Below are 57,671 nucleotides of genomic sequence, written 5' to 3'. Positions count from 1 at the left end.
GCCCAATGCCCCATGCCCCATGCCCCATGCCTCTATTCCCTAGCCCCTTCCTCACCCCAAACTCGCAGTTGCAGATAGACTAGCACCAGCGTTACTGCTAGCAACACGGTTGCAGCAGCAGCGGCATACCCAAAATCAAATAGGGTAAAGGCTTCTTCGTAAATGTAGTAAACCAACAGGTTAGTGGAGTTCAACGGGCCGCCGCCGGTGATCACGTAAACTTGCTCAAAGCTTCGTAGGGTGAAAATGGCTGTGGTGACGGTGGCAAATACGAGAGTAGGCCGCAATCCCGGCAGGGTAATATACCAAAACTGTTGCCAAGGGCCGGCACCGTCAAGTTCAGCGGCTTCATAACGTTGGAGGGGAATCGCTTGCAACCCTGCTAAAAACACCACCAAGTTGAAACCTAACTGCTTCCAAATACTTAATAAAATTAACACCGGCATTGCCCATATTGTACTGCTTAACCAAGGCACTGGAGCGATGCTAAGAGAATTCAAGAAAGCGTTAACCGGCCCTTCACTTTGAAATAGCCACCGCCACCCTAAGCCAACTGCAACGAGAGAGGTGATAGAGGGGATGAAATAAGCGGCGCGAAGGAAGCCCCGCAAGGCAAATGAACGGTTTAGCAATACGGCGAGTGCAAGGGGAATGACGAGGCTGGGGATAACGGTGGCGACGGTGAAATAGAGGGTGTTAAACAGAACTTGCCAAAAGTCGGGACTCAGGAGCAAACGCCAGTAGTTGCGTAACCCAGCTAAGCGGATGCCGGCTTGGGTGAAACTGCCGGTGGTGAAGCTGAGGTAAAACAGGTAAGCGATGGGCCAAATGACGAAAACGCCTAGGAGGATGAGGGCGGGGGCTAAGAATATCCAGGCTGCTGTCGCCTCATTATCAAGTAAGTGCTGGTGGGGGGTTTGGGAAGATTTCGGGGCCATCTGGGTTGCCGGTGAAAGGTCGCTGTAGGGTATTTTACTGCCGGTGCCGGTGGCGGATGTGATGTTTGCGCCCCAAAGGTGGCATACCTTGAAAAATGGCACAGCTTGGCAACCTCGGCTTTCAATATTTTTTTCTTTGACCCCTTGACTCTCCAGTTCACTGGAAAGTTCACAATGAATCTAGTGAAACACAGCAGTGAATTTTTGGAGTTGAGCGAATGACACTACAACTAAAAGTCCCCAACATGGCTTGTTCTGCTTGTGTGAAAACCATTACCAAAGCAGTCACAGCAATTGACCCGACTGCCAAAGTCGATGCAGACACCAAAACGAAGCAAGTCAACATTGAAACGCAACAGTCTGAGGCAGAAGTTAAGAAAGTAATGACTGCTGCCGGCTATCCAGTTGCTTAAAAAATTCAAGGGGAACAGACGGGAACATCTCATGTTTGTAAGGGCATAGCATTCGTGTATGAAATCTCTTTCCGAATACTATGTCCTTACAAAGGAATTGGCAAAAATGCGATGAACCCACTTCTACTCACTAACAACTGAGAAAATTATGGATACTATCACCCTCAAATTACGTGGCATGAGCTGTGCCTCTTGTGCTTCTGCGATTGAAGAGGCAATTAAATCTGTTCCTGGCGTGGTTGAATGTCAGGTTAATTTTGCTATGGAACAGACAACGATTGAATATGATTCAAACCAAACTAACTTAACGCAAATTCAGCAGGCTGTTGATGATGCGGGATACAGTGCGCTGCCGGTTCAAGAGCAGGAATTGGTAACGGGAGAAGATGATGCTGAAAAAGCTGCTCGTTTGGCAGAATCACAAGACTTGCAGCGCAAAATTCTAGTAGGAGGAATTATCAGTGTTGTGCTTGTTTTGGGTTCGCTGCCGGCAATGTTGGGTTTAAATTTGCCCTTAATCCCAGCGTGGCTACATAATCCTTGGTTACAGCTATTGTTAACCTTGCCGGTGCAATTTTGGGGCGGAAAATCGTTTTATGTCAATGCTTGGAAAGCCTTAAAACGTCATACTGCAACGATGGATACTTTGGTTGCATTGGGAACGAGTGCGGCATTCTTTTATTCAGTGTTTGCCACAATTTTCCCAAGATTCTTTACATCTCAGGGATTAATGCCTGATGTTTACTATGAACCGGCAGCCGTGATTATTACCTTAATTCTGCTAGGCCGGCATCTAGAAAATCGCGCTAGGGGTCAAACTTCTGATGCGATTCGTCAATTGATTGGTTTGCAAGCAAAAACAGCTCGTTTAATTCGAGATAATCAAGAATTTGATGTTCCCATTGAAGAAGTCAAAATTGGGGATGTTGTTCTGGTACGTCCAGGTGAAAAAATTCCGGTAGATGGGGAAATTATTGAAGGCTATTCCACAATTGATGAAGCGATGGTGACGGGAGAAAGTGTGCCAGTTAAAAAGCAGCCTGCAGATGAGGTGATTGGATCTACGATTAACAAAACCGGCAGCTTTAAGTTTCGCGCTACACGAGTTGGAAAAGATACCGTTTTGGCTCAAGTTGTTAAATTGGTGCAACAAGCACAAGGTTCTAAAGCGCCAATTCAACGATTAGCAGATCAAGTGACGCGATGGTTTGTGCCGGCAGTCATTGCCATCGCCATCGCAACGTTTATTATCTGGTTTAATGTGATGGGTAATTTAACGTTAGCCACCATCGCTACGGTGGGTGTGTTAATTATTGCTTGTCCCTGTGCTTTAGGTTTGGCAACACCTACTTCTGTGATGGTGGGAACCGGCAAGGGTGCGGAAAATGGCATTTTAATTAAAGATGCCGCAAGTTTAGAATTAGCTCACACAATCCAAACCATTGTATTAGATAAAACCGGAACGCTTACCCAAGGTAAACCAACAGTTACGGATTTTGTCACTGTTAGTGGAACTGCCAATCAAAATGAGTTAAAACTCTTGCGCTTGGCTGCCTCTGTAGAGCGAAACTCAGAACATCCAATTGCTGAAGCAGTGGTTCGTTATGCCAAATCTCAGGAAGTTACGTTAACCAATGTAGAGGATTTTGAAGCAATTGCCGGCAGTGGGGTTCAGGGAATCGTATCAGGCCGGCTTGTGCAAATTGGCACTCAGCGATGGATGGAAGAGTTAGGAATTAATACGAAATCTCTTGAACAACATCAAGTAATTTGGGAAGCCAGCGGAACCACAGTTATTTGGATTGCGATAGATGAAGAAATTGAGGGAATAATGGCAATTGCCGACGCACTTAAACCTTCATCACCTGGCGTTGTAAGAGCTTTGCAAAAGTTAGGTTTGGAAGTTGTCATGCTAACTGGAGATAACTGGCAGACAGCAGAAGCGATTGCCGGTGAAGTGGGGATAAAGCGCGTTTTTGCACAGGTTAGACCTGATCAAAAAGCGGCTAAAATCCAGGCAATTCAAAGAGAAGGAAAAGTTGTGGCAATGGTGGGAGATGGAATTAATGATGCGCCGGCTTTAGCTCAAGCTGATGTAGGAATTGCGATTGGAACGGGGACAGATGTGGCAATTGCTGCCAGTGATATTACGCTAATCTCTGGAGATTTGCAAGGGATTGTAACTGCAATTCAACTTAGCCATGCCACAATTCAAAATATTCGCCAAAATCTGTTTTTCGCCTTTATCTATAATGTGGCCGGTATCCCCATTGCGGCTGGAGTCTTATTCCCCGTATTTGGCTGGTTACTCAATCCGATTATTGCAGGAGCGGCAATGGCTTTTAGTTCGGTATCTGTGGTTACAAATGCCTTGCGTTTACGCAACTTTAAACCGAAATTCACTTTGTAATAGATAGGAGTTGAGGGAATGTTGAATCAAAAACTGATTTGGGGAAGTGTTGCCGGTATCGGATTTTTGCTCTCGGGAGTATCCGGAGTTAACGCTGCTGAAACGCACCCGAAGCAGACGGCTCGATTTCAAGCCATTGAGCAACCTTTAGCAGCGAAAGCCGGTGTAACCTTGGGAGGTTTGGGATTAATTGGTTTGGAGTTATGGTGGTTTGTTTTCAGTAAAAGTAAAAGCCGGCAAGCTGATTCTAATCAAGGAGTTCAGGAAGTAACAATTACAGTAGATGGTGGCTATGAACCGGCTCGTGTGATTGTTAGTGCCGGCAAACTTGTTCGGCTTAATTTTATGCGCCGTGATCCGAGTAGCTGTTTGGAAAAAGTCGTGTTACCTGATTTCCAGATTTCTGAAGATTTAGCACTTAATCGCGTGACTTCTGTAGAATTTACACCGAAACAACCCGGAAATTACGCTTTTACTTGTGGCATGAATATGTTTCGCGGGGTCATAGAAGTGCAAAATGAAGGAGTTTAAGATAGGGATCGAGGCAATTGCTATCAGGATTTATTGCAAAATTAAACCTTAACTTCAAGTTGTTCTTGAGCTTTTGCCTCCTATTCATCCTTTAGATAGAGGTCTGGGAAATACAGAACTTCCTCTAGAAAGACGACTTGTGATCACCAGCTTCTTAGAATAATCCCAAGACCCAATAATAATCGGAGCGTTGTTTATGTCTGAGCAGCCCAATCAAATGTCTCCAGAAGAAGAACAGGAATCGAATGCACAAACATCGGCTGCTTCTGATGACGACCAAACCCCCATTGAAGCAAGCCAGCGCAAGACAGGTTCAGGTGGCCAAACTGATGCTAAGCCTACTGCGGTGCAAGAATCAGGAAGTAGTGACCCTTTGGTAGAAGGTGGCGGAAATCAAGGAACTGAAAAGCGCTAAGCTTCTGTTTGCAAAAATTGTGTTGAATGTATTTTAAAGACTGCCAAATTTAAATTTTTAATAATATAAACCCCTGCTTGATAAGTTTGGGGTTTTTACACATATATCAATTTCAATTAATAATTTTTGATTACTTAATCATCGCGACTGGATAATTCGGATTGGCTGGATTTGGGATTAATCGCTGATTTTTACAATCAACTAAAAAATCTAATTGCTCTAAAACAACCTGCCCAATTAGCACCTCGTCACCCGTTACCAATGCCTCTCCTACAGTTTGACGCCCCTGACAATCAATGATGACAGGTTCTGTGGCTCCCACAGATTCCTCGCGTCCATCAGCATACTGTACCATGCGCTGTCCCCGAATTCGCAAGCCAAGTCGCCCCACGATCCGTGCTGGAATTACGAGGGATAATGCGCCTGTATCAACGAGTGCCGGTGTGTCGCACTCACGTAGCAGATCGGGCGCAAGCAAACCCCGACTCACTAATGCTTCATCGATTGCATTTGTTAGCTTCACCTGAATCCGAACTGCGCCCATTATCTCAACTTCCTTATCTGAGATTGCCTTATTTTTCTTTATTTTCTCACGCTTTTATTGAGCGCTCCCTGGTAATATCTAATTTGCATGAAATTTCAGCCACGTTCCCCATGACTACCGATCAGGCACAATCAACTCCTAGCTTTATTTCTCCTGCCATTCATCCTAATCTCATGGCAGAATATCCTCCAGCCGGCTCTCCGTTAAAGTTGGGAGTGATGGCGTCTGGAAGTGGCACAAATTTTGAAGTCGTTGCTCAAGCAATTGCCGATGGCAAGCTTAACGCTAAAATTCAAGTTTTGATTTACAATAATCCCGGCGCTAAAGTGATTGCCAGAGCAGAAAAATTTGGCATCCCGGCAATTCTCCTCAATCATCGTGAGTACAAGCAACGAGAAGATTTAGACAGCAAAATTGTTGAGACGTTGCAGCAATATGATGTGGACTGGGTAATTATGGCCGGCTGGATGCGCGTCGTCACTCAAGTTTTAGTGGATGCTTTTCCCGACCGCATGATTAATATTCACCCCAGTTTATTACCCAGTTTTCCAGGGCTTCGAGGCGTTGAGCAAGCATTGGAAGCGGGGGTAAAAGTTGCAGGATGTACGGTTCACTTTGTACGGTTAGAAGTAGACAGTGGGCCAATTATTATGCAAGCTGCGGTGCCGGTTTTATCGAATGATACATCCGAAAGCCTGCACGCTCGGATTCAAGTTCAAGAACACAAAATTCTGCCTCAAGCAATCGCACTCGCTGCCGCGCAACGTGCCGGTTTAATGTTGAATTGTTGAAACTTATACCCTTAAGCACTTGAGAAGTTAGGCGAACGCGCATCTAATTGGCTATTTTATGGGAAGGATCGAAATCTCAAATTTCTCTTCCTCTCAATCTCAATACAAAAATTAAATGCGTCGCAGTTTATGAACCGGCACTGCCCCCACTCAACCGGCCTAATTTCCAAAGGCAACCGGACGCTAAATTCGTAAAGACATGAGCCACAATCGGCACTAACAAATTGCCGGTGGCTAAAGCACTATATCCGAGTATCAGCCCCACAACAGTTGCCCAAACAACATAAGGCCAATGTTGAGGGCCACTGAAATGTAAAAGGCCAAAAAATACACTGGAGACAAGTAAGGCAACGGTATTTAATCCCAAATCCGATAACATCACGCCGCGAAATAAAAGTTCTTCACTCAAACCTGGCAACAGTCCCAGCCAAATTAAATCTGGCCACTGCAAAGGTTTGAGGATTAAAGCTAGGTAATAATTCGCACTGTGCCGATATGCCGGCCACAGGCGATAAATGATGGAACTGGCAACCGAGATCCCCATACCAACCGCCAATCCCCAAGGTAACGCCATGCCGGCCCAACTGAGGGGAAGCAGGGAAATGTCTCTAAAGTGTTGCCAAAGCTTAGCCAGCACGAGCAATAGAACGGCTGTCACCCCCATGTAACCTAAAATTTCGATACGTGTTAGGGGTTCGATCTCTGGCTGCTTGGGAAGTGGTTCAGTCACAAGTTACAGATAAAAGGTGAAGAGTATAGTTAGGGCGAAGCGAGAAAGGGAAATTTTTTCTTTGACCTTTGCTTTCACACTTTCCCACTAACCCCTGTCTCTGCATTCTAGGCAATTTAACGGTGAGATTGTTGGGCTGAGTGCTGCCGCACTCACACCGGCACGATCGGCGACTATGACACCCAGCGCTTCTAAATAAGAATTAACCCGCACTGCTTTAATTCCCAACTGTTCGGGAGAAACTTGCATCGTGGTTGTATTTTCACTAACTGCAATGATTTGTGTTTTGGGAAGCCGGCTTAAACTCATCACCGCACTGCCACCGGCAGCCGTTGCCGGGATCACCACAGCGTCAACTTCATCAGCCCAGACATCTGTTGCTTGACAATGACCTGACCTTGTAATAACAAACTGAGGCGCACGACTCAGCCCAACCAAAACGCAGGGAAGGAATGTATAACCCAACTCCTCCGCAGCAGATCGGGGGGATAGGTGCGGATCGAGGGGAAGCGGTGAGAGTGCCGGCGCGTGGGCGCAGGGAATTTGAAAGGTTCGCACGACAAGATGACTGATCACCGCTTCCGCGCCGGCAAGGGGATCAACTCCCTCACCATGACGGTATTGTTGCAACGCTTCACTTCCCGGATCATCGGGGAACCTCGCCACCACAGCAATTGCATCAGCTCTGGCTTGGGAAATTAGCACATCAGCCGCCCGCAACAAACTGCCTGGATTGCCTATCGTGCCCCAACTCGCGCCGGCTGCCGAGGTTCGCAATTCCACTTCTAAGGGGGCATCTGTCACCACATAATCGGTTAAATTCAGCCCCAAAGTCGCTCTGGTGGCGTCTGCTGCTTGCAAATGTCGCAACCGCAACTCAGGTTCAATGCCTTGATCGAGAATTAAACCCACCCGGTTTTGATGGACGGATCTCAACCCCCAGCATCCTGCGGCAAATTTGTCAAGTCCATAACCTTCTACATAAAAAGCGTTCTCACAAGGCCAGTACAATTGAGCGCCATTAAGCACGTTGGGGTGAGTGATCAAGCGATCACAAACTTGCGACATTGCTCTGGCTACCGGCAACGAATCGCCGGCATAACCCCCAATCGCCGCCCCAATGCCGGTGGGCACAATCAATACAACCGTGTAAGGACGCTTGTTCAACTTGATATTTTAGGGATTAGCTTCAGCAGCCACAGTCACCACGGCTTCTACTTGGGCTTTTTGTGAATCTGCATCGATGCCGGTGACAGCCCAGCGCAGCGGTTCACCTCGTTTTTGCAGTTCCGCTTCAATCGCTTGTTGCATTTGCACCGGCGACTCTTGCAAGTCAATTTCGGCAGTGATAAAGTGCGTCGTCATCGTTGTATTCCTCAAACTAATTTAATCAGGTGTGATGGGAAGTTTTTAAGGTTTACCAAATTGCCGTTGGTAAACCTCGTCTTCTTTCTCCGTAACAATTTTGAGATCGGATCGCGGATAAGCGACACACAGCAGCGCATAGCCTTCTGCTTGAAGTTCAGTTCCCACGCCCATGCCATCACTTTGTTCCACCTTCCCCCCGTTTAAAATCTGGGCAGCACAGGTGGTACAGACGCCGGCATTGCAGGAACTCGGTAAATCTATGCCCGCTGCATAAGCAGCCTGAAGAATCGTTTTATCTTCTGGGACTTCAATGGTGTGGGTTTTGCCTTGATGTTGAAATTCAACGGTATAAATCTTGGACATTGTGTAAATCTGAAGCTTGAAAATGCAAATCTGCTGAATGGAAACCAACCTGTGGCTGGCTTATTTTACCGTGTTCCGGAGCTTACTGAATGTCTATTTCACGCGGTGGAGGCGATTTGTCATCATCCTTCAAAGTTTGCCGGCCAGAGGACATATAATCTCTGTAAAAGTCTACAACCATTTTTGTCAGGTCTGGGCGAGAGATTTCTTCCCCCTTGATTTTGGCTCTTAGATAAATTTTCAAAACTTCTATATAAGATAAACCTAGTCCCATTGTTAGGGCTGCTGCCGTTGAGCCGGCAATCACTCCACCCACAAGCGAGCCGGCACCAGGTATCATTTTAAGTAAGTTTCCCACGAATGCTCTGCCCACGGCTGCCATGCCGCCGGCACCCACAATTGCAGACACCACCGTACTCATAAAAGCCCGATCAAATGGCAATCCAAAAATTACTGTAATATTTGCCAGCATTGCCGTTTGCATCGTCATTAATAGTGGCGCATCCGAGAAAGGAATCGGAGAAGCCCCAATAAGAGACGAGCCGGCGACATAAGCATTGACATACTTTAATGCTTCTTTAGCCTTCATTTCAATACTGGCGATTTGTTCTCTAACAAATGCCTTTTTTGCGATTTGCGGCAAAAGTTCTAAAGTTGCTTCGACTAACCGTGTTAACCCGTGTATTTCTACAGGCGGAAAGTCATCGTGAACTTTTTTGGGCTGTGCCATCACCGGCACAATTTGACTAACAGGTAAATTTTTTCCTTCTAAATAAGTGAAAAATTCACTTGACTTTTGCGTAGTTGTTTGAGTCAGAACCAGAATCACCGGCACATCTTTCAATTCCAGCGCTTTAATCCAACTTTCCTCAATTTCCTCAAACCGGCGTGCCTCATGACTGATGCAATACCAAACAACATGAATATGTTGTTTGGCATCCTGCATTCTTTGATCTTCAATTAGTTTGGCAACTTCTAGCCGCACCCGTTCAATTTGTTCTGTATTCAGTTCTAATCCTGGCGTATCATAAACCGTGATTGGGCATCCTTGTTTAGTATATTGCCGGATTCCTTGAGTAATCGGTTTGCCGACGCCGGTTTCTGCCAAACGTTCTTTAAAAACCGCATTAATTAAAGTGCTTTTGCCAACGCCGGTTTTCCCAATTACCAAAACATTACACTGCCCTAAATGGCTTTCTGCTTCTTGATAAGCATTGCCAATTCTTCCTAAAACTTCATCTAATGAGTAATCTTTTTCTGACATAGCCGATGTTTCCTTGATATTTTTTTCAGATTATTTTAACCGCAGATGCACGCAGATGAACGCAGATGGGTTAAGGGGTGGTGGCAGAGATTGATTAGGATTAGGAAAGATTAAATTTAATATGTTTTATTTAAAATGTTAAAAAATCCGATAAAATCCAAGAAGAATTACTGTATTCATCTGTATTTATCTGCGTTCATCTGCGTGCATCTGCGGTTAAAAAACTCTTCTCTAAAATCCACTAACTAGCCCATCACTCCCGATCACGCTCTAGATCATAAATCACCTTTTCCCAATACCACTCTTCAGGCATATCGGGAAAATTTTCCCTCTCATGCTCAATTAAGCGCTCAGCAATTTCCCAATAACCTCCAACCATCCGCAAAAGTTTTTGTCTTAAAGGATTAGCAACACCGGCAGCCGTTTGTTTCGGCACGGAAGCTTGAATTAATTTCAGACTATCCAGCGCTTTTTGATAGTTAACCCAGTCTTCCTTATCGCAAAACAATTTAGCAGCATTTTGATAATCTTCAATCGCTGCTTTCATTTCTTCTAAACAAGATTGAGCAATCCCCCGGTTGTAATAAGCTTCTGCATCATCAGGATTAATTTGCAGTGCTTGCGTATAATCTTTAATCGCTCCCTGATAATTAGCAACTGCCCGATAAGCATTGCCTCTGGCAACATAAACCTTCCCAGATGCCGGTAGAATTTGCAAGGCTTGGTTTAGATCAGCAATTGCACCGTGATGATCTCCCATTTGAGAACGCACCATCCCCCGGTAATGATAAACAACAACATCCTGGGAATTTAATCGTAAAGCTTGGTTTAAATCAGAAATTGCGCCTCGGTAATCTTCTTGCTTATAACGAACAATTCCTCGGCATCGGTAAGCTTGAGCATCTTGAGGATCGACTTTCAACGCCCAATTTAAATCTTCAATAACGCCCCGTTTATCTCCTTTCTCAAACCTTTGCAAGATTTGATTAAAAAATTCTTTATGTTCCCCAATGGGCAGCGGCGTTTGAGTCTCTTCCTTCACTAAAGGTGCCGGCTGAAGTTGTTTGACAGTATCCAGACATTTACGACAATTTACGGCATCCTTTTGCTCAAGATATAATTCTGCCGCTTGTTTAAAACTGGTAATCGCTGCTTGGATGTCTCCCTGCCGGCGGTAAGCGCTACCCTGAAGCCGATAAGCCGGCGCATAATTGGCATCAATGCGTAAAGCTTGCAAGGCATCCTCAATGGCTGCCGGTGCCTCTGCCAACGCCAAATGAGCGATTCCCCGGCTGAAGTAAACGTCAAGATTCGCCGGTTGTAGGGACAAAGCTTGCGTGTAATCCGCAATTGCCTCCCGTGCATCTCCACTGTCAAAGCGTGCCAACCCTCGCTTGTGGTAAGCTTCCGCAAAGTCAGGATTAATTCGCAAGGCACGGTTAAATTCCTGAATTGCGCCTGGGTGATCTCCTTGACGCGCTTTTTCTAATCCTCGATTATAGAATTCCCGATCCATTGTCTATTTCTACTTTGCTATACCGGCGACTGATATTATTTTAGACTTTTTGCAATACAGAAGTAGTTTTAACCCATCAACATCACTATAGCCTAGGGCTACAATATCTGACGCGTATGATTACGACTGCAACTTTTTAATTTGGTACTGAGCATCGTTATAACAACCCGTATTGCCTTGATCGATGCATAATTTAGCAGATTTTTGAAAATCCTCAATCGCGCCCTGTTTATCACCCATGCGAGCGCGAATTAAACCTCTGCCATAATAAGCTCCATTATGATCTTGCTTCAATCGAATTGCTTGGGTGTAATCCTCAATTGCACTACTATAATTTCCTAAATCTGAGTGAACCTCGGCGCGATTGCTGTAAGCAACAGCATCACTGGGATCGGTGCGAATTGCTTTTGTAAAATCATCAATTGCCCCTGATTTATCGTTAGCAGCAGCACGAGCTAGACCTCGGTTGCTGTAAGCTTTAGAATTGTTAGAATCTAGCCCGATTGCCTGGGTGCAGTCCTCAATTGCTTTTTGATAATCCCGTAAATTAAAGTAGGCAATACAGCGATTTCCATAAGCAATCGCATCATTCGGAGTGAATTTAAGCGCTTGGGTACAATCCGCAGCCGCTTTCTGATATTGCCCCAAATTTAATAGGGCACTGCATCGATTAATATAAGCATCTGCAAATTTAGGATTAACTCGAATAGCATCCGTATAATCTTCCATCGCCCCCTGATAATCTGCTAAATAAAAGCGAACTCTGCCTCTGCTATAGAAAGCATCTCCGCTGTCAGGATCGATGCGAATGGCTTGAGTATAATCTGCGAGTGCCCCTTGTTTATCGCCGGCAGCAGAACGTGCTAACCCGCGATTGATATAAGCAACCGCATCCTGATTATTAAGGCGAATTACCTGAGTGTAGTCTTCAATGGCTGCCTTATAATCATTTAAATTAAAATAAGCCTGACCTCGTTTTTCGTAAGCTGCTGCATCATTAGGCTTCAAGAGAATTGCCTGATTATAATCATCAATTGCTGCCCGATAATCTGTTAAGTCAGAATAAACAAGTCCTCGATTCTGGTAGGCTTTGGCGTGCTTGGAATCAAGGCGAATTGCCTGGGTGTAATCCGCCTTCGCCTCCTCCAAGTTTCCCAAATCATAATTAGAATTTCCGCGTTTGTAGTAAACTTCTGCGTTATTAGGATTGAGTTGGATTGCTTGGTTATAGCTCTGAATTGCCCCTAGGTGATCGGTGTCGCTGGCGTTTTCTAACTCACTAATTTTTAAATTGCTTGCCTTTTGCTGTGCTTGCCGGTGAAATCCTAAGCCCAAACCGGCAATCGCCATTAATGCAGCTAAAGCTGCCACAATCAGCAAAAGTTTTTGCCTAAAGCCGGTTTCCCATAAACGATGCCGGCGTTTGCTATCGTTTTGCTCAAGCGTTACCAACATTTGCAGAGGCTGGCTGTTTCCAGAGGTGTTTCCAATATGATTTAAATCAGTGAGAACCTCAATCGCAGTTTGATAGCGATATCTCCAGTCAGATACAATCATTTTATCGAGGATGTCTGCTAATTCTTGACTGACTTGTGTTCGGTGTCGCCAAAGTAATTCACCGACATGAGATGGATCAGAATTTTGCAGTTTGGTTAAATCTTCTGCCGGCAAGCCGGTTAATGCTTGAATGCTAATAATCCCCAAAGCATAAATATCGCTGTTATAAACGGGATTGCCTTGGAGTTGTTCAATCGGTTTGTAAGGCGAGTCACCAAGTGAGCTTGCCAACTGTCCACTTTGAGAATTAGAGGGTTGAGAAGTGCTTTCTTGAATCGCTTCAAAGTTAATTAAAACCAATCTGCCATCTAATTGGCGTCTAATGATATTTTCTGGATGAATATCTCGGTGAATTACGCCTTGATGATGGACAAAAACTAAAATTACTAAAATTTCTTGCAGGAGGCGAAACACTTGGTCTTCAGACAAAGGTACACCGACGACAAGTTCATCGGCTAAAGATTGGCCGGCAATAAATTCTTCAACAATATAAAAGTCTTTATTTTCTTCAAAAAAAGCTAAGAGTTGAGGAATTTGGTCATGCTTGCCCAGCTTTTCGAGAATTTCTGCCTTTTTTTTAAATAAAAGTTGAATGATATTAAACGTTCTGGGGTGGTTATTGGGTGGGCGCAATTGCTTAACCACACATTGAGGATAACCGGGCCGGTGTGTATCCGCAGCCAGATAGGTTTGTCGAAATGTATTTGATCCTAAAAGTTTAATAAGTCGGTAACGTCGATCTAAAAGTTGGCCAATCATCACAACACCCTAGCCATTTTTCGTAGATTCTGGCAAAAAATTGTATGGGCTAACGGGGCAAGGGGATAGAAGCGGGAGAGAGGAAGAGAGGGAGAAAAATATCTCGTAGGGGCAAAACATCCGCGCACAAAATCTCTGCATTGAGGTCAATATTTATCCGTTGATGTTTCCCCCTCCTACCTCGCTATTGCCGCAGCTTGTTGAGCTGCTGCTGAGCTTCCTTGTACTCACTCGGCCTGCCTTGCTCTAAATAAAGCGTAGCGGCTTTTTGTACATCTTCAATCGCACCGGCTCGATCTCCCATCTGAGCACGGGCAAGTCCACGTCCTAAATAAGCACCGGCAAACGTGGGACTCAGCCGCAGCGCTTGGGCATAATCAGCAATTGCACCGGCATAATTTCCTCGCTTAGACTGGGCAACGGCGCGATTGCTGTAGGCAACGGAATCGCTGGGATTAAGGCGAATTGCCTGGGTGTAGTCTTCAATTGCACCGGCACTATCGCCGGCAGCAGCCTTTGCCAACCCGCGATTACTATAGGCTTTAGGATTGCCGGCATTAATCCGAATTGCTTGGCTGCAGTCCTCAATCGCTTGTTTGTACTGACCGGCATTGTGCTGGGCAATACAACGATTATCATAAGCGACCTCATCATTAGGATTCAGCTTGATCGCCTCAGTACAATCGGCAATCGCTTTTCCATGTTGACCCAAATTTAAATATGCACCGCAGCGATTGCTATAGGCTTGGGCTTGCTTAGGATTTCGCCCAATCGCCTCGGTATAATCCTCTACCGCCCCTTGATAATCTGCCAAAAAAAAGCGTGCTCTGCCCCGGCTGTAGTAAGCATCCGCATCATCAGGCGCGAGCAAAATTGCTTTCGTGTGATCTTCTAGCGCCGGCTGCTTATTGTCCGTCGCCAAACGAGCGATTCCCCTTGCCTGGTAAGCTTTTGCATCATCGGGGTTAAGCCGAATTGCTTCCGTGTAATCTTGAATCGCGGTGCGGTAATCTTTGAGGTCAAAGTAGGCGATCCCCCTTTTATAGTAAGCCCCGCTATCTTGGGGGTGAAGGCGAATCACCTCGTTGAAATCCTCAATTGCACCGCGCTGGTTGCCGCGATCATATTGAGCGAGTCCTCGGTTGTAGTAGGCGTCGGCGTAGTTGGGATTTCGCTCAATTGCTTCATCGTAATCCTCAATCGCTTTGTCTAGTTCCCCCAAATCGTAGTAAGCATTTCCCCGTTTGTAATAAGCCTCCGCGTTGTTGCGATTGAATTGAATGGCGCGGGTGTATTCCGCAATTGCCCCTTCCTGATCCCCGCTTTCCGCCCGCTTTAATCCACGCGTGTAAAATCCTTGGGACTTGGTGGTGTCGGGACGCAGGGACAGCAGAAACAGTCCCGACAAGACCACAAATGCCACGATTGCTGCCAAAATCGAGCGGTTTAGGGGCAATTGCCGGAGCGGTGGGTCGTTCTGAGTAACAATCGTTTCTGGTGGCGGTGGCAGTTGTGAGAGGGTCGGCAGCTTGTTTAAATGAGCCAAGACGGCGGCGGCTGATTGGTAGCGCTGACCATAGTGGTGGTGTACCATTTTGTCGATGATATCTGCCAGTTGTGAGCTGACGATCGCTCGATGCCGCCAGGTGATTTTGCCGGTGTTGGGGTCTTGAAGTTTGGGTAAGTCGGTAGCAGGTAGGCCGGTGAGGGCTTGCACGGCAATCATGCCAAGGGCGTAGATATCGCTGTTAAATTGGGGGTTTCCTTGAAATTGTTCCACCGGCATATAAGCAGGCGTGCCGGCGGCAATGGTCCACGGGCCTTGTCCCTGGGCGATTTGAGCGGTAATTTCTTTAACCGATCCAAAGTCGATTAACACTAATCGGTTGTCACCAGCACGCCGAATTAAGTTTGCCGGTTTGATGTCTCGGTGAATCACACGATTGCCGTGCACGAAGACTAAAATTTCTAGTACCTCTACCAAGATGCCGGCCACTTGTTCTTCTGATAAAGGGACACCGGCTACAATTTCTTGCGTGACGGGATGTCCCTGCGTAAACTCTTTAACGAGATAAAATCGCTGATTTTCGGCAAAATACGCTAAAAGCTGGGGAATTTTGTTGTGTCTTCCCAGTTTTTCTAGGGTTTCTGCCTCTCGTTTAAACAGCCGGTGAGCGGCTTGCAGGGATTTTGAGCCGTTATTGGTTGGGCACAGTTGCTTGACCACACATTGAGGATTTCCAGGCCGGCGAGTGTCTTCTGCCAGATAAGTTTGTCCAAAGGCACCTGATCCTAAAACTTCAGTAATCCGGTAACGTCCATCTAATAGTTTGCCAATCACAACTGCCCCCGTGCCTGATATGGGTCAATGGTCTGACAGGAGAGTGAAATGCCGGGTGTTGCCGCTTCGCCTCCTGCCCACAACTTCTATTTTTCCCTAAGTTTCTAGTCGGGGCTTAGCGTCGGTGGGTGTTTATCTTTATTTTTAGAAAAGGGCGCGTGTGATTGAAGCGAACTGAAGATTTAATTTTATAGAGGCAGGGGGAACGATGTCAGAGACATTCACGCAAGGGGCAACGATTGCAGCCATCGCCACGGCAATTGCGCCGCAACAGGGCAGTATCGGGATCGTGCGGCTATCGGGAGAGCAAGCGCTGGAAATTGCCAAAACTTTGTTTCACGCGCCAGGAGGCCGGCAGAGTTGGGAAAGTCACCGAATTCTTTATGGTTATATCCGTCATCCTCAAAGTCAGCAGGTTGTGGATGAAGCGCTGTTGCTGATTATGAAAGCGCCGCGTTCTTACACCTGTGAGGATGTGGTGGAGTTTCACTGCCACGGGGGAATTATGCCGGTGCAGCAGGTATTGCAGTTGTGTTTGGAGTTAGGGGCGAGGCTGGCACAACCTGGAGAGTTTACCCTGCGAGCGTTTTTGAATGGCCGGCTCGATTTGACTCAGGCGGAAAGTATTTCAGATTTAGTGGGGGCGCAATCACCGGCAGCCGCTCAAGCTGCTCTTGCCGGTTTACAAGGCAAATTAGCCACTCCCATTCGCCAATTGCGGACAGCTTGCTTGGATGTTTTGGCAGAAATTGAGGCGCGGATTGATTTTGAGGAAGATTTGCCGCCCTTGAATGAGCCGGAAGTTATCGCAGAAATAAACCATATATTAGATAAACTGTCAAGGATTCTCGCAACCGCTGATCGGGGAGAATTGCTGCGAACCGGCTTAAAGGTGGCAATTGTCGGGCGTCCAAATGTGGGGAAGTCGAGTTTGCTGAATGCTTGGAGTCGCAGTGATCGGGCAATTGTCACGGATCTCCCAGGCACGACGCGTGATGTGGTGGAGTCTCAGTTGGTGGTTCGGGGAGTGCCGGTGCAGGTACTCGATACTGCCGGCATCCGAGATACGGTTGATGTGGTGGAAAAGATTGGGGTGGAACGGTCACGCTCGGTTGCTCAGGCGGCTGATTTGGTGCTATTAACCATTGATGCCGGTGCCGGTTGGACACCCGAAGATCAGGAGATTTACGAACAAGTCAAGCATCGTCCGGTAATTTTAGTTATCAACAAAACCGATTTGTTAGAAGCAGCAGAAAAAACAGAATTACACTCCAAAATTCAAAACCTAGACTCTAAAATCTTTACATCTGCGGCTCAAAATCAAGGCATTGAAGACTTAGAAAAAGCGATTTTAGAAGCAGTTAATGCCGGCAACCTACAAGCTGCAAACCTAGATTTAGCAATCAATCAGCGGCAAGCTGCGGCACTGACTCGCGCCAAGGCTGCTTTAGAACAAGTCAGCGCCACCATTGGAAATCAGCTTCCGCTTGATTTCTGGACAATTGACTTGCGCGGAGCAATTCAAGCGTTAGGAGAAATCACCGGCGAAGAAGTCACTGAATCAGTTTTAGATAGAATTTTCAGCCGGTTTTGCATTGGCAAGTAATGAGGTGATTTATAATTAAAATATCGATAATTTTGTTTTTTAAATCTAATTTTGCCGGTTCTGAAATTTCATAAAAGCTTACGGAGCGTTTCATTATGAGCCAAACAGTAAATGAAGGCGTGCGCTGGACGACAGCAGACTTAGAGCTGTTACCCGATAACGGTACACGTTATGAAATTATTGACGGGGAGTTGTTTATGTCAAGATCACCTCACTTGAGCCATCAAGATGCTGGGGGTAACATCTACCTAGAGCTACAAATTTGGTCACGAACAACTCGATTAGGCAAAGCCTTTATTAATCCGGGCATTATTTTTAGCGAAGCTAACAATGTTGAACCCGATGTAGTTTGGATTAGCAATGAAAGATTAGCGCTGTTAGTAGACGATTCGGGACATTTAACAGATGCACCTGAGTTAGTGGTGGAGGTGTTATCTTTGGGTAAAGAGAATGAACGCCGAGACAGAGAAGCTAAGCTCAAACTTTATTCATCACGGGGAGTTCAAGAGTATTGGATTGTTGATTGGCGGTTGCAAAAAGTTGAGATTTACCGCCGGGAAAACGCTAAGTTACAGTTAGTCGTGACACTGTTGGCAAGTGATGAGTTGAGTTCGCCATTGTTGCCCGATTTTACTTGTTCTGTGAGCCGGCTATTTACTTGAGATTCCACCCAATTTTTCCTTTGCTCTCTCGCTATTTAAGGGGCGCAGGAGTATTAAAGTTTCATCAATTGAATAAATTAGAGTTCTTGCAAAAGTCTTTTTTAAACACAGATAGGTTACTGGCTGGTGTTCTAGACAAATGTGCAATTCGAGACTTTTGCAAGAGGTTGAATTTAGATGATTTTTTCAAGCGCCAACACTATCGCCGTGCCCAGCCGGTTCCCCGCCAAATGATGAACAGTAAAACGCTAGAAATCAAGGCCCCTAAATTCCATTTAACAGAACTTTTAAGCAAGCCAAGACGCTGACTTGATCGTTCAGCTTGGGCTTGCTGTTGCAACTGATCTTTAGCCGGCGGAATTCTGGCAAGGATTTGACTTTTAATTTCTTCAGGATTTTGGCTATCAATTGCAATGCCTAAGCTATTGAGCTGAGTCGCTAGTGCCCTGATCTCTTCGGGCGTTCCTGTTGCCAGTTGCGCTTCAACTTGTTCCATTTGGGAAAGTTGCTGCTGTGATTGGGCGTTAATTCGCTGGTTAAATTGATCATTAACCCGCCAAGTGTTAACGAGAGCTAAGGGAATGAGCAACAGAAATAAGAGCGCCAGCAATAGGCACAACCACGATAACAACTTTAATAAGGGCTTTTCCAATCGTGTCCGATCATAGGACTCTCCAAAAAAGATTAGAACCAGTGCCATTAATGGAATGGGGACTTGCTCAACCAACGCACCAATCGTTTGCAATTCCCAACCAGGATTCATAAAACTGGGCGGAATAAAAATTTCAATGGTGTTAAATAAGGCTAACAACAATAAGCCGTAGCCCACCCAACGCAGCCGGTAAATAGACCGCCCTTCATCGCCTTCTGATCGAGTCATAAGATTGGCACCATGCACGTAAATGAGTCGATTTTTCTCGGTCACTCAAGGTGGCGGGACGTGTAGCTGCCACCGCTGATACCAAGAAAACCACGCGGTTTTTATAATGGGGTCAGTGTTTTTGGAGAAAGCATTTGCTACCGGCAAAGACAGTCGGCTAGACTTGTTACAATTTTTCTGATCGCCCGATTGAAAAAGGCTATCCAGAAAAGTTGCGAGTAGCCTGCTAATGCCGGGTTCGATTGATACAGTTACTCAAGTTCGTTTGCTGGTGATCAAGCAAAAGCCCTCTCCTCAGTGCTGACGTAATGCTAGTTTACCAGGAGATGTCTTGATCTCAGTGTATTTTCGGATCAGGGATATGGACTGGGGCTTGCTGTCAATCAAGTTGCCTATCTTCATCGAGAAGATGAGGGATTGTGCGAATCTTGACACTGGATGCCGGCTAAAAAGTGTGAAGACTCAGCTATTCTCCCCAGTTTTCTCAAGCAACTACGACACACCGCTTTCTCTAAAAATCTCCAGGTGATTTGAAGCCACGCTTAATTAAGCGTCCTGATTTTCTGGTTGTTCTCGCAGGATCGCAAACCAAGTGATTAAACCGAAAATCAATACGGCAATCATCGAAAATATCAGAGATCCTTGTCCAAAATGCCAGTATTCAAAGGATTGGGGATTGGAGGACGCTACCAGAACAGCCATAAGGGCGACTCGGCCACTATTGACGACAAATCCTACAAGCACCGCTACAATCGGCACAATGATTTTTTGCCCTAAGGTGGTGGGGAACATAAACAAGACAAGGAGCGCCAGTCCCAAAAGCTGGAGAATGACACTTAAGCCAGAACATCCACTGCCAACTTCTACACTGCCGGTGGGAAGATGTAAAAATAATCCTTCATGCCTGACGTTAAACCCGCTGTACCAAAGCATCATCGCCGCAGACTTAGCTGTAATTGGCGAGATATCAACAAGCTTGACCAAGAATGCCGGTGCGGGAGCGAGGATAGGGAAAGCAAGGATAATCAATTCTTGCCAGTATTGCTTTAATCCTTTGAGATCGGATGCCACCAACCCTAAACCTAGCCCTGAAATGAGCGGAAAAAAGCGCAGGAAGGGATCGTAACTTGAGAGAAAGACAGTTTTTGCAAAAACTAACGCAACCAGGGTCGCTCCAAAAAACTTAGCGAATACACTGCTTTTTAGGTTTAACGCGCTGTGTTTTTCCCAAATCAAGAATGACACCGCCCCCCATGCGAGCATACTGGTGCCAAATAGCTCAACCTGCTCGAATCGATCGCTGAGCGTCAACTGTAAGGCCATTAAAACGCCGGCAACAGCGACTAGCCAGAATTTGGGTTCTTGTACAAGTTTAGGCAAATTCATTCGGTTTTAGCTGCCCCCTCTTCACAATTTAAGTTAAGAAAATACTCAGACTTTGCTTGTTTGAAGCATGAATAAAGTTTCATGCCGGCACTGTTTTTATTTTACCTTGCCGGCTCAATAGATATTGATTTGCCGGCTGCAATTACACTTTTATTTATAAAAAAGCAGTTGGCCATGTGAACCAACTGCTTTGTTACTGATTGACAATCGACTTTATCAACCGCCTAGCTCAGTTGCTTAAGCAGTTTTTTGGTTGCGCCGGCGGCGAGCCAGTGCCAAACCGCCCAATCCTAAGCCTAAACCGCTCATGGTGAAGGGTTCTGGAACGGCTTCGGCAGTAACGGTGAAGTCATTGAAGTCACGGTCTCCACCGCCTTTGGTATCCTCGAAAGAAATTAAGGTGCCACCTTGAACAAAAGGATTGCTAGCCTTTACACTTGAAACGCCGCTCAATGCGCTACCTTCTGAGCCACCCGCCGAGTTAAACACAGTTTGCTGGTTACCGTTGGTATTCAAGCTAGAGGTGGAGAATACTGTCCAGTTACCGACCCATCCTTGGTTATACAGACCCAAAGAATAAACTGTATTTGCCAAAAATGTGAAGGAGGCTTTGGTCGAGCCTGCTATGTTAGCAGCAGTTCCTAACCATTCGCTATCTTTGCCCGCTTGTCCCGCACCGGCATCCGAGCGGCCCTTTTCCTGAAACAGGCTCGTCAGGAGGTTTTTGTTGGCATCATAAATCCCCAACCTGGATATGTTAGCGCCTTTAGATTGGATAAAAGAAAAGTTAACTGTGGTGTTTTGGGCAAACTGGATGCCGCTTGTACCAAATGAGAAGCTGGCTTGAGCTGGAGCGGAAAAACTTAAGAGTGCAGTGGCAGTGGCAGCGGCTGTTGCGGTGAAGAATAATTTGGACTTCATGGTAGATCCTCCTTGACAGTTTTGAGCTTATTTAGATGATTCCCAGATTCTCTTTTAAATTTTCCCGTTTGGGATAAACTTTATCGAATCTTTATTTAGTTGACCTTTGTAACCGCGTTTCTTTTGTTGTTCTTAATATAAAAAAAATCTTGGGTTTGAGCAGTGATTTACCTCACAATTAAGCGTGATTTTTTCAAGCAATTTCTCAGTATTTTCTCGGATATTGACAACATCGCATCTGGGAAAGCATCAGTAGTTTCTTTGATGGAAAGCGAGAACTGCTTTCGCAGCTTGTAACGATTGCAGAGGCTGCTCACTTTGATTAATTTGTAAATTAAAGCATCTCTTTTACTTTTGACCCAGTCCGCGTTTGTCTCTCAATAAAACTGACACACCCTTACCAACGTTTGAGGTTGAGAGAGCTGGAGAAAAAGAATCTGAACAGCAATATGCTAAGAAATGAGTGCTTTTTGTTCAGCTCAATTTCTGGTAAAGAACCTTATGATTTTGAAATTTTTGAAAAATTGATGAGTTTGACCTGAAGCTGTACATTAATTTAGTGAAAAAATGGTCACTGGAGGCCAAACAAGAAATTTCCCCGGCAAGCAGGGTTCAAATGGGCCAAGTTGACGTAAAATTCTCAATGCCGGTGAATCTAAGTCAGTGAAAAATCACCCAAGCTAGGTTGTCAGTTAATCCTGAGTCAGAGAATCACAGATCCTTCAACCGGCATCCCCAGGAGGCTAAAGTTCTGCTGCAATTTCGCCTAACTCCCTCAGCTAAGCTTTATCCGTGACTCGATATTGTTACCATCGTTATGTGAAGGGTCAATTGCTGGAAGCGGAAAATCACCCAGAAAGCCCCACATCGCATTATTCGCAAATGACAGATGACAAATGACAGATGACAAATGGCTAGAAATTGGTACAATCGTTGCCCCTCAAGGTGTGAGTGGTGCGGTGCGGGTTTACCCTAATTCTGATTTTCCAGAGCGGTTTTTAGAACCGGGACGCCGGTGGTTGCGCCGCACCGGCACCGAAGAACCAGAACCCATCGAATTGCTGGGAGGGCGGTTTATTCCAGGCAAGGGGATATATGCGGTAGAAATTGCCGGCATAGAAGATCGGGAGGCGGCGGAGATGCTGCGGGGAAGTCACCTGTTGGTGGAAATGAGCGATCGCCCCGCTTTAGAGGAAGATGAATTTCATGTTCTGGACTTAATTGGTTTAGATGTATTCAACCAAGTCAATGGCGAAATGTTGGGTACAGTAATAGACGTGATCGCAGCCGGCAACGCTCTGCTACAGGTGCAGCTCAATCAATCATCCGCACCGGCATCCCCGACAGAGGAACCCGATGTTGCCACTGTTGAGGAAATTCATCCTTCTGCCAGAAGGGGCGGAAGAAAACGCAAACGCCAGCCTAAACCATCGGCACCGGCAACGGTTCTCATTCCTTTTGTCAAAGAAATTGTGCCCGTTGTGGATCTTCCAGCCCATCGTCTTGAAGTGATGCCACCGCCAGGGTTGCTGGAAATAGAATCTCCTTAAGCAAATGTAAATACTGTAGGGGCAAAGCATTCGGCGATAACTCATCGGAATTGCCGGCAATTTTCCTATCCGAATGCTTCGTCCTGAATTTGGGGATAAATGGGCATGACTGCCGGCAATTTTCCTATCCGAATGCTTTGCCCTGAGTAATTCGCTTAATGCACACAATACTACTTTTGTCAATAAAAAATAATAAAGTGGCGATCTAGTTTCTAGTCCCTCTCCTCATCCTTCAACCGGCTCGTTTGCCAATTTCTTCGACGACAAAGCTAGGAATTTCCTCTTCTTTACTCTTAGCAAGACAGCAATCACGCACTGCTAATAAAAAGCCTTGACAACCCTGTGGGGAACCGGGCATGGTATCAACTTGCTTGAAGAATGCTCGCCAATGTTGCGTGTTATTGCCGTAAAGATCCACCAAATGCAAACCGGCAAGATACTCGGCAAGTGGATCGAGAGAAAAACGGATTTTATCTTGACCAGCATCAATCGTTTGGATCAGACGTAAGCGTTTTTCCAAATACTCAATGCGGGTTTCCGCTTGTTTGCCTCCCAAAGCCGCAAGCGCTGTATGGCGGCTCACGGCTGCCGGTTTAAAGGTTTGTTTGAGGCACTCCCAAGCCACAATTTTGGCATCGTGATGAACCAGGCTATCATCAAACCGATTTTGTGTTACACCGCGATTGAGTTCGTTCAGATAGCAGATCATTAAATCGGGAATATTGTCAGCTAAACCGGCATTGCTGGTGCCTTCTTTATAAGTAATTAACTGCTCAGCATAAAGCTTAGCGAGAAGAACCGTAATATTGCGCTGACCAACTATCAAAGAAAGCAAACTACAAGCATCAAAAAACTCTAAATCACTTAAGCGATCACGCGCCCCTCGCTGAGTCAGATAAGCTTCCATAAACGATGAAAGCCGGTTGCCTTCAACCCGCAACGGTTTAATTGTTGTTTTAAACACCCCATCGAGAGTTTCTTCAATTCGTGACGTAACGATCAAAGCATTCGGCAGAAAGTCAGGATGAGCCGGTCGAATTTCTGCTCTTGTCGCGTCGCTCATTTCAGAGAAGTGATCGACAATTACTAGCAGGCGTTTCTTTTGAGCCAGACGTTTAACGAGTTCTTCAGAAATTAGCTCTCGCGTGCCGATCACAGATTGCAGCCGCCAATTAATAATGTTTGAAAATTGGCTATTTTCTGCAATACTGTCAAGTTCTTGCTCAATTAAAACCGGCATCTGTAAATGATCGCACAGACGTTCATCCGGGTTATCAGACATCGCCCATTTCGCCAACTGACAAGCGAGACTGGTTTTACCGGCACCGGCTTCTCCCCAAATCAGTAATCTAACTTGCTTTTGAGCAAATACAGGTCGTAATTCCTTGCCGGTGAGGTTAGCAACGGTGTTGCCATCTAAAATCACCGGAACCGGAATATGAACTTGGCGATCACTCACCGTCGCAAGCTGAGCAAATCGCCCGTGTGCAGAATGGATGTGAGCCGCCACCCAAGCATCAAGCACTCTGGGATGATAATCGAACAACGCCAGAAACAGCAAATGACGAGCCGATAGTGTTACCCCTCTCTGCTTTGACAGGGTGAGTTTGTACGGTTTCAAAGCTTCATTGACGCCCAATAACCAGAGAGGGCGTAGCCACAAGATTAACAGCCAAATCAGGGGCAGTGTGATTGCATAAATTGCCGGCAATAAAATCCATTTTCGCTGGAGAATCCAAGCAGCGCTCAGCGCAAAAAAGCGAGTTTCTTTTTCAGTCTCTAGCGCTTTAATAGACCGGCTGATGGCAACAACAATTTCTTCTTTGGTGAACTTAAACAAAAGGGGATCGCTTAAAAGCTCCAGCTTGCGGTCTTCTAAGGCTGATCGAGCTTGGGTTAAGTCGGATAAAGCAAATTTGAGCTGTTGCAGGTGGAGATCGTCAGCGCGATCCTGAAGGCTGCCGGCGATGCGTCTGGTTGCCTCAGCCGCAGAACCGCGTACTAACTGATTGGGGTCTTGCAATGCCTCTGTTAGGGGTGCAATTGCGGTTTGCGCGTCCGCACCAATTCGTCCCAAGGCTTCTGCGGCTGCTGATCGCACTGCTTCATTTTTATCGTTCAAGCTGGAAATTAAAGCCGGCACCGCTCGCTCGGCATCTGAACCCATTTGTCCCAGCGCCCAAGCAACGCCGGTACGCACTGCCGGCTGCTCATCAGTTAAGGCTGTAATTAAGCCCGGAACTGCTTCTGGGCCAATTTTGACTAACACCTCAGCCGCCGCCCTCCGCACCTCCGGATCTTTGTCCTTGAGTGTTGCGATCAGTGGCGGAAGGATGGATTGGGCTTCTAATTTGGCCTCCGAGCCAATTCTGCCCAAGGAACGGGCCACGCTGGAGCGCACGCGCCAATCTGCATCCTGCAATTTCTCGATGAGATTGGGCACAGCTTCTTTGGCATCGGCACCAATTTGTCCAAGGGCTTCGGCTGCGGCGGTACGAACGGCGACATTCTCATCCTGCAAGGCTCTGCTGAGATCGGGAACCACCGGCGATCCGATTCTGCCTAATGCCTCCGCTGCTGAGCGCCGCACGTCGGGATCTGAGTCTTTTAAGGCTTGAATCAGTGGCGGAACAATTGCCGTTGCTTCTAATTTGGCTTCGGTGCCTATTTTACCTAAAGCTCTGGCTGCCCCAGATCGCACGCGCCAATCTCCGTCCTCCAACCTATCAATCAGCGCCGGCACCGCTAAGCGGGCATCTGGCCCAATTTGTCCGAGGGCTTCAGCCGCTATCAGCCGAACAGATGAACTGTCCCCTTTTAATGCGGCGATTAGCTCTGGGATTGCCGGCGCACCCATTCTGCCCAGCGCTTCAGCGGCGACGCGGCGAATGTCCGGTTCTGAGTCTTTCAGGGCTTCTACAAGTGGGGGAATGATCGTGGATATGTCAACGTTTGCTTCTGAACCGATTCTGCCTAATGCTTTCGCCGCGCCGGCACGCACTCGCGCTTCTGATGAGTTTTTGAGGGCTGCGCTCAAGTCAGGAACTGCTTCTGGGCCAATTTTCACCAAGGTGTCGATGGCCGGTTGGTCGTTGGTTTCGTCCTCGTCTTTGAGCTGCTGAAGTTGGGTGTCAATGTCTAGCTCGTATAGTTCTTGTGCCCAGATATTGCTGAGCGCGAGCAGGGGCAATGTAACACACAGAATGGCTACTTTTGCGGCTTTGAATACTTTATGTTGAGATTGCTTAACCATGAAGCTGTAATTTGTAGCAGCAGACCTACAAAAGTTTTAAATTTATAATTTGTACGTTCAAGATGAGTGAAGGCGGTTAGTTTGTTCCCGTTTCACTATTGACTTACCCTAAAAGATTGGCTTGCTGATTGCCGGCTCAATCAAAAGTAATTTCCATGATGATTTTGGTATAAATTACCGCTTGCAGGAGCCTTTCACCCTAAGCAGACTTTGACCAACACCCTAACAAAACGTCTGCTGCTTAATACTATATGACATGATTCCCGATTGCTGCTTTTTGCCGTCTCACCAGCGGCTATTTTTAGAAATTCGCTTCAGTCTTGGCTGCTTGTTACGGTCTCGAATTTCTAAATTTCCTAACTATAATACACAAATTCTTGTCAATTAGAGGGAAATGCTGAACCTTTCACCTGCACCGCATCCGCCGGCATTTCGTCAAGATGGCCAGACAAACTCGGCAAACGGAATTTCCTTTTAAATTAAGTTTTGAGATTTTACTACAAGTTGATTATCAATGCAACAATTATTAGCAATTAGCCATTAACACCGGATGTTATAGCAACCCGGCTTATTTATAGAAGAACAGATCGTCCAAAATAAAAGGTGCAGCGGAGAAGAATACAAGCTTGACGATGTTCGAGCCTTTAACTTCTAAGCGATTATAGGGAAGCGCAATTAGTTGCTCAGCTGAAGGTGAAATGCTGTAGGTGACTGCAGTGCTAATTTTCTCGATTGGATCGTTGTTGGCGTCAAAAGCCGTAACAACCACCGGCTTGCTACCCATGACAAACGCACCGGCTGTGTTGATAGTACAGGGAAATCGAACGGTGATGCCGGTTAAACTCGCCACCGGCATGAGAACCTGTGAGCCTGAATGTGCCGCAAAAGCTGGGTTAGACGGCTGTAGAGCAATCGCACCGCTAAACCAGACACCCAAGCAACTATACTGATCGCTCAGCCCTTCAAAAGCTGTGATATTCTCAAAATCTAGTTGGATAAATTCTGCCGGCGTTGATATTGTGTGCTGGCTGCTCGCCTCAGACAAGTTTTTTGCTGGGCTTGGCGAAAGAAGTGGGGACTTAATCAAAGACACTGCCTCATCCTGCTTCAGTAAAAACACGCAGACATTAGTAGATTAAATCTTTTTGATAAGCTACGTCAATCTTTCAACCGGGGTTTTTACATTATCTTTACGCTGGACAAAGCTAGCTTTATACAGGTTTTACAATGTATCATCTGGCAGCCAAGTTCCTAAAGCTAGAGTCCGCTTTTTTAGTGAGATTTGATGTGTAAGGGATAGAGCATCCTTTAACCGCCGGGATATCGGCAAACAGATCAACTGTCCCCAACTACGGTTATCAAATCAAAGGCAACACAATTTCAAATTCTGTGCCGGCATCACTTGCCAAATCTTCTTCGTTTACGTGATTGCCGGTAGAAACATTTTGTGACAAATCTGTTTGCCCCCTGCCGGCAGGCGAATGCAAATAAAACTTTCCCCCATGCTTGGCCGTAATAATCCAGTAACTCACCCCTAAGCTTGTTTCTTTTTCTGCCCGTTTTTCTATCGAGAAAGACTCTAAAATTGTGCGTTGTTTCTGGGGAGATATGCCAGGGCCATTATCAGCAATCCGAATCGAAACTCCGCGAGATTCAGGTGCATTAGGGTCAGGCGAACCTAGAGAACGAACTTGAGTGGTAATTTCAATGCGAGGTTTTTGCGTATGGTTGGGGGGTGTGCTTAATCCTGAACCTCTAAACTCTATGGCAAACTTTTGATTGAGCGACTGATTGATTAAAGCATCAATTGCATTGCTGAGGATATTCATAAAAACTTGGCTCAACTGGCCGGCATAGCAAGGAACCGGCGGCAGATGTCCATAATTTTTGACGACCTCAATTTCACCACTCAGGCGACTTTTCAGCAGTAACAAAACGCTATCAATGCAAGCGTGTAAATCTGCCGGCTTGGGATAAACTTCATCAATGTGACAGAAGTTTTGCAGGCTGGTCACTAATGTTTTTAACCGACCTGCGCCGGTTTTGATGCTGGAGATCGCTCGCGGCAAATCTTGCTGCAAAAAATCAAATTCAATTTCTTCTTTAAGTTCAGAAATTTCCGCCGGCAGCGTGGGCAGGTACTTCTCGTAAGCTGACAGCAACTCTAGCAATCCCTGACTGTAGGAGGCAACATAAGTTAAATTGCCCCAAATAAATCCCACCGGGTCTAAAATTTCGTGGGCGACTCCATCTACCAACCGCCCTAAGCTAGCCATTTTCTCGCTTTGAATCATCTGGGCTTGGATGTGTTCAAAACGCACCTGAGTTTCAATGCCTCGAATTTGCCAATACGCAATGTTTAACTCGTGTACGTTTAACAATTGATAAGCAAGCGGTTCTTTTTTAACGACAATGGGTTCACCCAACAATTCAGGAGATCGCCGCAACGCCTGCCGCGCCGCTGCCACAACCGGCAGGGTGTCGGGAAGCACTAAAGCTTCGGTACGGGCATAGCTGTGAAGAACTGAGAGGGGTTCGTTTAAAAATAGTTCTATCCCGTGGGGACGCAACAAATATTCCAGCAGCCGCTGCCGTGAAATCATCCCAACAAACTGGCCCTGATCTATTAAAATAGCGCCCGGTAATAGGGGGTACTTTTCAAAAATTTCGGCCAGGGCAACTCCCGGACAGCTTAACTCAACCTGAAAGTCATACAGCGGTAGTTCTCGCAGGATTGACTCTAAACGGAGGTCTTGATAGCTTCCCTCCGATAAGAATGGCATTGAGAATTCAAAACCAGATTCTTTAGGCACAAGGCAGAACTGTTCGCCGGAGCATCCGGACGCATAGACGTTATCAGACAAGAAGCTACAAGAAGCTCTAACCCTTAGCCTATCATTTCATTCGATTGCCGGTTGCTGCCAGGAGGGTCACTTATGCGATTAAACCCAGGGGTAGCAAAATTTCAAATTCGGTGCCGGTGTTGGGTTGGCAATCTTCTGTAACGGCGCGGCTACCTGTTTTTGGGGTGTCGTCTTCGCACTGTTCCAGGATTGTGCAGTGCAGATTCAATTTGCCTTGATGTTTTTCAGTAACAATTTGATGGCTAATGGCTAAACCCAAGCCAGTTCCTTTCCCCATTGGCTTGGTAGTGAAAAAGCTGTCAAAAATTCGCCCTTGAATTTCAGGGGGAATTCCTGGCCCATTATCGGCAATCCGCACAAATGCCCAGTTTGAGTTTTCGGTTTCTTGAATGCCGGTGGTAATCTCGATTCTGGGTTTCCATGTCGAGTGAATGCCTTGGACTTCAACTTGATCCATTAAGGCGTCTATGGCATTACTAATCAAGTTCATAAATACTTGGCTGAGTTGGCCAGAGTAGCACGGCACCAGGGGCAGTTCGTTATAATTTTTTACGACTTCTATGTCGTATTTGAGCCGGTTGTGCAAAATTAGCAGTGTACTGTCGATGCATTCATGTAAATCTGCCGGTTTGCGCTTCGCTTCATCCATGTGAGAAAAGTTCTGCAGTCCTCCCACAATTTTGGTTAATCGCTCGGCGGATACTTTAATACTTTCCACAACTTTTGGCAAATCACTGAGCAAGAAATCTAGTTCGATGTCTTGTTTAATTTCTGTAACCAGGGGTGGGGTCGATTTGACTTGTGATTCGTAAGCTGAGACAAGTTTAATCAGGTCTTCAGAGTAATTTGACAGAAATCCCATGTTTCCGCCGATACAGTTGACTGGATTTCTAATTTCGTGCGCCACTTCCGCCACGAGCCGGCCTAAGCTGGCCATTTTCTCTGTCTGCATCATCTGAGCTTTTGTTTGCTCGTTGAGTAAGCGTGAGGTCAATTCGTGAATGTGGGACTGGGCAACGAGCAATTGATGCACGTCTAGAAGCCTGTAAACTTGCGGTTCAATTTCTACGACGATGGGTTCATAAAGTGACCTGGGTGAGCGCTGCAAAGACCTGCGAGCAGCCATAACAATTAAAGTGTGCGCCGGCATCACTAAAACTTCGGTTTCCGCAAAGCGATATAAAGTTTTCACCGGACGCGGCGAAAAAAGTTCTAATCCATAGGGCCGGCTTAAGTGTTCTAAAAAACGCCGTCGCGATATCATCCCCATTAGCTGACCTCCCTCTACCAAAATCGCTCCGGGCAGCAGGGGGTTGTCAGTAAAAGCTTTCGTCAATTCTTTTCCCAACTGGTCTGATTCAATTTGAAGATCGTGAAGGGTGAGTTCTAGCAGTGTTGACTCTAAACGTAGTGCCGGCATGGAAACTTCAGACATTTCTCGCACTGATAACTCGCAAGGAAATTCCTGTTTGGCCAACATCACTTAAATAACTCCTATAATTTTATCCTAGCAAAATGCTACTTCATTTATTTAAAAATTTTAAAATCTTTAAAAAATCAAAATATTTGATTAAACTAAATAATAAACGGTTAATTTTTTACTAAACTAAATTTAATCAAATATTAACCCAATCAAAAAATTGAATTATAATTCAATACCTTTAAACCTGGAATTTTAAAAATCCATAAAATTTGTTTAAATAAGTAAAATATTGCTTGCGAAAACTAACGAAATATATAAATATTTCAGCCTGAAACTTTTGTTATCAATAAAAAATGCAATGAAAAACAAAATTTTTAATAGAGCGATACAGGCAATGACAAGCTAGAGGTAAACTTACTCTAAGCCTATCAGCAAAGAGATAAAGTAAAATTTATAATCATCTCTGCTGCAATTTTTCCAATCCATGAACGAAAGTTTGAAAGGAAACAATGACTGCTTTGATCCGCTAAAATCAGCGATTAGGGACAAGAGTTGATTTGGGGAAGTGCCACGGTAAAAACAGTTTGATTGGCAGCACTTTCTACCTGAATCGAGCCACCAATATGATTAACCAACTTTTTAACAAGCGTTAACCCTAACCCAGTTCCTCCTTGCTGCCAGCGGTCAGTTTTTGGCACCCGGTAGAACTTTTCAAAAATGCGGGGGAGTTCATCGGCGGGAATTTCCACGCCGGTATTATTCACACTCAGATAAATAACTTCTGCAGCAACACCGGCTCTGACAATGATCCGCTCTCCCGGCGGGGTGTACTTGCAAGCATTGTTCAGCAACTCCGTTACAATTCGTCCCAAACTCGCGGGATCTGATTTCAGAGCTGGCAGTTGATCACAAATTTCAACTTGCAAAATTTGCTCGTGTTCCTTTACCCGTCCATAAAAAGGTTTGATTAATGCCGGCAGCCAATCTTTTAAATCGATTGTTTCTACAACGCAAGGTTGAGCAGTTGCCTCCAATCGCTGCAAATCTAGCAAATCGTTGATTAGGCTAATTTCCCGCTCGCACTCAGTTTGTAATATTTGGAAATAGCGAGCCGCCTTCCCTCTTTCTGGCTCAGGCTTCGCCAATTCTGCCAAAAAACCATGTTTCTGATTTAATGCGATTGCCAGCATTTGAATCGCCATTTTCATATTCGATAAAGGCGTCCGCAATTCGTGGGAAACCGTGCTGAGAAATTCATCTTTCAACCAGCTTAGTTTTTGTAATTCTTCAACTTGTGCTCTCGATTCTTCATAAAGTCTGGCTTGCCGAATCCCGATCGCACACTGATTTGCTACCTGCTGCACTAAGCGAATTTCTAAATCATTAAACACATAATCTTGCTGGTTAAATAACCATAGATCCCCCAGCACGCCTTGATCATCCACAATAGGACAAGCCAAAATTGCTTTATAGCGCACCGATTCAGGGACAATTGTTTTAACAAACTTCCCTAACGCACAAAATTGAAAGTGTTCGCCTGCCAGCAGTTGCTTGTATACCCCCGGAAAGTCCGCCATTGGCACCACTTTCTCTGTGGGTGCCGGCATTGAGGTGCCATATTCATAGCAAACTGTAGCCGTTGTCTGATCAGCACTGTACAAAGCTGTATCGCAGCACTCAGCGCCCAAAACCAGAACCAACTCCCGCACCACAGTTTTTAAAATTTGGCTTTCATCGAGACTATCGCGCACTTTGTCTGTGATCCGCTTCAGCATCGCTTCAAAATCGAGCGCTTGTCGCAGCAAGCCGGTGCGTTCCCGGACTTGGCGCTCTAATTCCACATTAACTAGGCGCAATTGCTGATACAGTTCTGATTGTTGAATGGCAATTCCTACCTGCGTCGCCAGTTGTTTAAGCAACTGACTTTCTTCCGGAATCCACCGGCGGGGTTCGCGGCAGTGATGCGCGATCAGCAATCCCCACAACCGGCAATTAGAACCTGATGGTTGCGAATTCAGAACTTTGTCTGGATTGTTCATTCTGATTTCGTCATTGAGCAAGATCGGCACCACCAAGTTCGCTCTCACCTGAAACTGAAGCAGTAAATCGATGTGGCATTGGGTCAGATTGGCAGTCTCGATGTTTTCCATCGCTCCAATGCGCCCTTGTTTGTAAAGCTCAACGCATTTTTGAGGAAAGCACGGCGCTTCAATTAACACGCCCTGCATTGCCGGCCAGTTTGCATCACGGGATTCTACCTCCACAACGCCGCTGTTATCGGGGTTGAAGCGGTAAATTAGTACCCGATCCGCTGCCAGAAATTGCCGCACTTCCTCCACTGTGGTGCTGAGAATGTGTCGAAGGTTCAGCGATTGACGAATCCGCTGGCTCATGGCTGCGATCAGTCGTTCTCGCTCAGTTTGCAGCCGCAGTACCTCGTGCGCCTGCCGGCGTGCCGTGATATCTTCGATGGTGCCTTCATAGTAGAGAAGCTCACCCGCCGCATTTTTCACGACACGCGCATTCTCAGAAATCCAAATGATACTCCCGTCGGCGCGATAAATTTGAGACTCAAAGTTTGATACAGACTGCTGCGCCTGCATGGTGGCAATAAACTCGGATCTTCGAGTGGGTTGAACGTAAATTTGACGCTCGATGTCTGTCACCTGTGCGATCAATTCTTCCGGCGTTTCGTAACCGCACAGCCGTGCCAGAGCTGGATTTGCACTAATAATTTTCCCATCTGCTGTTGTCTGGAAAATGCCTTCAATGGCGTTATCAAAAATACTACGATATTTTTCTTTGGCAATGCAAATTGCTTCTTCCATTTGCTTACGTTCGGTAATATCGCGATAAGCGCTTAAAAAAAGCTTTTTATTTTTATATCCCACGACCGAGGTAGAAACTAATAAAGTTTTTTTCACGCCATCTTTGGTTTGAATGGTGGTTTCAATCTCGCGAAATCCGCCTTTATGTGCGAGGTCTTGAATGCCGGCAAGCGCACAAGAGCAAGCTTGCGGATCGGGATACAGAAGTGAAATGAAATCAGGATAGCCGTTAGCTTCTTCTTTGGTGTAACCTGTAATTTCCTCCATTTTGGAATTAAAAACTTCAAATCGCCCTTCACCATCACTGACTGTCAATCCTTCTCCAACTGTTTCGATAACAGTTAGCCACGCATTTGCGCTTTCTTGAAGTTCTGTTTCTGCCTGTTTGCGTGTGGTAATATCTTCAATGACTGCAATAAAATATTTCGGTTCCCCTAAAGAAGTTTGAATTTTAAAAGATGAATTTTGAATAAAGTCAGACGCTAAAATTGGGAAGCCTGCACTATTTTCTCGTAGCAATGAGACGGTAAGTTTAATTAAAGCGGCTGAGTTATCTTTGCAAATTAAGCGCTTTTGTTGCGAGTATGCTTGAATTTCTCCAGCTAACAGCGCTCGAATTTCTTCACGATCTGTATCTCGATCATCTGGGTGGGTGATATCTTGAAATGTTAAGGATTGAAGTTCTGCGGCTGTATAATCTATAATATCGCATAGCCATTGATTAACCAATTGCAACCGGCCATTAAGTGCGATGTGAGCAATACCGATGCTGGCGTATTCAAATGTGGCCCGGAAATGCGGCTCATTTTGTTTGCAATTCATAAATTCTTCGCAAACAATTAGCACAAGTGGATCTGTGTTGATATTCATTTTAGCTATCAGTCCAGTGCGTTTGTAATGCCTATGTTTTTTTTGCAGGGCAATTGCTTTAACCCAAAACGACGATCCATCTTTGCAAACCAGCCGGCATTCTCCCTGGGCAACTGGTGCACATGAGTACAAAAAGGCAGTTCCGAGTGCTTGCATCCTTTCTCGATCATCTGGATGAAAAATGCTAAAAATCGCTTTGTCCCTTAATTGAGAGACTGTGTAACCGAGACAGGCAGCACCCCAGTGATTGACTGAACGGATCAAGCCGGTGGCAGTTAGGGTGAAGTAGATAAATGGGCGGCGTAGAGCGGTTTTTGCTGGTGTTTTTTCCACTTTAGTTTGGTGCAAAGTCCTCTCCAGATGTTTGTGTTCTGTATAGGAGTTTTTTTGCCGCGCCAGTCCAGAAGTCGCTTCACCCTGAGAATTTTTTTGCCAAACCCCTGAAGGATCAGGCATCATGTTGTCTGCCTCCTGCGCTTGATAAATTTAATAAGTCCTATCCTCTTCGTGGTAAGCGAGTTGGGGGATGTTGGTTGGGATGGTGATTTCGCCCAAACTTCACAAAGTATTCTCGTCTTGAAGATTGTTGCTCTAGTAGCATTTTGTTGAGGATTTAATTTAATTTGAGCTTTAAAGTTTAAAATGTTATCGGCATTGGGTGCCGGCACGGCCATTTGCTTTTCTTGGTGAGTGAAAATGCTCACTATAATGGCCTTTAATTTTTTTAGTTTAGAATGCTGAGCTGTTAGCGAGTTGTTAGGCAATGCACCGAATGGCTGTAATTTACAAACGTTAACTTTGTCGTTAGAAGAAATCCTGTTTGTCTTTGTTAACAAACCAAAACAATTTGTCAACAGTAAAATTACTGAGAATTATTAATCGTATCACAGGTTTTGATTATATTTAATAATAACTCACGACGCAGGAAAACAGAAATTCCTCAATCTCAGAGGCATTTGCTGAAGCAAATCGGCATGAGAGGATGAGATCGCTAAAAATCTGTTGTGCTGAATAGATAATACCTACACCTACCGTTAGATTTTCAGGGCTATCCTATCTAAATCGTTTATAACCGGCTAGCGCAGTTACTGTGGTGAATGTAAAAAATTAGAAACATCTAGGAGAAACCGGCAACTTTTTTTTGTGGGGAAACTTTCGGCTGCCGGCCCCAGGATCGCGATTAGCCGTCACAAGTTTGAACCACAACCCGATCACGACCGGCAGCTTTGGCTTTGTAAAGCGCTTCGTCGGCCCCTGCAATCACCTGGGCCGGCATATATTCATAACTGGGAATTATGCCGGTTACGCCACAGCTGAGGGTGACGAAGGGGGAAACTCGTGAGTTGGGATGAACCAGCTGCAATTCTCGAACGCGGGTGACAATAGACTCCGCAATAACTACCCCACCGGCAGCGTCGGTATTCGGCAAAATTATCGCAAATTCTTCGCCGCCGTAGCGAGCAACTAAATCAGTAGGTTGCTTTACCGTCTCCTTTAAGGCAACCGCCACCTCCCGCAAGCATTGGTCGCCGGCTAAATGTCCGCAGCTATCATTATAGTTTTTGAAAAAGTCAATGTCACAAAGAATGAGCGATAAAGGTGTGCGATCACAAATCGACCGTCGCCACTCTGCTTCTAGATACTCATCAAACCTGCGCCGGTTGGCCAGTTGAGTCAAACCATCCAAACTGGCTAGGCGCTTGAACTCCAGGTTTACTATCTCTAGTTGCTGATAGGTTTGATACAGCAATTGAGTAGTTTTTTCGTGAATTTGTGATTGCGCGACCAATAATTGATGCACATCTAATAACCTATAATCATGGGGTGTTACTTCAACCACAATGGGTTCATTGAGTAACTCAGCAGGCCGCTGCAATGATTGCTTTGCCGCTACGACAATATTGGTCTTGACTGGAAAAATTAAATTATCTGTTTGAGCGAAGCGGTATAAAGAGGTGAGTGCACGATTGCAAAATAATTCTAATCCGTAAGGCCGGCTGAGATGTTCCAAAAAGCGCCAGCGGGAAATCATGCCGACAAACTTCCCCTGCTCTGTCATAATCACTCCAGGCAGCAGTGGATTGTCTTGAAATCTGCGAACGGCTTCCTTACCCAGATGATAAGACTCAACCTGACACTCCCAAAGCGATAGATTTCCGAGGGTTGACTCTAAATGGAGAGCGTCAGGATATATTGGGGCAGTCGATAAATCGGATCGGAACCCACTCAGCATAATGATAAAGGCTAGCTCAAACTTTTGCTATACTAAAGTAATTTCAATGAATATTTGACTGAGTGTTATTAACTCCCCAAAAATAAACTCTATTAAAACTTATTATAAAACTTTCCTCAGTAAATATAAGTATTTCTTAAGATTTAATTTAATTTTACTTTTTCTAATCAAAAGTTTTTCAATAAATACTTGATTCTTATTGAAAATTTAAATTTAATTTTTAAATAATTTAATTTTATCTTAAATTAATCGTTCATTTATCCTTGACAGTGCTCAGCTATGCTTGCTTTTTAGAAGTCATCATATCAGAATTCTTATTCCCGAAAAATGGGTGTTTCAACCCAAATATAACTAACTCAATTATTGTTAATCTTTAACAAGCTAAGTAGGTAGCCATAATTAAATACACCCCCTGTAGTCCCCCTTACTTAGGGGACGGCGATAGCCAGGGGTTAATTAGGGCAATTTTCATGTCCAACTACTTAGTGCATGAATATTTCACTTTTAATAGCTGCAAGTGTAAAAAGCTATCGTTTTTCTTTCCTCTTACTTAAACGATGTTTTTGGGGATTTTGGCAGGTAATCTGAAAGCCGGCTGACTCTGCTTTACCTGCCATATTTTCAAGCTATAGCGCCCATAAACCTGATGCAGAAATTTGCTGATTTTTCCAAAATTAGTTTTTGGAAATAATTTCTCCATCGCCTTTCAACTGATGGTAGAAAATGATAAAACGAAGCAAACATTAACAAGAAACACTGGACTCTTCACACACTCTTGCTGAAAGCTTTACCGGCAGGATGGGAATTTCAATTAAAAACTCTGTTCCTTGCAAGGGAGTGGAAACACACCTTAATTGACCGCCATGTTTTTCAGTAATAATTTGAGAACTGATCGATAGCCCTAAGCCGGTTCCCTTGCCGGCAGGCTTCGTTGTAAAGAAAGGAGCAAATAACTGTGTTTGCACTGAAGTTGGTATGCCGATTCCATTGTCAGCAATTCTAATAATAATGCGAGAATCTTTTAGGAATTGGGTATGGATTTTAATTTGTCCTTTGTTTTTTGTCATGGATGCTTGATTCTTTGCTTTGGACAGATAACCTCGTGCGAATGATTCGTCCAAAGCATCAACGGCATTGCTAAGAATGTTCAAAAATACTTGGTTTAGCTGTCCTGCGTAGCACTCGATACACGGTAGGTTGCTATAGTCTTTAATCACTTGAATCGCTGGACGATCTGGCTGCGCCTTTAGCCGGTGTTCTAAAATCATGAGAGTGCCATCAATGCCTTCATGGATGTCTGCAACCTTTTTCTCAGATTCATCCAGACGCGAGAAGTTACGCAAACTGCTAACAATACTGTGAATGCACTCTGCACCGGCTTGCATCGAAGAAAGCAGTTTTGGCAAATCTTGAATTAAGAAATCCAGATCAATTTGCTCAATCGTTAATTGAATGTTTGGCTCCGGCTGGGGATAATGTTGCCGGTAAAGTTCCAGCAAATACAGCATATCTTGGAAATACCGGCGGGCATGAGGTAAGTTGCCTTGAATGAAATTAACCGGATTATTAATTTCATGAGCAATGCCGGCAACGAGATGCCCCAAACTCGACATCTTTTCACTCTGAACCAGTTGAGTTTGAGCCTGTTGCAATTCATGCAAGGTCAGCTCTAAATGTTGCGCCTGCTGCCTCAACTGTTGGGACGTGCACTGCAATTGTGCATTCGTCTGATAAAGCCGCTCTTGAGCCTTTGCACGTTCGATGCGGGCACCTAGAATGCGGCAAGCGGCTTGAAGTAAGTCTTGTTGAGAAGCGTCTTGAATACGCTGGAAATCAGGGGATTCTAAAGCAATGACCCCGATAACTGTACCATCTGTAGCTGGAATGGGAAAAATCCCAATCTGACCTGTTGGCGCTTGATGAAATTCTGGGACGGCACTCAAATGAGGGGGGCAGTCTTTAATGAAGGTCGGCTGAGCAGTTTCGACCACTTGCCAAAACAGCGCCTGACTTTTGGGAATGCCCCGATGTTGTACCGGCTGTGATTGAGCGCCGGCAGTTTCACAATTGCTTGCAACAAATTCAGCAGCGATCAAATTGGTCAGGGGGCAAGCTTGACAGTCTTCCCCGCCATCAATCACCTGCACATTTCCAGAGGCGGAATTCGTTGCTTGGGCCAGGTATTCCAGGGCAAACTCAGCAATTTCATTTAAATTGCTTGAACTTTGCAATAATTCAGTCAAATTTAACAAAAAAGACAGCCGCTCAACTTCAGCTTGCAACTGTTGCTGACTGGTGACATCAACCAGCAACCCATTCCAAAAAATATTCCCGTTCGCCTGTAATGAAGGCTGCGCGTCCCACTGAATCCATTTCATTTGCCCGGAGGGCAAGATAAACCGCCCAACCCACCGCCACACTTCCAGACAGTCGCCGGCATTGGAAATCGAGTCATAGAATTCTGGCCGATCATCTGGATGAATCATGGAGATCAGGATTTCAGTATCCGACTCCATCTCCCCGGCGTCCACCTCAAAAAATTCCTGAACGCTAGCACTCAAGAAAAGGAAACTGAGAGAACCGTCTTGACGCTGCAAAAATTGATAAATCAGTCCCGGTACACTTACAAAGGAAAAAGGAGATTTTTTCTCACGCCGGCACTGGATTTCTTCTGGGCGACAGCATTCGGTTACTTTCCGTTCCGGAGATGTCTGAACAGACGAAAGGCCATGATTGCTGAGTCTTTCACGAGTCATGGAGTTGCTTTATTCCCTAACAGAGGAGGCTGTACTTTCTTGAACAATAGGCTGTTTTAGAACTTACGCAGTGACCCAAAGCCACAGTATAGGTTCATCTCAATAGATGTCGCGCAGTACAACGCTTGATAAAACAAATGATGATTTATTAAAAACTCTGTGGAGAATTTGTTCTTACAAACAACTCCAATCACACGAGGCTCGTTAATTTATTTTACAGTCTAGCTTACCTTAGACCTCGATTCCTAGGCTTTAATGGAAAAAATCTGAAGATTGCTTAAACTGGGGAATGCTTATTTTTCATTAAACCAGATGGTGCTGCCGGCACATCTATCTCTAGGTTTATTGTCTTTTGTGCCCTGGGTCAATAAGACGCATGAATGATCAATTCGTCTGTTGTAACCTGCAGCTGCTATCTCGCCTGATTTTTTTGATTCTGACTCTTTTTAGCCGGTGAAGTTCCCCTGTAACTGTGTCAAAATATACAACTAAGGATAGCTGACTTACTCAAATATCTGTATTATAATCGTTTAAAGCTAATCTCTAAGCAGTTGCTCAGATATAGGCTTTCCTAAACTTAAGCTCGCTCAAGCCCTACTATTCCCCTAGCTTCAGAATTTAGGGCGCTAAACGCTATTATAGCCACGTCAAACCAGGATAGGAAAATATTTATGGATGCAAGTAGCCAAGGTGTAGGACGCTGCAAGCGTTGTGAAACGCTACCAGAAAAAATTGAAGACAGTGGAAGCCTATATCTCTGGTTTCCGATAGGACACACTCATCATAAGGTAACGTCAGCTTTATACAAAGCTCAGCTCGCTTATCAGGTGATAGAAGAAGGCAAATGCTTAAATATTATTCTTGACAAGAATAATATTGAATGCTACAAAAACTTGCTAACAACCAAGCTCACAAGTAAGGAGTTAAAAGAGACACAAGTCCTGTTGATGCCTGAGCTTCAAGAGCCGCAGTTGGGGGATTTCTCGCGGATGATGTCCCTGGAGAACTTTAACAGCCTCAACGAATCAGAGTGGTTGTTAGATTTGCTAGCCACAGAGCGGATTACCAGTCATTTTCAGCCGATAGTTTATAGCGCAGATACTTCCCAAATTTTCGCTCACGAGGCATTGCTGCGAGGTTTGGATGATGGGGGAAACTTAATTGCACCGGGGCGCATTTTTGGCCAAGCGGAAAAGGCCGGCCTTGTATTTCAACTCGATGCTTTAGCCAGAACAAGTGCGATTCGCGAAGCCAGCCGACACGGCATTAAGGAGCTAGTATTTATCAACTTCTCGCCCACTTCTGTTTACGACCCCACGACCTGTTTACGCATGACTGTGCGGGCTATTGATGAAGCGGGAATTCCTCATAATAATGTTGTATTTGAAGTAGCAGAATCAGAGCAACCCCCAGATATTCGTCACCTCGTCAAAATTTTAAAGTTTTACCAAGACGCTGGATTTCTAATCGCACTCGATGATTTTGGCAGCGGGTATTCTAACTTAAATTTAATTCACCAATTACGTCCAGACTTTATTAAGTTGGATATGCAGTTGATTCGCAATGTACATCAAGATCCTTATAAAGCACTGATTACTGAAAAGCTACTGGAAATTGCCCAGCAGTTGGAGATTAGAACAATCGCCGAAGGCATTGAATCTTTAGAGGAACTGAATTGGGTGCGCGAGCGAGGGGCAACCTTTGTGCAGGGTTATTTAATTGCCAAACCGACCTCACCGCCGCTAACAACCACGCCTTACTTAAACAGGGAATCGATGTCAGTGCCGGCATAAACAGCGCCTCAAACCCTAGTCACTCCAAAACTGATACATTCAACTCACTTGCCGGTGATTATTAAAAAAAAGTGTGACCCGTGACGATTGTCCTGATAGGATGATTTATGCTTTGCAAATCCCAGGTGGTGTGAGTTGGGCAGCTAGTTTCAGATTAATGGGCCGTGTCAGGTCAGTTTACCCGACACAGCAGTTCATCTGTTGTTTGTCTGCCCCCAAAGTGCATAAGCCATTCCAACTCAGCGATTCACTCGCATAGCAGCTTTGCTAAACCCAAAACTGCGCCCTTCTGTGCTGAGTCCAGCATTTTTAAGGAATTGGGCGTTGTAGCGGATTTGCTGCAAGCAAGCTTTAATGATGAAATGGCTTAGCACAGCATAAAAAACGTAACGCTCCTCACTCCAACCTGCATGAATCAACTCAATCAGGCGTTTACCCTGTTCTTAAGTTTATTAGTAGAGGCAATGCCCTTCCTGCTGTTGGGGGTATTGTTCTCAGGCTTGCTGCTGCTATTTATTGATGAAGGCAAACTGATTAAAGCCATGCCTCGTAACCCGCTGCTAGGGGCTTTAGTCGGCAGTTCAATCGGCTTTTTGTTTCCCGTGTGCGAGTGCGGCAACGTGCCGGTGGCGCGGCGGTTACTGATGCAAGGCGTGCCGGCACCTGTAGCGGTTGGGTTTTTACTAGCAGCCCCCACCGTTAACCCGATCGTACTGTGGTCAACTTGGATCGCCTTTCGAGATCAGCCGGAAATTGTCGTGCTGCGCGTGCTGTTTAGCTTACTCATTGCCACCACAATTGGCTGTGTATTCAGCGCCCAAGCTGATTTACGTCCGTTGTTGCAGCCGGCACTTGCCCGCGCCATGCCTCGCTATAACCCACCCAAACCGCAACCCTCAGCCATAGGTGGATCTGAATTAACATCCCCTCTGTTGCAGTCTGGGACATTTTTGCTCGGTGATCCGGGAATGCCGGTGCGGATGGACCCCGTAGTTTTGCAAGCCTCCTTAGCTGCCACCGCAACCGCAAAGAAACCCCTGCCATACCAACTGCGACTGCTGTTAGAAAATACAGTGCAAGAACTGCGGGAATTAGGCGCGGTATTAGTCATCGGAAGCGCCATCGCCGCAATCATTCAAGTCGCCGCGCCTCGCGAACTCATCCTCAGTTTAGGGCAAGGGCCGGTTACTTCGATTCTGGCCATGCTAGTGCTTGCCGCTGTCGTGTCAATTTGCTCAACAGTAGACTCATTTTTTGCCCTTTCTTTTGCCTCAACCTTTACGAGTGGATCATTGCTAGCCTTCTTGGTATTTGGGCCAATGATCGACCTCAAAGGCATCGGTCTAATGTTGTTGCTTTTCAAGAAAAAAGCTGTCATTTATTTATTCGTTCTCGCCGGCCAATTAACTTTTCTGCTGACCTTGCTTGTCAATTTACATTTTAGTTAGCCGTAAGCAAGCGACGATGAGCTGATCAAAACTGAGAATTATGAGTGCAACTGAAAAGTTAAAACGCGATTCAGCGTTCAACAAATTTCAAAATATATTCCTGCCTTGGCTGGATATTTTGGCAATTGCAGCTTGGGGCGTAATGATGCTGAAATACTGGCTCACCGGCAAACTCTATTTGCTGATTCATCCAGATTATTTTTGGCTAGTAATCGTTGCAGGGTTTGCGTTTTTAGGAATCAGTGGTTTCAAGGCATTGGAACTTATCGGGCAATTATTTAAACGTAAAAAAAATGCCGCGCCTCAGTTGCCGACCGTCGCTCATCTTAGTTTGTTTCCCCCCGGTTTAGGTAGTGGGTTATTACTGCTATCGGCAATCTTGGGTTTACTCATCACACCTCAAGTATTTGCCAGTCAAACGGCACTTGATCGCGGCATTACAGAGTCTTTAACAACAACCAGGGCGCAGCCTCAATCATTTCGTCCTGCTAGCAACCCGGAGGATAGAACACTGATAGACTGGGTGCGAACCTTGAATGTTTATCCAGAACCCGATGCTTATACCGGCCAAAAAGTTAAGGTTCAAGGATTTGTCATTCATCCCCCAAACTTGCCCGATCAATACTTCACGATCGCGCGTTTTATCCTCACCTGCTGCGCTGCGGATGCTTATCCAGTTGGGTTGCCGGTGAAGTTACCTCAAAGCCGCACTGCTTATCCGCCTGACACTTGGTTAGAAATTGAAGGTCAAATGATTACTGAAAATCTCCAAGATAAGCGCCAGCTTACTATCGAAGCAACAGCCCTGAAAAAGATACCGAAACCCAAAAATCCTTACGATTATTAGTGAGCATCTATTATTTGTCATTTGTGTAATTCAAGAATAAATGACAAATAAAAGTTTGCTAATGAAACAGCCAAGTGGTGAAAGAATATTTTTGTCCTTTCAGCACCGGCAGCGATTGATGAGGGTGGGTGTAATAAGCGGGAAAAACCAGAACATTTCCGAGTTTGGGTTGAACTTTGATGTTTTGCCGGTCAAAAAACGTCTCTCCACCTTCAAAATCTTCATTCAAATAGCCAATTACGCTAATATCTCGAATCGGAATTCCCTTGCCGGCTTCCTCTAGTCGGCTGCTTAATAGCAAATTATCCACATGGCGTTTGTAAAATTGTCCCTCTTTATAGCGAAGAATCGAACAAGTTTCTGCATCGGGAAATTGGATACCATAGTGCTGATACAGCAATTTTTGAATCACAGCAACCTGATCCAGTAACAGCCAATTTGTAGAGTCCAAAAGTGAGTTATTTTCTAGCCGCAACAAGTCATTACTGCGAATTTGCGGATCAACCGTTTCCAGTTCAATTCCCGCTGGGCTAAATTGAGCTAATTCTGCAACCTGAATCAAATGAGCGCACAGAGATGGATCGAGCAATCCCTCGACGATAAAAATTTCAGCACCTAATTCTGTTAAAGATGGAGCGACCATTGGATTTAAAATCAGAAATTTTAACTTTAAAGGAGAAAATTGATTATAAAATCTATAATAAGATAGCCGTTAAGCAATTGGCAACTCACTGAATAATCAAATTAAAATTTTAGATGAAGGAGTGAGTGGTAAAATTTATAAGAGCAAAGAAAATAAGCAACCGAATCCTGAACCAAACTCAACAGCCGGTTAGCAAATCTTAAAATTAATCGCAGCGCCCAAATTGTGCCCGATCAAAAACCTGCCTAACTCCGATCCGCTCAATCTAAAAAGTGATAAGCCCTTAAGCAGATGTCAAGCTCAGATGTAAAGTCTAAATCATTTCTCCAACCGATTGACCGGGTAGCTATTATCCTGATGCTAGTGCTGAGTGTGCTAATCGGGTTGTTGTTGTGGCAGGGAGATCGGACTGTGCCTCGTGTGCGGGATTTTAGCTGGCAGGGTAAACAAGTTGGGGCGGAAGAGAAATCTTTTATCGTTACCTTCACGCGCCCAATGGATCGCGCCAGTGTGGAAAAGAACCTGCGAATTGAGCCGCCTCTGGAAGGTAAAATAAGCTGGGCTGGAAGAAGAATGGCTTATACGCTGGAAAGACCGGCTCCTTATGGTAATTCCTATGAACTGCTGCTACAGGGGGCGCAGGAACGCTACAGCCGTAATACCGGCAAAGGAGCGCAAATTCAGCCGTTTACAGGTAAGTTTAGCAGCCGAGATCGGGCGTTTGTCTATCTCGGTGTCACCGGCACAGAAGCCGGGAAATTAATATTAGTCAATCTTTCCCAGCAGCAGCAAGCAATTGCCCTCACCCCGCCCGATTTAATGGTGATGGACTTTAAGCCCTATCCAGCCGGTGATCGCATTTTATTTTCTGCTCAAGAACGCTCAAAAACTCAGCAAAACGCGTTTGATGCCCAGCTTTACACCGTCACAACCGGCATTCATCCAAATTCACCTGGAGAATCTTCTTCAAGTTCTGAACCCCCTGGAAAAATTGACCGAGTTTTAGATAGCAAAAATTACCAAAATCTTAAATTTGATTTGTCGCCCGATGGAAAAACCGTTGTAGTTCAGCGCGTGAGCCGGCGCAATCCAGGCAGCGATTTTGGGTTATGGGTTATTCAGCCGCCGGCAGAAGCTAGACGTCTGGAAAGCCAACCGGGAGGCGAGTTTGTGATTCATCCAGATGGAAATTCTTTGGCAATTGCCCAAGGACAAGGGATCGCAATTTTACCACTGCAACCGGAAGGGAAATCTCAGATAAAACCGCTTGATTTTTTGCCTAAATTTGGCAGATTACTCAGCTTTTCTCAAGATGGTTCAGCAGCAGCAATGGTGCAATTTAATCAGGATTACACCCGCTCGCTATTTTTAGTAACAAACCAAGGGGTTCAGAAAGAACTGCTGCGGACAACCGGCTCAATTATCAGCGCTCAATTTGATCCACTAAAGCAAACCCTTTACTGTCTACTGACGCAGTTGGTAACAAATACCAAGGAATACCGAGAAGAACCTTATATCGCAGCAATCGACCTGGAAACAGGGAAGCAGACACCGCTAGTATTGCTACCGAAACAGCGAGATGTGCAAATAAGTGTAGCAACAGATGGATTGGCAATTTTGTTTGATCAAATTGTCATTGATCGACAAAACCAAACTTTAGGAATCTCCCCCCGTACAGATGCCGGTGAAACCATTACAACCAGTAACCTGTGGTTGCTGCCGGTGATGCCTTTGTCAGAAGATGCTGACAGCAAAATACAACCCGAACAACTACCTTTTGCCGGGTTGCGTCCTCGATGGTTGCCTTAATCTCGTTCCCAAGCGCCTCTAACGGTTAACTTTATCTGCGGTTAAAAAAATCAACCTTGGCAGAAACACTAATAAACCGCACGCTGCTAAAAAAAAAACAGGATGAAGTTAAAACAAATAACTTCATCCTGCTCTTTTAAAAACCTCGATCCTTTGTCCCTTATTTCGTTGCGGTAGCCGGCTGAACGGCTGGCTTTTTCTGACCGAGCATTCGCTCAACACTCATGGCAGCCACACCCAACGTTACCAAAACCATGCCCCCAATTTGCTTGCTTTGCAAAGTTTCCTGAATCAGCAAAAAGCCAAACAAAGCCGTCAACGCCGGCCCGCTTGTGCCAATAATTGAAGCTAACGCCGCACCGGCATAACGGATCGCAAAATTATTTAACAGGTAACTAGCGAGGGTAAACAACCCTAAAACAATTCCACTCACCACTAACTGGGGCCACAAACTTGAATCAACCTGCACTGCCAAATTGCTTGGTAAAGGCACTAGCAAACTGACACTACAAAAGATCAAAATCGAGAGGAATCCTACCAGCGTAAAAGGAATGGGGTGCAGCTTTTTCTGTCCCAACTGCGCCATTAAAACGTAGCCGGCAAAGGTGATACCAGCACCCACTGCGGCACCAACACCAAGCTGAAGATTTCCAGCGGCACCGGCTGTAACACTAGGCAGCGCCAAGACACCCCCGCCAGTAATTACGCACATGGCCAAAATACGAATAATCGTGGGCCGATCACCAAACAGCGCCCAAGAAGCGAATACCGTCACAATTGGGTAAATAAAGAAAATCGTGATCGCAATGCCGGTGGGAATATTTCCGATGGCAATATAAATCAGGACTTGAGAGAGAAACAAAAAGAAACCACTGCCGATAACTTTTGCCCACTGAGAACTATCTCCAGACGAGACAAAACGTTTCATGTCTTGCCACACCTGCGGATAGAGGAACGTTGCCAAAATCGGCATCACAGCGATCACAACAATTGTTCGCAGCAACAGAATCAATAGCGAATTTCCAAATCCAGGGGTGATTACTCCCGGCAGATCGAAAAGCCCAAGGATTCTCCGAGTCGGAAATGCCGAACTCTTGAGAATAATCTTCAGGCAAACATTAAATAACGACAGCACCATCGAAGAGATCAGCGCTAGCACCAAACCCACCTGAACCAAAGAAGCGGGTTTTGCCGGCGGAGTCGTTGCGGCTGCCGGTTGAGCAACAGGTGCCTCTGACACTGGCGGAACTGGTGCAATGGGCGGCGTTCTTTCCCCCAGCCTATCCAGCACGCCGGTGCTATTAGAACCTTGCAGTTGGCCCAACTGAGCCGGCATCGCGCCTTGCAAAAGACGCTGGATGTCTTCTTGTGTGAGGTGAGCCGTTGTGTGCAGCGGACTCGCTTCATTTTGGAGCTGTTCAATCAAACGATTGACCAGTGCCTCCAAAATCACCTCTCCTTGCTGCTGCAAGCTATTCAAGCGGTTGAGCTGTTCGCTCAGGGCACTTTGATTGTTGTCGATCTCCGCTTGCACCGCCTGATAATTCTCCATCAGCGTGCCGTCCATCGATGCCAGCAAGACTCCACTACCCTTGCGCTGATTACGAGAAGCAGACGTGTCCAAGCTTTGTGCTTTGATTGAGGCATCGCTCAACGAGAGGCGAAGGGTATCAGCCATCTGGTCAAGCCGAGTTGTCAGGCGTTCTTGCAGTTGGCTGGCTACAATTTCGGCAAGTTGCTGAGCTAGCTGTTGTTGCTGAGCGTTGTTTTGCTGGGATATGCCTTCAATTTGCTGCAAACGCAACTGCTGCTGTTGAATTCGCAGCTTGTCGATATCTTCATTCAGGCGTGATTTTTCCCCCAGCAGCCGCGTGATATCCTGCGCTACCTGGAGAATTAAATCTTGCTGTAGATGTTTCAGCTCCTGAGTCACTGCCCTCAGAGCGGTTTCTACTGCCCTAGGATCGCCTGCTGCAAAGTTTTCCGGTCGGTTGTCCAGTGGCCCCATCAGTGTTTAACCTCTAGTCTATTGCCGTCAAAGGTTTTAAGTTGGAACTGAATCAGTTTTATCAATGTTGCTATGTATTTTGGCAAATCAAGTCCGAGTTTGGACTCAGTACGCCTTAAAGAAATGTGTTTTTCTCTCTCAGACCTCATTTTTACAGGTTGCGGGAATCATTTTGCCCAACTTTGTAAAAGATGGAACATAAGTTTGGCAATTGTGTTACCGTAGCAGGTCTGGCACCCTTGTACTGCTTCAAAATCCATACAATTGCATCGGGCGGTTGAGGCGCTCGCCTTAAGAGCATTTTGTGGGATCAAAGGCTATCTCCACCGGCACTCGCCAAGCGCCTGAAGTTGAGGTGCCGGCAAGTGCGAACTGTGTTTGGGTTTTCTCCAGCGATGGCTATCTACAGGAGCTGACGCGCAAGGGCAAAAATGCCGGCACTCAAGCCGGCGGCAATTGGCACGGTAATTACCCAGGCTAAGAAAATTCCCTGAAGAGTTTGGAAGCGAATCGGAGTTTGAGAGCCGGTTTTGAACAAGCTTTGGACAAGCCCAATTCCTATAACTCCGCCAACTAGAGCGTGAGAAGTCGAAACCGGCAGTCCTAATCTGGAGGCGATTAAAACTGTGGTGGCTGTGGCTAATTCCGCGCAGAAACCGCCACTTGGCTGTAGGGGAATGATATCTTCCCCGACTGTGGTAATTACTTTTTTCCCCAAAACCGCTAAACCGGCAACGATGCCGGCACCCCCCAGCACTAAAATCCACAGAGGGACGGTAAAACCGGCTGCGGGAACTGAGCCGGTGTTGCGAATGTAAGCGATTGCCGCTAAGGGTGCTACAGCATTACCCACATCATTCGATCCGTGGGCGAAGGCAACGAAGCAAGCGCTTAAGATTTGAAACCGTGCCAATTGTCGTTCGACGGTGAGTGCTGAACTCGATGAGGCAAGGGGAAGTTCAGTAGCCGGCGGCGAGTTTAAAGTTTCTCCGGTTTTTGCTTTTGCCTTGTCTAACTGTGCCCAACTCATTAATGTCAGGCAAACTGCCGCACCGGCACCGATCGCCAAAGGCAAATCATGGGCGGGAATATTTAAACCGAAACGGTTGACGAGCCAAGCGTGCACAGGGGCGCTGAGGGTGGGCAGTACAATTACCCCAAATACACCCAGCAGTGCTGAACTAAGCCAGGGAATCCATTCACGTAGCTGGTGCATCGGCTCACTGCCATCGAGAATCCATCGTTTGACGGCGCTGTAGAAGCCGGCGGCGATGATGCCACTCACGAAGGGTGTTGCGATCCAGGTGAGGGAAATTGTGCCAATATCTGACCAGTTAACCGCGCCCACACCGGCTGCTACCCAAGTGAAGCCGGCAATTGCGCCAACCACCGCATGGGAGGAGGAAACCGGCCAGCCCCGACTGGTTGCGACTTGCACCCACAACCCGCAGGCTATCATCACTGAAACCATGCCGGTGAGTAGGACGGTTGGTTGGGCGGCAAATACAGCAGGATCAACAATTTGAGTGGCGATGGTGCTGGAGACGCTTTGGCCAAATAACACAGCGCCGGTGAATTCTAGGATGCCGGCAACAACGAGCGCTTGCCGCAGGGTCAGTGCTTTTGACCCCACAGAGGTTCCCATCGAGTTGGCTACATCGTTTGCCCCTAGGTTCCAGGCAACATAAAAGGCGAGCAGTGGTAGCAAAACAGCCATATCGATTTTAGGGGTTCAGATTGGGGATTAAGGAATGAACTCTCTAAATATGATACGGTTTCATTTGTTGGCCTTGATTTTGATCAATCCAAAGGATTGTATCTAATAAGTCTTTCTGAAGTCCCTTTTGCCGGCCAATTTTCCAGCTCTTGTATCTGGAGCGTCCTACCGGGCCATTAACGCTTCTGAAATATTTCAGAAATCTTCTAGACTTCTTGCTCGCGCTCGATGTAATATAAGAAATTGTGAGTTTTTTAAGCGATATGAACGCTGAAGCGATTATCCGCTCGATAGAATCAGAGCATTTAAAATCGAATCTGCCAAACATTAACGTTGGCGATACCGTCAAAGTTGGCGTAAAAATCAGAGAAGGCGGAAAAGAACGGGTTCAGCCCTATGAAGGAACCGTGATTGCCAGACGGAACGGAGGCATCAGCGAAACCATCACGGTGCGGAAAGTCTTCCAAGGTGTTGGCGTTGAGCGTGTGTTTCTTCTCCATTCCCCCAGAATTGAGAGCATACAAATTTTGCGTCGCGGTAAGGTACGTCGTGCTAAACTGTATTACCTGCGTGATCGCGTTGGTAAGGCAACCCGACTCAAGCAACGCTTTGATCGGCCTTTTTAGTTTCAATTTAAGCTTGGCAGTCTGGCAATTAATGCCGGAATGCGTTAAAATAAAAAACGCGAAGGGTAAATGCCAAGCTCAAACTCAACCCGTGCGCTCTTAGTTCAGTTGGTAGAACGCAGGTCTCCAAAACCTGATGTCGGGGGTTCAAGTCCTCCAGGGCGCGCTGAACGATTCTCATAAAAGTTCTGCCCGAAAGTGTCTTGAGAGCTGTTAAGTTAGCGATCAGACGAGTAAGCTTTCGGGTAGCCTTATTGTGAGGGGGGTTCAAACAAGAGGAAAGGCATCCGTCTCTCAAGGCCGCAGGTGGGTGAAACTCGGATCAACAGCCGATCGCCATACCTGAGAATACAGGCAAAGAGAAGATAGTCGCGATCAAGCGTTGCGATATAATTCAAAAAGTAACTCCTGCCGGCTCACAGAGTACAAGGTGACAAGAAACTAGCATCCAAGAGTTGGCGCTAGCCGGCGTTAAACAAGGACTGTAAAACACTCATTTGTACTCAGTGAAGTAAAAAACCGAAACCTGAGTCAAGTTAACTAGACTTTTCTTAGGCAGGGGCGAGCTTTTACAAAAAAAAACAGGTTTCTAGGTTCCTGGCCTTAAGGCAGTTAAAAACCAAGCGATCAACCATTAACGGAGGGCGGCAATTTCCCTGAGTACAAGCCGAATAGGTGGAACGAAGGCTGCATTGCCGCAATGAGATGGCCAAGAAAAACGAAGCAGAAGTACAGCAAAATCCCCCCACAGGGTTTAATCTGAGAACCTTTTTTGAAGAAACAAAAGAGGAACTGGGAAAAGTCGTTTGGCCCTCCAGGCAGCAATTGATTAGTGAATCGCTTGCCGTTCTTTTGATGGTAACTCTTGCGGCAACTTTCATCTACCTGGTGGATAACTTGTTTAATTGGGCAGCTACACAGGTGTTTAGATGAGTTTTGCATCAGACGAATCGGGTTATTCAACGCAACAGGAAGAAACGACAGAATCAACTGCAACCTCGGAAAAAGAGGCACGTTGGTATGCCGTTCAAGTCGCATCTGGCTGTGAAAAGCGGGTGAAGGCTAACCTGGAACAGCGCATTCAAACGCTGGATGTTGCTGACCGGATTTTTCAGATTGAAATCCCGCAGGCACGAGCGATCAAAATCCGCAAGGATGGTTCGCGAGCAGATGGAGAAGAAAAAGTTTTCCCCGGCTATGTGCTCGTCAAGATGATGATGGATGATGACAGCTGGCAGGTTGTCAAAAACACCCCAAATGTGATTAACTTTGTCGGGGCAGAGCAAAAACGTCGCTACGGGCGCGGACGCGGACACGTAAAACCGATGCCGCTAAGCTTCTCGGAAGTTCAACGCATCTTCAAACAAGCTGAAGAACAACTGCCGGTTGTGAAAATCAACATGGCAGTGGGCGACAAAGTTGTGGTGCTTTCCGGTCCCTTCAAAGAATTTGAAGGCGAGGTGATTGAAGTGAGTCCAGAACGCAGCAAACTAAAAGTGCTGCTGTCGATCTTTGGACGCGACACGCCGGTAGAATTGGAGTTCAATCAGGTTCAGAAACAGAGCTGATAGATAGATGGCAAAGAAAGTTGTTGCGGTCATTAAGTTGGCCATCACGGCGGGGAAAGCCAATCCGGCTCCTCCGATTGGGCCAGCCCTGGGTCAGCACGGCGTTAATATTATGATGTTCTGCAAAGAATATAACGCCAGAACATCTGACCAAGCAGGTCTGGTCGTGCCGGTAGAAATTTCTGTCTATGAAGACCGCAGTTTCACCTTTATACTGAAGACCCCACCGGCTTCAGTGCTTATTCGCAAGGCAGCCGGTATCGAACGCGGTTCAGGCGAACCGAACCGCAAGAAAGTTGGGTCGATTACGCGAGCACAGCTCCGCGAAATCGCCGAAACTAAAATGCCGGATCTCAACGCCAACGATGTTGAAGCTGCAATGAAAATTGTAGAAGGAACCGCTCGCAATATGGGCGTTGGGGTTGCTGATTAGGCGATTTTCAATTTAGGTGGCGAATCAATCGGCGCACCCGCGCATCCTTGTATTGTTTCGCTAATTACCCATTATCGGGGGAGAGGCAAGACCTCGTGATTAACCCCAGGAGAGACAAATGGCGAAAAAACTATCGCGTCGATTACAAGAACTCACAAAGAAGGTCGAAGATCGGCCTTATGAACCGTCAGAAGCAATCCAGCTGTTGAAGGAAACTGCTACGGCCAAGTTTCCTGAATCTGCGGAAGCTCATATTCGGTTAGGCATTGACCCCAAATATACAGACCAACAGCTACGGACAACAGTCGCACTGCCCAAGGGAACAGGTCAAACGGTTCGGGTGGCTGTGATTGCGCGGGGGGAAAAAGTAACGGAAGCCTCCAGCGCCGGCGCGGATGTTGTCGGTTCTGAGGAACTGATTGACGAAATCCAAAAAGGCCGGATGGACTTTGATAAACTGATTGCGACCCCGGATGTGATGCCGCAGGTGGCAAAACTCGGTAAGCTATTGGGTCCACGCGGTTTGATGCCATCCCCAAAAGGTGGTACGGTAACTTTCGATCTTGCCGGCGCAATTGCAGAGTTCAAAGCTGGTAAACTGGAGTTTCGTGCAGACCGCACCGGCATTGTTCACATCTTGTTCGGTAAGGCTTCTTTTACCCCAGAAGACCTGCTGTTGAACTTGAAAGCCGTGCAAGAGTGCATAGACCGTAATCGCCCGACAGGCGCGAAAGGCCGGTATTGGCGCACTGTGTATATATCCGCCACAATGGGTCCATCGATTCAAGTCGATGTCAGCACCCTGCGCGACCTAAAAATGACTGATGCAGCCTAAGAAAAGTTTAAATTTTGGATGTTGAATTGTGAATGAATTCAAAATTCAAAATTGACAACTCAGCATGAATTAAATAGGCGATCTCCAGAGACAGCAGGAGCCAATGGCTTAATTTCCTGCCGAGGTTTGCGCCCTAAACTCCTGAATAGCCAATGTTGTGGCTTTTACCAACATGGCATCAGGAGTGTGGGTAACCCCGGCAGAATGTCCGGGGTTTTTGATTGGTTGGTTTGAAAGACGAAGAATGAATTTTAACTTCTGACTTTTGACTTTCTGCCAACGTTACCCAGTTAAGGAGGTGAAAGAACAGTGGGTAGAACATACGCAGAAAAAAATGCGGCGATTGCTGAACTCAAAGAAAATTTGAGTCAGTCTCAAATCGCAATTGTGATTGACTACAAAGGACTCTCTGTAGCTGAGATCACAGATTTGCGAAAACGGCTTCGCCCCACCGGCACGACTTGCAAAGTCACCAAAAACACGTTGATGGGACTTGCAGTTGACGGTGACGATAACTGGCAACCGATGCAGGAATTGCTCAAGGGTTCTTCCGCTTTTCTGCTCGTTAAAGAAGATGTCAGCGGGGCGATTAAAGCTTACCAAGACTTCCAAAAAGCGAGTAAGAAGACTGAACTTCGCGGTGGCGTCATGGATGGACGGCTTCTCAGTGAAGCCGAGCTTAAGGCCATTTCGGATCTGCCATCCAAAGAACAGCTCATCGCCCAAATTGCCGGCGCTATCAATGGCTTGGCGACGAAACTTGCTGTCGGGATCAACGAAGTTCCATCTTCCCTTGCCCGTGCTCTTCAAGCTGTGTCCGACAAGGAAAACAAGGAAGACAACCAAGAAGCCGCTTAGTTTTCAGCTATCCGGTTTCTGTCTAAAGCTTTGCTACTCGTTAATTGGGTGAACTAAGGTAATCCATTAGCACTCAACCATTAGCGAATCGCAAATAAAAAATGACCACTGACTTACAAAAACTAAAGGAGTTAAGGAATGTCTGCAACAACCGATGAAATTTTGGATAGATTGAAATCTTTGACTTTGCTGGAAGCCGCTGAGCTCGTCAAGCAAATTGAAGAAGCATTCGGCGTAAGCGCCGCCGCACCGGCTGGTGGGATGATGATGATGGCACCAGGAGGAGCAGCAGCAGCTCCTGCAGAAGAAGTAGAAGAACAAACCGAGTTCAGTGTCATCCTCGAAGAAGTCCCTGCCGATAAGAAGATCTCTGTACTGAAGGTTGTGCGGACACTCACCGGCTTAGGCTTGAAAGAAGCCAAAGACTTGGTGGAATCTACACCCAAGCCGGTTAAGGAAGGCGTTGCCAAGGATGCCGCTGAAGACGCTAAGAAGCAGCTCGAAGAATCTGGCGCAAAAGTGTCTATCAAGTAATTTCAACGGCTTTGCCCCTGATTATTTCTGTGCTGCTTTTCCCTAGGGAAAAAAGGAGAAGATTTCGTGAAAATTAGTTATCTTCTCCGAACAACAGTATGAGAGAAATTTAAAGTGGCAAACCAATACCCTGTTGGGTTTTAAATCGAGGAGTCTCTGTGAGGCTCCTTTTTTTATGATTACTGGAAAGGAGAAAGAAATAGGAATTGATTGAGTGCAGTTAACCGATGAAAAATTTATAAAAAGTTTGAGAACTATCGGCTTTAAAAAACAAAGGGTTCTCTATCTCTAAAAAACCAAGTTTCCGGCACGATGATATTTTCAATGGTTGCTTAAAACTCTTGTGTAGATGTTCGCAAGCGAAGCAAATAAGTTTGCATATCGGGCAATCCACTATCTAGCATACGCTGACGAATGGATCTGGCAATAGTGCTAGAACCTAATGATTGCTTCTAAGCCAATTTTTTCTCTGAGCAAGGCTTCAATCGCTTCTTGGGTCATAATTATCCAAAATCAAAGAAAATCGTAAAATTACTATTTTAATTAACTTTAATCAGCCAAGTTCGACATTAAATAATGACTTTGTGACTCAGGCAGTAGAGATTCTACTCGGACACATTGAATGATTCCTTGCTCATCTATAATTATTTTACCCCGATAACGCGATTGATTGATATTAATTCCTGAATCCACAAATTTATTGTCTGAGTAATCAGTAATTTCTGTGACTCGTTCTGCCAAGATCGCTAAAAAGCTTGAAGGGCGCTCTCCAATTAGATAATGAACAATTATAATTCTCGTACTTAAGAAAGGCCGGCAGGAATACCCTTGGAGGATTTGGCAAATATCAATCATCGGCACAATTTCACTGCGATAGTTAAACAAGCCGGCAAAATATTCAGGGGTCTGGTGGAGCTTTGTTAAAGCAACAACCGGCAGCACTTCTACAACCCGGCTGATTTCTCAAGCATATCGCTCATTGCCGGCATAGAAGATCAACATTAGCATAATGACTTTGATCCTCCAACTTGATAGACTTAGTTAAGTATTCCCACTCTTAGCCGGCAAGGCAACAAATAAGCATTTTAATTGTACTTAACTCTATTCATATTTATCATATAAAAAATTTAGAAAGTTCGGGAGTCTGCCGATTAATTGCCGGCTTCCATCGGCGACTGTGCGTTATTCAAAACACTCTACTCTCAGGACTTGCTATCACACAGCAAACGTTCGCTCTCCGTTACATTCGCGCTAGTCTGTAAATAATCATGTAGCAAGCCACAGGCACGTCTGACTAAATCATTGAGATCCAAATTCCATAAAATAACTGTTTTGTCATCATGTGCCGAGGCAAGCACTTTGCCATCTGGACTAAAACTAATCTCTAAAATCCCAGAATTTTGCTCTTTAAGCGCTTTGAGCAAAGTGCCATCAAGACTCCACAGTTTCACCCGACTGTCCCAACCGGCAGAGGCAACCGTTTGACCATCCGGAGAAAAAGCGACACTGGTTACACTATCGCTGTATCCTTTCAACAAGGTTTTGGGGGGACTGCCATCAAGAGGCCAAAGCTTAACCGTATTATCCCAACTGCCGGTGGCAATGAGTTGTCCATTGGGTGAGAAACTGACAGTGGTGACATAGGATCGATGCCCATGTTCCCCCCCCAAAGTTCTCAGCAGTTTCCCCTGCAAGTTCCAGAGTTTAACTGTTTTATCATCACTGGCAGAAGCAATTAGCCGGCCATCTGGGCTAAACCTGACACTATTGACACGCTCGCCGTGACCACTGAAAATCTTTAGCAACTCACCGCGTCGAGTCCAGAGTTTGACCGTATGATCTTTGCTGCCGGTGGCAAGTAGCTGACCGTTGGGGCTAAAACTTACACTGTAGAACGCATCGCGTCCAGAGAGGGTTTTGACCAACTGGCCCTCCCGGTTCCAGAGTTTCACCGTATTATCTAAACTCGCGGAAGCGATCATCTGGCCATCTGGGCTAAAAGTGACATTGATGATGCGATCATTGTGACCTGTCAGGGTTTTGTAGGGAGCGTTTTGAAGTTGCCCGATTGTATTGCGTAACCACAATTTCACGGTCTTGTCGCGGCTGCCGGTGGCAATTAACCCGCCATCAGGACTGAAACTAACGCTAGTCACCCGATCACTATGACCCTTGAGTGTTGCCGGCTTGGTGTCGTAAGTGGCCCAGAGTTTCACCGTTTTGTCTAAGCTTCCCGTCGCAATTAGTTCCCCATCCGGGCTAAAACTGACGCCGGTGACACGACCACTATGGCCCTCTAAGGTTTTCAGCAATGTACCATCCATCTGCCAGAGTTTCACCGTCTGGTCATCACTTGCCGTGGCGATTAATTTGCCATCCAAGCTAAAACTAAGGCTATAAACGGCTTTTTTATGGCCGATCAACGTATTTAGTAAGGTGCCATCTGGCTTCCAAAGTTTCACCGTGGTGTCTCTGCCGGCAGTTGCGAGCGTATTGCCTTGCGGACTGAAACTCACCGCCATCACCCAGTCGCTATGGCCCGTTAACGTCTTTACCTTCGTCCCGTCCAGCTTCCAAAGTTTTACGGTTTTATCATCACTTGCCGAAGCAATTAACTGCCCATCCGGCGAGAAACACACCCACTCCACCGGCCCGCTATGGCCGGCTAGGGTCGCAATTAACGTGCCATCTGGCTTCCAGAGTTTCACCGTTTGGTCATGGCTGCCGGTGACAACCCGCTGCCCATCTGGGCTGAAATTAACGCTATAAACGCGATCTGCATGACCGTTCAGCGTTGTCACCAGTGTGCCGTCCAGTTTCCAAATTTTCACCGTTTTATCCCGGCTAGCAGAGGCAACTAGCTGCCCATCTGGACTAAAACTCACACGCGTCACACTATCGCTATGCCCAGAAAAAACACTGATTTGTCTACCGTCACGACTCCAAAGTTTCACTGTATGGTCATTTCCCCCTGAAGCAAGCAACTGGCCATCTGGAGAAAAACTCACACTCCAAATACTATCCCGATGCCCCTCTAGGCGATTGCGTTCTCTGACCCCATAAACCGCTTGTTGCAAGGCTGTCACCACCCGAATTCGATTATCCGGTTGTGGTTGGGCCACTGATTCCAGCGTTTTTCTGGCCCACAAACTTTCGATCAGCGCATCAAATTCTTGATGGGTGTTAAACAGATATTCAGAATTGTTGACATGAGCCTTGAGATTCGCTTTGGTTTCAGCGATTTCTGCTTCTTGCTTCAGGATTTCTGCTTTTTGTTTTAACGCTTCTGCACGTAGCCAAAATCCGCAAGTGAAAAATGCCAGCAGTAAAAATAAGCCGCCGGCTGCTGCAAATAGCAGTTTTTGCGTTTCGCTTCTTTT

General features: G+C 45.9%; 46 protein-coding genes, 1 tRNA gene and 1 other annotated feature (2 of these 48 cut by a window edge). Of the genes, 21 read left to right on the top strand and 26 right to left on the bottom strand.

The genetic code is table 11. The annotated features are described in order from the left end of the window. Positions 1-21, bottom strand: the 5' portion of a protein-coding gene (locus H6F73_RS08945) for a hypothetical protein (protein ID WP_190758459.1). 123 nt of this gene lie to the left of the window's left edge; the window shows 21 of its 144 coding nt (coding positions 1-21); its start codon is at positions 19-21; the stop codon falls past the left edge of the window. A gap of 11 nt (positions 22-32) precedes the next feature. Further along, positions 33-938 carry a sugar ABC transporter permease gene (locus H6F73_RS08940; RefSeq protein WP_190758489.1) on the bottom strand — a complete coding sequence of 302 codons (906 nt, stop codon included), beginning with the start codon at positions 936-938 and terminating at the stop codon, positions 33-35. A 218-nt stretch (positions 939-1,156) separates the two neighbouring features. On the opposite strand from H6F73_RS08940, the gene H6F73_RS08935 reads away from it, so the two are divergent. The 4 genes from H6F73_RS08935 to H6F73_RS08920 all read left to right on the top strand — a co-directional run bounded on the left by H6F73_RS08935 (position 1,157) and on the right by H6F73_RS08920 (position 4,707). Continuing rightward, positions 1,157-1,351, top strand: a complete 195-nt coding sequence (locus H6F73_RS08935) for a heavy-metal-associated domain-containing protein (RefSeq protein WP_190758458.1) — start codon at positions 1,157-1,159, stop codon at positions 1,349-1,351. Between the two features lie 148 nt (positions 1,352-1,499). Continuing rightward, positions 1,500-3,761, top strand: coding sequence for a heavy metal translocating P-type ATPase (locus H6F73_RS08930; RefSeq protein WP_190758457.1), 2,262 nt, complete (start codon positions 1,500-1,502; stop codon positions 3,759-3,761). Positions 3,762-3,779: 18 nt separating this feature from the next. Next, positions 3,780-4,292, top strand: coding sequence for a cupredoxin domain-containing protein (locus tag H6F73_RS08925; protein ID WP_190758456.1), 513 nt, complete (start codon positions 3,780-3,782; stop codon positions 4,290-4,292). 196 nt (positions 4,293-4,488) lie between these two features. After that, positions 4,489-4,707 (top strand): hypothetical protein, encoded by a 219-nt coding sequence (locus tag H6F73_RS08920; protein ID WP_199330482.1) that lies wholly within the window; start codon positions 4,489-4,491, stop codon positions 4,705-4,707. 130 nt (positions 4,708-4,837) lie between these two features. On the opposite strand, the gene H6F73_RS08915 is transcribed toward H6F73_RS08920, so the two are convergent. Continuing rightward, positions 4,838-5,251: an aspartyl protease family protein gene (locus tag H6F73_RS08915; protein WP_190758455.1), complete on the bottom strand. Its 414-nt coding sequence runs from the start codon at positions 5,249-5,251 to the stop codon at positions 4,838-4,840. 110 nt (positions 5,252-5,361) lie between these two features. On the opposite strand from H6F73_RS08915, the gene purN reads away from it, so the two are divergent. Then, positions 5,362-6,042 carry a phosphoribosylglycinamide formyltransferase gene (purN, locus tag H6F73_RS08910; protein WP_190758454.1) on the top strand — a complete coding sequence of 227 codons (681 nt, stop codon included), beginning with the start codon at positions 5,362-5,364 and terminating at the stop codon, positions 6,040-6,042. A 127-nt stretch (positions 6,043-6,169) separates the two neighbouring features. Here the strand turns inward: purN and H6F73_RS08905 are convergent, their stop codons facing one another. From H6F73_RS08905 to H6F73_RS08870, 8 genes are all read right to left on the bottom strand, one after another. Continuing rightward, positions 6,170-6,772, bottom strand: coding sequence for a CPBP family intramembrane glutamic endopeptidase (locus H6F73_RS08905; protein ID WP_347239506.1), 603 nt, complete (start codon positions 6,770-6,772; stop codon positions 6,170-6,172). A gap of 87 nt (positions 6,773-6,859) precedes the next feature. Next, positions 6,860-7,939, bottom strand: a complete 1,080-nt coding sequence (locus H6F73_RS08900) for a DUF3326 domain-containing protein (RefSeq protein ID WP_190758453.1) — start codon at positions 7,937-7,939, stop codon at positions 6,860-6,862. Between the two features lie 9 nt (positions 7,940-7,948). Beyond that, positions 7,949-8,137: a hypothetical protein gene (locus H6F73_RS08895; protein ID WP_147682509.1), complete on the bottom strand. Its 189-nt coding sequence runs from the start codon at positions 8,135-8,137 to the stop codon at positions 7,949-7,951. Positions 8,138-8,182: 45 nt separating this feature from the next. Further along, positions 8,183-8,503 (bottom strand): 2Fe-2S iron-sulfur cluster-binding protein, encoded by a 321-nt coding sequence (locus tag H6F73_RS08890; RefSeq protein ID WP_190758452.1) that lies wholly within the window; start codon positions 8,501-8,503, stop codon positions 8,183-8,185. A gap of 82 nt (positions 8,504-8,585) precedes the next feature. After that, positions 8,586-9,767 carry a GTPase gene (locus H6F73_RS08885; protein WP_190758451.1) on the bottom strand — a complete coding sequence of 394 codons (1,182 nt, stop codon included), beginning with the start codon at positions 9,765-9,767 and terminating at the stop codon, positions 8,586-8,588. Positions 9,768-10,020: 253 nt separating this feature from the next. Next, positions 10,021-11,283, bottom strand: coding sequence for a tetratricopeptide repeat protein (locus H6F73_RS08880; protein WP_190758450.1), 1,263 nt, complete (start codon positions 11,281-11,283; stop codon positions 10,021-10,023). 120 nt (positions 11,284-11,403) lie between these two features. Next, entirely contained in the window at positions 11,404-13,599 is a 2,196-nt protein-coding gene (locus H6F73_RS08875; RefSeq protein ID WP_190758449.1) for a serine/threonine-protein kinase, read from the bottom strand. A 184-nt stretch (positions 13,600-13,783) separates the two neighbouring features. Next, positions 13,784-15,940 carry a tetratricopeptide repeat protein gene (locus tag H6F73_RS08870; protein ID WP_190758448.1) on the bottom strand — a complete coding sequence of 719 codons (2,157 nt, stop codon included), beginning with the start codon at positions 15,938-15,940 and terminating at the stop codon, positions 13,784-13,786. 208 nt (positions 15,941-16,148) lie between these two features. On the opposite strand from H6F73_RS08870, the gene mnmE reads away from it, so the two are divergent. Both mnmE and H6F73_RS08860 read left to right on the top strand, forming a co-directional pair. After that, positions 16,149-17,546, top strand: a complete 1,398-nt coding sequence (gene mnmE, locus H6F73_RS08865; RefSeq protein ID WP_190758447.1) for a tRNA uridine-5-carboxymethylaminomethyl(34) synthesis GTPase MnmE — start codon at positions 16,149-16,151, stop codon at positions 17,544-17,546. A gap of 95 nt (positions 17,547-17,641) precedes the next feature. After that, positions 17,642-18,208, top strand: coding sequence for a Uma2 family endonuclease (locus tag H6F73_RS08860; RefSeq protein ID WP_190758446.1), 567 nt, complete (start codon positions 17,642-17,644; stop codon positions 18,206-18,208). Positions 18,209-18,407: 199 nt separating this feature from the next. On the opposite strand, the gene H6F73_RS08855 is transcribed toward H6F73_RS08860, so the two are convergent. The 3 genes from H6F73_RS08855 to H6F73_RS08845 form a co-directional block, all read right to left on the bottom strand. After that, positions 18,408-19,088, bottom strand: a complete 681-nt coding sequence (locus tag H6F73_RS08855; protein WP_190758445.1) for an HpsJ family protein — start codon at positions 19,086-19,088, stop codon at positions 18,408-18,410. 546 nt (positions 19,089-19,634) lie between these two features. Next, positions 19,635-20,474: a cyanoexosortase A gene (gene crtA / locus H6F73_RS08850; protein WP_190758444.1), complete on the bottom strand. Its 840-nt coding sequence runs from the start codon at positions 20,472-20,474 to the stop codon at positions 19,635-19,637. 237 nt (positions 20,475-20,711) lie between these two features. Next, positions 20,712-21,395 carry a DUF4114 domain-containing protein gene (locus H6F73_RS08845; RefSeq protein WP_190758443.1) on the bottom strand — a complete coding sequence of 228 codons (684 nt, stop codon included), beginning with the start codon at positions 21,393-21,395 and terminating at the stop codon, positions 20,712-20,714. Positions 21,396-22,291: 896 nt separating this feature from the next. Between H6F73_RS08845 and rimM the strand changes: the two genes are divergently transcribed. Beyond that, positions 22,292-22,945 (top strand): ribosome maturation factor RimM, encoded by a 654-nt coding sequence (gene rimM / locus H6F73_RS08840; RefSeq protein ID WP_190758442.1) that lies wholly within the window; start codon positions 22,292-22,294, stop codon positions 22,943-22,945. 232 nt (positions 22,946-23,177) lie between these two features. Here the strand turns inward: rimM and H6F73_RS08835 are convergent, their stop codons facing one another. The 7 genes from H6F73_RS08835 to H6F73_RS08805 all read right to left on the bottom strand — a co-directional run bounded on the left by H6F73_RS08835 (position 23,178) and on the right by H6F73_RS08805 (position 39,172). Continuing rightward, on the bottom strand, positions 23,178-26,198 hold the full coding sequence (locus H6F73_RS08835) for a sister chromatid cohesion protein PDS5 (protein ID WP_190758441.1): 3,021 nt from the start codon (positions 26,196-26,198) through the stop codon (positions 23,178-23,180). Positions 26,199-26,766: 568 nt separating this feature from the next. Continuing rightward, positions 26,767-27,291 carry a hypothetical protein gene (locus tag H6F73_RS08830; protein ID WP_190758440.1) on the bottom strand — a complete coding sequence of 175 codons (525 nt, stop codon included), beginning with the start codon at positions 27,289-27,291 and terminating at the stop codon, positions 26,767-26,769. A gap of 265 nt (positions 27,292-27,556) precedes the next feature. Next, positions 27,557-28,981 carry an ATP-binding protein gene (locus H6F73_RS08825; protein ID WP_190758439.1) on the bottom strand — a complete coding sequence of 475 codons (1,425 nt, stop codon included), beginning with the start codon at positions 28,979-28,981 and terminating at the stop codon, positions 27,557-27,559. A gap of 151 nt (positions 28,982-29,132) precedes the next feature. After that, a complete protein-coding gene (locus H6F73_RS08820) occupies positions 29,133-30,497 on the bottom strand; it encodes an ATP-binding protein (RefSeq protein ID WP_242072401.1) in 1,365 nt (454 codons plus the stop codon). Between the two features lie 527 nt (positions 30,498-31,024). Then, the gene (locus H6F73_RS08815) at positions 31,025-34,642 is read right to left on the bottom strand and encodes a PAS domain S-box protein (RefSeq protein ID WP_190758437.1); all 3,618 of its coding nucleotides are present in this window, start codon (positions 34,640-34,642) and stop codon (positions 31,025-31,027) included. Between the two features lie 721 nt (positions 34,643-35,363). Further along, positions 35,364-36,416, bottom strand: a complete 1,053-nt coding sequence (locus H6F73_RS08810; RefSeq protein WP_190758436.1) for a diguanylate cyclase — start codon at positions 36,414-36,416, stop codon at positions 35,364-35,366. A gap of 743 nt (positions 36,417-37,159) precedes the next feature. Further along, positions 37,160-39,172: an ATP-binding protein gene (locus H6F73_RS08805; RefSeq protein WP_190758435.1), complete on the bottom strand. Its 2,013-nt coding sequence runs from the start codon at positions 39,170-39,172 to the stop codon at positions 37,160-37,162. A 671-nt stretch (positions 39,173-39,843) separates the two neighbouring features. On the opposite strand from H6F73_RS08805, the gene H6F73_RS08800 reads away from it, so the two are divergent. From H6F73_RS08800 to H6F73_RS08790, 3 genes are all read left to right on the top strand, one after another. Then, positions 39,844-40,965, top strand: a complete 1,122-nt coding sequence (locus H6F73_RS08800) for an EAL domain-containing protein (protein WP_190758434.1) — start codon at positions 39,844-39,846, stop codon at positions 40,963-40,965. A 410-nt stretch (positions 40,966-41,375) separates the two neighbouring features. Further along, positions 41,376-42,413 (top strand): permease, encoded by a 1,038-nt coding sequence (locus tag H6F73_RS08795; protein WP_190758433.1) that lies wholly within the window; start codon positions 41,376-41,378, stop codon positions 42,411-42,413. A 40-nt stretch (positions 42,414-42,453) separates the two neighbouring features. Then, positions 42,454-43,260, top strand: a complete 807-nt coding sequence (locus H6F73_RS08790; protein ID WP_190758432.1) for a TIGR03943 family protein — start codon at positions 42,454-42,456, stop codon at positions 43,258-43,260. Positions 43,261-43,318: 58 nt separating this feature from the next. Here H6F73_RS08790 and H6F73_RS08785 read toward each other — a convergent pair whose 3' ends face one another. Continuing rightward, on the bottom strand, positions 43,319-43,903 hold the full coding sequence (locus tag H6F73_RS08785) for a 2OG-Fe(II) oxygenase (protein WP_190758431.1): 585 nt from the start codon (positions 43,901-43,903) through the stop codon (positions 43,319-43,321). A 291-nt stretch (positions 43,904-44,194) separates the two neighbouring features. Here H6F73_RS08785 and H6F73_RS08780 point away from each other — a divergent pair, with 291 nt between their 5' ends. After that, positions 44,195-45,712, top strand: coding sequence for a hypothetical protein (locus H6F73_RS08780; RefSeq protein WP_190758430.1), 1,518 nt, complete (start codon positions 44,195-44,197; stop codon positions 45,710-45,712). Between the two features lie 160 nt (positions 45,713-45,872). Here H6F73_RS08780 and H6F73_RS08775 read toward each other — a convergent pair whose 3' ends face one another. Then, on the bottom strand, positions 45,873-47,720 hold the full coding sequence (locus H6F73_RS08775; protein ID WP_190758429.1) for a DMT family transporter: 1,848 nt from the start codon (positions 47,718-47,720) through the stop codon (positions 45,873-45,875). A 304-nt stretch (positions 47,721-48,024) separates the two neighbouring features. Here H6F73_RS08775 and H6F73_RS08770 point away from each other — a divergent pair, with 304 nt between their 5' ends. Continuing rightward, the gene (locus H6F73_RS08770; RefSeq protein WP_190758428.1) at positions 48,025-48,201 is read left to right on the top strand and encodes a hypothetical protein; all 177 of its coding nucleotides are present in this window, start codon (positions 48,025-48,027) and stop codon (positions 48,199-48,201) included. Here H6F73_RS08770 and H6F73_RS08765 read toward each other — a convergent pair. Beyond that, entirely contained in the window at positions 48,124-49,437 is a 1,314-nt protein-coding gene (locus H6F73_RS08765; RefSeq protein WP_190758427.1) for an inorganic phosphate transporter, read from the bottom strand. The genes H6F73_RS08770 and H6F73_RS08765 overlap by 78 nt on opposite strands. Positions 49,438-49,700: 263 nt before the next feature. Here H6F73_RS08765 and rplS point away from each other — a divergent pair, with 263 nt between their 5' ends. From rplS to rplL, 8 genes are all read left to right on the top strand, one after another. Continuing rightward, complete coding sequence (gene rplS / locus H6F73_RS08760; protein ID WP_190758486.1) at positions 49,701-50,063, top strand: 50S ribosomal protein L19; 363 nt, start codon at positions 49,701-49,703, stop codon at positions 50,061-50,063. Positions 50,064-50,156: 93 nt separating this feature from the next. Further along, positions 50,157-50,229 (top strand) — tRNA-Trp (locus tag H6F73_RS08755). Between the two features lie 539 nt (positions 50,230-50,768). Next, entirely contained in the window at positions 50,769-50,996 is a 228-nt protein-coding gene (gene secE / locus H6F73_RS08750) for a preprotein translocase subunit SecE (RefSeq protein WP_147683314.1), read from the top strand. Next, on the top strand, positions 50,993-51,631 hold the full coding sequence (gene nusG, locus H6F73_RS08745; RefSeq protein WP_147683316.1) for a transcription termination/antitermination protein NusG: 639 nt from the start codon (positions 50,993-50,995) through the stop codon (positions 51,629-51,631). The genes secE and nusG overlap by 4 nt, the downstream gene beginning before the upstream one ends. 7 nt (positions 51,632-51,638) lie before the next feature. Then, a complete protein-coding gene (gene rplK / locus H6F73_RS08740; RefSeq protein WP_190758426.1) occupies positions 51,639-52,064 on the top strand; it encodes a 50S ribosomal protein L11 in 426 nt (141 codons plus the stop codon). Between the two features lie 118 nt (positions 52,065-52,182). Continuing rightward, positions 52,183-52,899, top strand: coding sequence for a 50S ribosomal protein L1 (gene rplA, locus H6F73_RS08735; protein ID WP_190758425.1), 717 nt, complete (start codon positions 52,183-52,185; stop codon positions 52,897-52,899). Between the two features lie 66 nt (positions 52,900-52,965). Then, positions 52,966-53,128: a sequence feature (ribosomal protein L10 leader region), on the top strand. Positions 53,129-53,208: 80 nt separating this feature from the next. After that, positions 53,209-53,757, top strand: a complete 549-nt coding sequence (rplJ, locus tag H6F73_RS08730; protein WP_190758424.1) for a 50S ribosomal protein L10 — start codon at positions 53,209-53,211, stop codon at positions 53,755-53,757. Between the two features lie 138 nt (positions 53,758-53,895). Beyond that, on the top strand, positions 53,896-54,291 hold the full coding sequence (gene rplL / locus H6F73_RS08725; RefSeq protein WP_190758423.1) for a 50S ribosomal protein L7/L12: 396 nt from the start codon (positions 53,896-53,898) through the stop codon (positions 54,289-54,291). A gap of 549 nt (positions 54,292-54,840) precedes the next feature. Here rplL and H6F73_RS08720 read toward each other — a convergent pair. Together H6F73_RS08720 and H6F73_RS08715 are read right to left on the bottom strand one after the other, a co-directional pair. After that, complete coding sequence (locus H6F73_RS08720) at positions 54,841-55,251, bottom strand: chemotaxis protein CheW (RefSeq protein ID WP_347239507.1); 411 nt, start codon at positions 55,249-55,251, stop codon at positions 54,841-54,843. Between the two features lie 242 nt (positions 55,252-55,493). Continuing rightward, positions 55,494-57,671, bottom strand: partial view of an AAA family ATPase gene (locus H6F73_RS08715; RefSeq protein ID WP_242072395.1) — the end only. The gene runs 2,874 nt beyond the window's last position; only the last 2,178 of its 5,052 coding nucleotides appear in the window; its start codon lies off the right edge, out of view; it ends in the stop codon at positions 55,494-55,496.

The sequence above is a fragment of the Microcoleus sp. FACHB-68 genome, assembly GCF_014695715.1.
Lineage (GTDB): Bacteria > Cyanobacteriota > Cyanobacteriia > Cyanobacteriales > Oscillatoriaceae > FACHB-68.
Note: the sequence above shows the minus strand (reverse complement) of the source record. Positions and strands in the feature narration are given on the sequence as shown.

Excerpts from the sequence above, each read along its gene's own strand:
- H6F73_RS08835 (WP_190758441.1), bottom strand. The coding sequence starts at position 26,198 with ATGGTTAAGCAATCTCAACATAAAGTATTCAAAGCCGCAAAAGTAGCC.
- H6F73_RS08795 (WP_190758433.1), top strand. The coding sequence starts at position 41,376 with ATGAATCAACTCAATCAGGCGTTTACCCTGTTCTTAAGTTTATTAGTA.
- purN (WP_190758454.1), top strand. The coding sequence starts at position 5,362 with ATGACTACCGATCAGGCACAATCAACTCCTAGCTTTATTTCTCCTGCC.
- H6F73_RS08805 (WP_190758435.1), bottom strand. The coding sequence starts at position 39,172 with ATGACTCGTGAAAGACTCAGCAATCATGGCCTTTCGTCTGTTCAGACA.
- H6F73_RS08810 (WP_190758436.1), bottom strand. The coding sequence starts at position 36,416 with ATGCTGAGTGGGTTCCGATCCGATTTATCGACTGCCCCAATATATCCT.
- H6F73_RS08915 (WP_190758455.1), bottom strand. The coding sequence starts at position 5,251 with ATGGGCGCAGTTCGGATTCAGGTGAAGCTAACAAATGCAATCGATGAA.
- crtA (WP_190758444.1), bottom strand. The coding sequence starts at position 20,474 with ATGAATTTGCCTAAACTTGTACAAGAACCCAAATTCTGGCTAGTCGCT.
- rplS (WP_190758486.1), top strand. The coding sequence starts at position 49,701 with ATGAACGCTGAAGCGATTATCCGCTCGATAGAATCAGAGCATTTAAAA.
- H6F73_RS08855 (WP_190758445.1), bottom strand. The coding sequence starts at position 19,088 with ATGACTCGATCAGAAGGCGATGAAGGGCGGTCTATTTACCGGCTGCGT.
- H6F73_RS08875 (WP_190758449.1), bottom strand. The coding sequence starts at position 13,599 with ATGATTGGCCAACTTTTAGATCGACGTTACCGACTTATTAAACTTTTA.
- rplK (WP_190758426.1), top strand. The coding sequence starts at position 51,639 with ATGGCAAAGAAAGTTGTTGCGGTCATTAAGTTGGCCATCACGGCGGGG.
- mnmE (WP_190758447.1), top strand. The coding sequence starts at position 16,149 with ATGTCAGAGACATTCACGCAAGGGGCAACGATTGCAGCCATCGCCACG.
- H6F73_RS08820 (WP_242072401.1), bottom strand. The coding sequence starts at position 30,497 with ATGTCTGAAGTTTCCATGCCGGCACTACGTTTAGAGTCAACACTGCTA.
- rimM (WP_190758442.1), top strand. The coding sequence starts at position 22,292 with ATGACAGATGACAAATGGCTAGAAATTGGTACAATCGTTGCCCCTCAA.
- nusG (WP_147683316.1), top strand. The coding sequence starts at position 50,993 with ATGAGTTTTGCATCAGACGAATCGGGTTATTCAACGCAACAGGAAGAA.
- H6F73_RS08845 (WP_190758443.1), bottom strand. The coding sequence starts at position 21,395 with ATGAAGTCCAAATTATTCTTCACCGCAACAGCCGCTGCCACTGCCACT.
- H6F73_RS08775 (WP_190758429.1), bottom strand. The coding sequence starts at position 47,720 with ATGGGGCCACTGGACAACCGACCGGAAAACTTTGCAGCAGGCGATCCT.
- H6F73_RS08790 (WP_190758432.1), top strand. The coding sequence starts at position 42,454 with ATGAGTGCAACTGAAAAGTTAAAACGCGATTCAGCGTTCAACAAATTT.
- H6F73_RS08780 (WP_190758430.1), top strand. The coding sequence starts at position 44,195 with ATGTCAAGCTCAGATGTAAAGTCTAAATCATTTCTCCAACCGATTGAC.
- H6F73_RS08920 (WP_199330482.1), top strand. The coding sequence starts at position 4,489 with ATGTCTGAGCAGCCCAATCAAATGTCTCCAGAAGAAGAACAGGAATCG.
- secE (WP_147683314.1), top strand. The coding sequence starts at position 50,769 with ATGGCCAAGAAAAACGAAGCAGAAGTACAGCAAAATCCCCCCACAGGG.
- rplA (WP_190758425.1), top strand. The coding sequence starts at position 52,183 with ATGGCGAAAAAACTATCGCGTCGATTACAAGAACTCACAAAGAAGGTC.
- H6F73_RS08880 (WP_190758450.1), bottom strand. The coding sequence starts at position 11,283 with ATGGATCGGGAATTCTATAATCGAGGATTAGAAAAAGCGCGTCAAGGA.
- H6F73_RS08825 (WP_190758439.1), bottom strand. The coding sequence starts at position 28,981 with ATGCCATTCTTATCGGAGGGAAGCTATCAAGACCTCCGTTTAGAGTCA.
- H6F73_RS08890 (WP_190758452.1), bottom strand. The coding sequence starts at position 8,503 with ATGTCCAAGATTTATACCGTTGAATTTCAACATCAAGGCAAAACCCAC.
- H6F73_RS08940 (WP_190758489.1), bottom strand. The coding sequence starts at position 938 with ATGGCCCCGAAATCTTCCCAAACCCCCCACCAGCACTTACTTGATAAT.
- H6F73_RS08800 (WP_190758434.1), top strand. The coding sequence starts at position 39,844 with ATGGATGCAAGTAGCCAAGGTGTAGGACGCTGCAAGCGTTGTGAAACG.
- H6F73_RS08935 (WP_190758458.1), top strand. The coding sequence starts at position 1,157 with ATGACACTACAACTAAAAGTCCCCAACATGGCTTGTTCTGCTTGTGTG.
- rplL (WP_190758423.1), top strand. The coding sequence starts at position 53,896 with ATGTCTGCAACAACCGATGAAATTTTGGATAGATTGAAATCTTTGACT.
- H6F73_RS08930 (WP_190758457.1), top strand. The coding sequence starts at position 1,500 with ATGGATACTATCACCCTCAAATTACGTGGCATGAGCTGTGCCTCTTGT.
- H6F73_RS08765 (WP_190758427.1), bottom strand. The coding sequence starts at position 49,437 with ATGGCTGTTTTGCTACCACTGCTCGCCTTTTATGTTGCCTGGAACCTA.
- H6F73_RS08785 (WP_190758431.1), bottom strand. The coding sequence starts at position 43,903 with ATGGTCGCTCCATCTTTAACAGAATTAGGTGCTGAAATTTTTATCGTC.
- H6F73_RS08860 (WP_190758446.1), top strand. The coding sequence starts at position 17,642 with ATGAGCCAAACAGTAAATGAAGGCGTGCGCTGGACGACAGCAGACTTA.
- H6F73_RS08895 (WP_147682509.1), bottom strand. The coding sequence starts at position 8,137 with ATGACGACGCACTTTATCACTGCCGAAATTGACTTGCAAGAGTCGCCG.
- H6F73_RS08815 (WP_190758437.1), bottom strand. The coding sequence starts at position 34,642 with ATGATGCCTGATCCTTCAGGGGTTTGGCAAAAAAATTCTCAGGGTGAA.
- H6F73_RS08925 (WP_190758456.1), top strand. The coding sequence starts at position 3,780 with ATGTTGAATCAAAAACTGATTTGGGGAAGTGTTGCCGGTATCGGATTT.
- H6F73_RS08885 (WP_190758451.1), bottom strand. The coding sequence starts at position 9,767 with ATGTCAGAAAAAGATTACTCATTAGATGAAGTTTTAGGAAGAATTGGC.